Genomic DNA, 56,050 nt, shown 5'->3' with positions numbered 1-56,050 from the left:
TCTTCCAGTGCATCCATCCACAGCTGCCAGTCCTGGCCGCCCATCACTTTGACAGTGTCGGCAATTTCTTGCTCGTTGGCCGGCTCAACCACGGCTTCAACCAGCACGTCTTTATTGGTATCGAGTGCCACGGATTTGTACGGTTCGCCGATAGGTTTCAGCGCAGAGCGCACCACTTCACCGGTTTCCGGCATTTTACGTACCGGCGAAGCCAGTGAGTAAACCACCATGTCGATCTGGCCCAGGTCCTGTTTGATCAGGTCGATAACCGTTTGGCGGCATTCATTAGAGAATGCATCGCCGTTAACGCTTTTCGCGTACAGGCCTTCTTCTTTAGCTGCCTTGTCAAAACCAGCAGAGTTGTACCAGCCGGCAGAACCGGTTTTGGCTTCGCTGCCCGGCTTTTCAAAAAATACGCCGATGGTGGCCGCACCGCTGCCGAATGCAGCATTGACGCGTGATGCCAGGCCATAACCGGTGGAAGCACCGATCACCAGCACTTTTTTCGGGCCGTTTTTCAGTTCGCCACGTGATTTAACGTAGGCAATTTGCTCACGGACATTGGCTTCACAGCCTGCCGGGTGAGCGGTAGTGCAGATAAAACCACGAATTTTAGGTTTGATAATCATAGTAATTTTTTCTTGGTAGCTAAAAACCGAAGGACAATATACCTGATTTTCTCAATATACTTAAGCTGGGTGCATTGCAGAATCGCAACAAGTGCAGTGAACAGACCAGTTACACCGGTGAAATCTTGCTGCCGCGGCAGGGGTATGGGGAGAAACGCGAGGATCTTTGAGTGGGTTTCAAGGCCAGGCTACTGTGCGCCCGGCCCGACAAAAACCAATCAGACTTTTTTCTTTTCCAACTGTTCAACCAGCGTATAGCGCAGTGAAGAGGCGTCGGCCGGTACGTTTTCCAACTCGGTTACCTTGACCTTCAGGCGGTAACGGTAGCCCGGTTCGAAGTTAAAGCCTTCAATTTGGCTGTAAAACAATTCCCACTGCCCCTGCACGGAGTGACGTACCTGCATGCATTTCATTGGGGCGACGCCCATACAATCCACCAGCGCACTGTTCACCAGCAACACTTCCGTATGGTCGCCGTCTTTACTCACGGGTTGGCTCACGATCGCTCCCTCCTGGCTGCAGCCGGCCAAACCGGCTAAGGCAACAAATAACAACGCTTTGATTTTCAATGTAATGCACCATTGAGTCTTTGGGTGCGCTGATAGTAACAAAGCTACGGCCATCGGGGCCAGCGGCGTGTTCCGAATTTGGGGAAAATGGACCGGCCTGCGGAAGATATCGTGACAGTAAAGCACAAAATCAGACCCGCTTTTCTTTGTTCCGGTGGCTCATTAAGACAAAAATAACGGCAGGCATTACCTTACACTCAACGCCGACTAATGCTGGTGGGTCATGGTGAACACTCCATGTAGCGGAATTTTACTCTCACCGTGACCCGCCAGCATTATCACCTGGAGGCCGGGAGACCAGCATATTAACTGAAACCTCAAGCAATAATTTGATTGCTAATTTTTCCCTTAAGCCAAAGCAAACTCGGTGTTAATTCACCATTTGCTAACCACAACTTCTGGGTCTAAGTTTATGAAACCAATAATCCTAAAGGGGTTTTCTATGCGTTTACTTCCTTGCCTTTTTATCGCGAGTTCGATGGCTTTATTGTCGGGCTGCGCCAGCCAGCCGCAGGTGACCAGCGATTATGACCACAGCGCCAACTTCACCCAATACCATACCTACGGTTTTGCCACAGAAACTGCCGGGCAATATCAGACGCTGACGGGCAAGTACATTCAATCGGCGATTAAACAACAGATGGAACAACGCGGGTATAAAGTCAGCGCAACCCCTGACCTGCTGGTGTACAGCAGCGCGATGAAACAAAACAAGGTGCAGGTGAACGACGCTCCGGTGCCGGTCGGCCGCAGAGGTTATGCTGGCTGGGGGGGCTATAATCAAACCGTTTGGAGCTATACCGAAGGCACCCTGACGGTAGACTTGGTGGACAGCAAGAAGAAACAGCTGGTCTGGCGCGGAACCGCCAGCAACACGCTGAGTTCGGATGGTAAAGCGGCCAGCCAGGCCCAGATCCAACAGGCAGTAACCGCGCTGTTTGCCACTTACTCTTTCCAGGCCGGCCCGGCAAGCCGCTGAAACAGCGTCCCGCATTAAATCCTGAAAACTACAACCCTACTAACAGTAGTAGGGTTGTAAATATAATCAAGACACTAACTCCATATTAAATCTTCTTTAAATTAGGATAAAAAACACTTACCTGTCTAATAAAAAAGTGATGAGTATAATACCGAGACAAAACTCAGGCATATTCCACATTAACACCATTTAATTCCACAACCGGAGAATACTTCAAACCACCAATCAATTCTTGATGATTTTGGTTATCCAACATAATATAGCCATCATTAGTATCGAATTTATGATCGTTATTTTTATCATTAATGACAAATGACTTGATTACTCCATCCTGATCCATTAATGATAATACGCCAATTTCAGCTAATGGCCCAGCCAATGAAAATATATCACTGACAATACTGTCATTTGAAAAGTCATTATTCATGAAAACTTCAATCCACGAGGACCCGATTTCATCAAAAGTATGAACGCCATAATCAGAAATGCTTAAACCACCACCCATTGATAATTTAAAATCATCACCAAACTGCACTGCGTCTTTAGTTAAATCAAAATCAGTAATTCGAATATAGCCATGGCTAGCAGCGTTAATCTTTATTAAATCACTACCACCACCGCCAGTAATCATACTCCCGCTCGCAACATCAAATATATCATCACTATTGGTTCCGATGACCATCAATGGTTGTGGTGTGTAATGACCATCAATTATATAATCATTCACACTTCTTCCATTGGAATCTTTAATATTATCAGCCAGCCAACGTAATTGTAACGCTTCATAAAGTGTAACCTGATAGTCAGACGTCAAGGAAAGTCCACCTGAATTTCCAGAAGCATCTATTGTTTTAGCGAATCCATTGCTTGCAAGAGTAAGATTAGAGATAGTTAAATCCAATCTATTGCTTCCTGTTATAACTATTTCCGCATCCATACCGGCGTTGCCTACAGAAATCCCGGAGTCCTCTATTTTTAATATATTAGTAAAGCCGACCTCCCCATATGACTTTATTGTTACCGAGCTTAATAATTTATATTCAATTGGATTGGGTGTTGTAGATATTTTTATCGTTCCGCCATCTATATTGTTATGATCTTTACTATTAAAGATAATATCGAAGTTGGCTTTTCTTCCATAATTGTCTTTTGCAACACCATCTATAATAAACTCAATTTTACTTTGAGATGTGGCATCATGTGAAATTTCAAGGTTAAGGGCCGTTTCTTTATTTATTTTATCAACTATTACATCGTCCGCTTTTTTAGATAAAGAAAAACCTTTTTCAATTGATGTCCAGTAGAATTCAAACAAACCAGAATAGCCACCAAGGTCTAATTTTTCGAAATTTTTAAAATTATCAAAATTTGGACTTTTAGGCGTTGGGTTACCAGAGCTTGGCGGTTTTATAAAGAAATTTGCTGATACTATATCTACGCCATCACCACCATCAGCAAAGATGAATGATGAAGGGTGATGAAGGTTATCTACCGGCCCATACCATAAAAGACTATCATTACCTCCATTTAAATAAAATCTCCCTTGGGTTATCTCTGTCACATCAGTAAGCACTTTAATATCATTACCATTAGTCCCTACAAAACAGTCATCACTATCAATTACCAGAGGAGATATTGCAGGATCAAAAATTAAATTCAAACCTTGATTACCTACTATCTTGACTGTAGCCAACTTACCTGCTTGGGTCAGGTCTACTCTCATGGCATAATCAGAATTAATAGTCAAATTAACTAATCCAGTAATTTCAACTGCCGATAATATATGTGGCTTACCCGTATTTGCGGATGTCAACAAAGAGCCGTCGCTCAGTAATTCAGCAGCTACACTTTTATCAAAAACAAGACTCTCACCAACGTTTTTTATTATTATCCCTTTTTCACCCTCTGTAATACCATTCGAAGTCATCATGTAATCTACCGTTTTTATTAAGGTAGACGTTCGGCTGTTCATACCCAGCAGAGCCAATTCTTTTTGAGTGGCATCTCTGTCAATTAATCTATTTAAGATATAGTTTATAAAATCATTTCCATATAGATTACCTACTGTATCACCGGCCTCCTTAGAAATAATAATATCATTTACAATATAATCAATACTATGTTTCCCACTCTCCAAACTACTAATATAGGTGTTAAACCCTTGAGCATCGATCCCTCGACCTAAGATAGCAAGATATGCCGTTGCAACCAACTCCTGATTACTCAATGAAAAATTAACAGCCTCAGATGTTTTATATGTCGCATCAACTAACTTTATAAATTCACTTTGTTTATCCAACTGTTGTGAGTTAAACTCTTTATAATTAAATAAGTCATCAAATAATAAATTCAATTTATATTCAATTACATTTACTGGCCCTGTATTATTTTTAACATTAGTATAACACTCAAGACTCTCATCCTCAGGTAATACACCATATATATTTTTATACACACTAGTTAAAATTTCTTCGGTAGTTTTATCTTCATAAAGTGACTTTCCTGCATCTGAATTTAAAACTCTTTTTATAAAACCTTCACTAGATAAGGTCTGGGTTTTAAACTCATGCGCAACCCACCCCAAATCAAAAAACCTTGCATCCTCGCCTAAAATAGAAAACTGTAATGCAGCAGCCAACTGGTGTAGTTGTAAAGCCTTCATAACTTTCATCTCCAATTATTATCATGAAGCAATCATTAACTATTTAATTAATCAAATGCAAATAATATCGAAGCAATGAAAACCACTTGATATGTAACATATACATATAGCTCCCCCCCAATAGAACGCAACCCATTGGACATTAAAGTTTGAAAACACATGAATTTAACGCGCACTTCAACGAGTAGTGAAGATAGGTATTATGTGTGAAATTCCGAAACTAAATAGTCGATAATTTTATTATTCAATAAAAATACCGAAAAAAACATATAGATATATCTTTATATTGACCATTAACTTAATTACTTTTTGTCTACAGCTTGAGGAAAACTCACCGTTTCCTCAAGCGAACAAAAACTTAGTTTGGCCATTGTTCGTAAATGGTAAAAGGACCGATTTAGCAATAAAGCTGCTGGAAAAGCGCACGTAACTCTTTAAAATACCGAATATAAAAAACCGAGAGAACTTATTCTTAACCTATAAAATCAACAAATTATAAAATCACAAACACGATCCATTTAAATGCCATATTTACATAAAATAAAAACAATACGTAAATGTGAGTTTAGCGTTGAAAAATCCATCTAGTACCTTCGCTATACGTATTTTTTCAGATAATTATAAAATTTCTCGGTTCGATTAGAGAAAGTCCCAGCCACATAATAGATATATATTCCTCACATTAAATTGACCAATCACCCCAAAACATCGTGCCGCACCTTACCTATATCTCAGCCAGAATTACTCCATGATTGACGTACTTAAAATAAAGCCCACCAAACGATTGTTTGGCGATAATTGATCTACAAAACCAATTTGAATCGTTTATGCTACCGCCTCAACATACAGGACTAAAGTCGCAATAATTACGCTCACGTCGGTCACGTCGGTCACGTCGGTCACGTCAGCGGGAATAGTCACGTCTTAGCATATTGTCATCACCAAATCGATAACAGCCTTGTTGCACCGACACACGCGGCAAAAGTGGTGGTGAGGCGTGAGCGGCTGAAATGGGGACAATGGCTGCAATCGTGAAACTGCAGTCGCAATGCTGGATTGGTTCGGATTGGCAATGGATCTGACATTAGTCACCGGGCTGAGGATTGGACTCAGTTCCGATTTAATCAAGCTGTGAATGATTGCCTGCAAGTCGAATAAGGAAAGATGAGAGTAAAAAGTGCGTGATGCTGTAAAAGACCGAATATCAAATTTCGAGTAAAATTCGAGTAAAATTCGATTTTTCCTAAAAATAACCATATAAAACAATAGGTTAAAAAAAGACCGAATACGATTCCTATATTCGGTCTAGGGAAATGGCTCTTGGGAGAGAGCCGTGCGCTAAAAGTTGGCATTTTGTGCAAGGCTTGTTCAGCCGTGCACTTTAAGAGTAGCTTACCGCGCTATTTTTGCCAGCCAGCCACACGGCCAGTGATAGTTTCATGAAGAAATTAATTTCGCATGTTTTTTCATCACTGGTTAACCCCAAACTAAGCCATTGTCGGATAAGCGATTAGTTGGCGCACAGCTTCTCGGCACGCTCACGGTACGGCTCAACACTCATTTTATGACCTGGATTGGCGGCGTCATCCAGCAGGATCACGTCCAGCGGCTGAGCGCGTTGCTGCCCTGCTTTCACCTGCGCGTCTGCGGCAGCATTGAGTGGGTATTGCATCAGTGTGCTGTTGTTGAGTACGAACAGCGCGCCGCCACTGCGGCACTGCAACGTCACCTCTTCTTTGGTGAACGCCCATTGTTTGCCGTATTCCAGCTTGGTGATGTTCACCAGTTGATCTGCCGCCAGCGCACCGGTCGCGATTGCCAGCAGCGTCATGCCAAGTAATACCGATTTCATGTTATGGCCTTAAGGTTGCTATTTGATCCAATTTTCCCGCAGTTTAGGGGCATCCGGCAAGCCGCAATGTTACACCGGCGCATAGGTTGCAAATAAACTGACCAACAGCAGCACGCCCGCGCCCAGCCCCACTTCAATCCAGCAGGCCAGCACCAATCCTCGCTGTGCCAGTTGCGGCATACTGCTCATCGCCGGGACGATGGCGTAACGATTAGCCAATGCGACCATCACCATCAGCGCCACCAGCGCGGTTTTGAACAACAGCAGGCGCTGGTAAGGAGAATCTACATCCAGCGGCCAACTGCCCAGAATAATCAAACTGTTAATCACGCCGGTCAACACCACCAGCGCTACCGCCAGGTGGCCCCAACGCGAGAAGCGTATCAATGTAGTCACTGCATCGCTGCGGCTTTGCGGTTGAGCCAGGTAGCGCAGGCAAACCAGCAACGGCAGCAGACTGCCAAACCAGTAACCAGCGGCCAGCAGGTGCAGCGCGTGGTTAACACGGTGCAGCACGCCCAGCGTCCCTTCATGCATCGCCGCATGACCAATAAACGCCATGCTGACCAGCAACAGTGTGGAAAGCAGCGCCAAAAGCTGCGTGCGGCGAGGATCTGCCAGCCACAGGCTCAGCAGTGCCAGTAATGAAATGCCCAGGTGCCAACGCCAGACTTCACCAAAGGTGGTGCCCAGCACTGCCCACCATACGTCCAACCGCCAGGTGTCAGCCCAGCCATCACCCATCTGTCCGGCCTGAATAGCCAGCAACGCCACGGCAGAAAGCCCGGCAAGCCAGGTGCAGGAGACCAGCAAAGGACGCACGTCACGGGTGAGATACGGGGAAAGGCGCTGCGGCGACAATAAGGCGGTGAACAGGCTGGAGCCAAACATCAGCATCACCGCCGCAAAGTGCACAAAGCGACACAGGACAAACAGGGTCGCCAGACTCATGGGTTAGTTTACGGTGAAGCTGTACTGGCCTTTGGTTTTATGACCGTCGACCGAAACTACATGCCAGTTGACGTTATATTTGCCGGCCGCCAGATCGCCTTCGATAGGCAGATTGACCTGGGTGTTGTTGTTCGCATCAAGCTGCAACTTGCCGGTTTTCACTTCGGCGTTGTCCGGGCCAGTGATTTTAATGCCGCTAAAGTTAGGCTCGATACCTTCGGAGAAGTTGAGCGTCAGCACTTTCGGTGCCGGACTCACGCTGGCATCTGCCGCCGGCGTTTCAACTTTCAAATGAGCATGCGCTAGTGCCTGCTGTGAAGACAAGCCGACAAACAGCACGAAAATAGTGGAAAGCAGGCGATAAGAAGAACGAATTTTACCGATCACAGTGATATCCCTTAAAGCAATAATCGAGGGTGATAAGGGGTAAGGCTAACCGCCTTGGCGATGTATCAGCAGCCCACCCCACCGCAGATGATTGCGCCACGGGTAAACAGAAGAAGTGATTAGCGAGTAACCCACTGTTTTAACTCTCTACCATCCCTGTAGCGTATCGGGTCAAATGATAACGAGTGTCATTATGCAAGTCGAGCAGAACGCTGGCATTTTGCGATCCAGTAGCACATATCGCTGCATAACCGCGATAAACTCAGGGCATAAAAAAACCGCGCACCGGGCAAAGCCGACACGCGGTTTTAACAAAAGCGATTAAACCTGACCGTTAGCGCTTTCGCCGACCGCACCCATTTTCTTCAGATCTTTATCAATGAAGAACAGTGCATTGCCGCTGGTCCCCACCAGTGCCAGTTTATCCAGCACGGATTTGAACAGCTTCTCTTCTTCGTGCTGCTCGGCAACATACCACTGCAGGAAGTTGAAGGTAGAGTAATCGTGGGCAGTCATTGCCGCGTGTGCCAATTCGTTGATCTGACGGGTAATCAGTTGTTCATGTTCGTAAGTCTGCTGGAACACGTCTGCCAGGGAGGCAAACTCAACCGGTGGTGCAGCGATGCTGCCCAACAGTGGCAGAGAACCGGTATCGCTCAGGTATTCGAACAGGCGTTGCATATGTTGCATCTCTTCCTGAGAATGCTCTTTAAGAAATGAAGCTGCACCTTCAAAGCCTTTATCGCTGCACCACGCGCTCATTTGCAGATACAGGTTGGCGGAGTAAAACTCCAGGTTCAGTTGCTCATTCAGCTTTTTGGTCATTTCTGGCGTCAGCATAATTATTCCTTTTATTTTGCAGGTATCAATTTAATTTTCCGCATTATGCCTTGGTGAAAACAAAATAAACACACTTGATTCACATCATTATCGATTTAATTTTAAATAAATTAAAAATCAATGAGTTATAAAAACATTAATTATTCATTTAAATTATTATGATAACCATTTACATCTGTATATTTAATCAAAAGGCGAATCATTCTTATTTAAAATAATAAATAAATTGCATTGCTATTGGAGTAATAAATAACCTCACCCACAGTGGGTTATTACTGATGCACCGCCCCCTTTGCGCTTCAGGCTTGCCAAGTGCCGCCGGGTGCATTACCTTCTGCGCTGATCCAATGCGGTAACAGTAAGGAGAATACGGTGGGTTACAATCTGGCAGAGCTTTCCAAAGAAGAGATGGACAAAGTGAACGTTGATCTCGCGGCTTCCGGCGTGGCGTTTAAAGAACGCTACAACATGCCGGTGATCCCAGAAATGGTTGAGCGCGAACAACCGGCGCACCTGCGTGATTATTTCCGCGAACGCGTGGCGCATTACCGTGCCGAATCGCACAAGTATTCGCGTCTGCCGTACGAGCCGAAGTCCAAATAATAAATATCCTCCGGCATAGCCGGAGGTTTTTCATATGCGCCTATAAGGCTCTGTTACCAGCCGCGCCCTAACAGGCGCATAGCAATCTGACATTTGCATCTATGGATTACTTACGGCCCGTAAACGGGCTACCTGGATACGGGATCGAGAGTTGCTCACCCATTTTATCCTCTTCCAGTTGGTGCTTTATGTATTCTTGTATCCTGGCCGTGTTTTTCCCTACCGTATCAACGTAATACCCTCGGCACCAAAACTCCCTGTTACGGTATTTGAACTTCAAATCCCCAAACTGCTCATAAAGCATCAGGCTGCTCTTTCCCTTCAGGTACCCCATAAACCCCGATACACTCATCTTCGGCGGGATTTCCAGAAGCATATGAATGTGATCCGCACAGCATTCCGCTTCCAGAATATTCACGTTTTTCCATTCGCACAGCTTTCTTAAAATACTGCCAATCGCTTTGCGTTTTTCCCCGTAGAACACCTTTCTTCGGTACTTCGGCGCAAAAACTATGTGATATTTACAGTTCCATCGGGTGTGCGCTAAGCTCTTTTCGTCCCTCATTGGGACCCCCTTTTGATTTCTTGTTGAACATTTGCAGTTGCCAGACCGCAAACTGTTTTAACAAATCAAAAGGGGTTTTTATAACTGGCTCAAAGCTGAAAGCTTTACTGAACCCCCAGCCTAGCTGGGGGTTTTCTGTGCACAAAAAAACCCGCCGTCATGGCGGGCTCAGTGTCATTTGGCAGCAAACCTGTCGGTGGCCAGCATCAACTGATGCAGGATCCCCGGTTCGTCAAAGGAGTGCCCTGCTCCCTCGACAATATGCAGCTCTGCCTCCGGCCAGGCCTTCGCCAGATCCCAGGCGTTTTGCACCTGGCAAGCCATATCGTAACGGCCATGGATAATCACCGCAGGAATATGGCGGATCAATGGGACATTGCGCAGTAACTGGTCATCGCTGTCCAGGAAGCCCAGATGGGTGAAGTAGTGGTTTTCAATGCGGGCGAAAGCTAGCGCAAAGTCATCCTCACCAAAAGAAGCCGACTCGCTGCTTGGCAGCAAGGTCACCGTCTCCCCTTCCCACACGCTCCACAGCTTTGCCGCTTCAAGCTGCACCTGCAGATCCGTTGAGGTCAGGCGCTGGCGATAAGACGCAATCACGTCCTTTCGCTCTTCTTCTGACAGAATCGACAATACGCGCTCCCATTTCTCCGGGAAGAAGCGTGAAGCGCCGTCCTGATAGTACCAATGCAACTCCTGCTTACGCAGTGTGAAGATGCCACGCAGCACCATTTCGCTGACGTGCTGCGGATGGGTTTGCGCATAGGCCAACGCTAACGTCGAGCCCCAGGAACCACCAAACACCAGCCATTGGTCGACACCGGCCATTTCGCGTAGCCGTTCAATATCCTGTACCAGATGCCAGGTGGTATTGTTGTCCAGGCTGGCGTGCGGTTTGGAGCGACCACAGCCGCGCTGATCAAACAGCAACACCTTATAGCGCTGCGGATCGAACAGTTGGCGGTGATAAGGGGAAATACCGCCGCCTGGCCCGCCGTGAATGAAGACCGCCGGCTTACCGTTCGGGTTGCCGCTCAGCTCCCAGTAGATCCGGTGGCCATCTCCAGTGTCCAGCCAACCGCTGTCATATGCTGCTAACGGCGGGTACAAACCTCGTAATTGTTCCATGGCGCTTCCGTCTCTCTGTGGGTCATACCCTCATCAAAGCCGAAGCGGCCCATTTGGTCAACGGTAAATCCTGAAAACTCCTACACTCCCCAACAAGTTAGGGTGCGTTTGCTTAAAATGAATACGACCAGCCAGCAAAATGCCGGCTGGTTATGGGTGGCCAGCCGTGATCTTAGCCCCGTTTACGCAGATGCGGTTCGCGCATTTCCTGGGCAGTTTTCGCTTCAATGCTTAGCTCCGCCGTCGGCCGCAGCAACAGACGCGCCAGGCCGATAGGTTCCCCGCTTTCCCGGCAATAGCCGTATTCGCCGTTATATAATCGGGTCAAGGCCGCGCTGATTTTCGGCAGCAACCGGCTTTCACGATCCAACTGACGGAACAGCAATCGCAGGTCCTCTTCGCGGGCCGCTTTGTCCGCTTCATCACCGGACACTTCGCCGCCGTCGATATCCCGTTTCAGCGCCTCAATGTGCTGCAACAGTTTCTGTTGCTCATCAAGCAAGCGCTGGCGGAAAAACGCCTGCTGAGCCGGGTTCATGTATTCAGACTCCGGCATGGCCAGGAGCTGCTGTTGGTTTAATAAGGTCACAACCTTCATTGTGCTCTCCGGTTATCATTCAATTGTTATATTATAACATATCATAATATTTAAGCAGCCATTCATACGAAAACAAAATTCTGCCTATAAACAATCAATTAACAAAACCACCGGCTTTCATGCTTGCATCCAACAGGCGTAAGGGGGTTAATGGCTGAGCAACCCACCCAACCATAGGTAACTGAGAGGCCATCATGAGTAAGGGAATGGATAGCAAAAAAAATGCGAAGAAGAAGCCGTTGAAAACCCCTGCAGAAAAACGTGCAGGCAAACGCGCGAAGAAAGGCCAGTCGACCGGCGAGTAAGCGAACTTCTAACCGTAATTAAACCCGCCAAGGCGGGTTTTTTGTTGCCTGCAATACCTTGGTCCCTTTCAACGGTTGGCAGGAGCACGGCTGCCGGTTAAGCTAAACCTGTGCAGCCACTCTGAGGAAACCATGAATTTACGCGTAATAGACACTGAAACCTGCGGACTGGAAGGCGGCGTGGTAGAAGTGGCTTCTGTTGATCTGATCGACGGACAAATCACCAACCCGATGAGCGACCTGGTCAGCCCCGACCGCCCCATTGGCATTGAGGCCATGGCCATTCACCACATCACCGAGCAGATGGTTGAAGGGAAACCGCGCATCGCGGTGGCGATCGGCCGCTATCAGGGCAGTCCCTATTATGTTGCGCACAATGCGGCTTTCGATCGCGGTGTGCTGCCGGAAATGCGCGGTGCCTGGATATGCACCATGAAACTGGCGCGTAACCTGTACCCGGACATCAAATACGGCAACCAATACCTGCGCTATGCGCTGAATCTCGATGTGCAACTGCCACAGGACACCACGCTGTATCCGCACCGGGCGTTATATGACTGCTACGTGACCGCTGCGCTGTTACAACGCATCATCAAGGATTCAGGCTGGACGCCGGAACAGATGGCGCAAATCACCGACCAGCCGGTGCTGCTGAAGAAGTTTAAGTTCGGCAAGTATCGTGGGCAGGAAATTGATCGCGTCGCGCAGGAAGACCCTGGCTATTTACGCTGGATGCTGAAATCCATCGAGGACCTCAGCCCGGACATGAAGCACACGCTGAAATACTATTTGATCGGTTGAATAAATATCCTCCGGCATAGCCGGAGGTTTTTCATATGCGCCTATAAGGCTCTGTTACCAGCCGCGCCCTAACAGGCGCATAGCAATCTGACATTTGCATCTATGGATTACTTACGGCCCGTAAACGGGCTACCTGGATACGGGATCGAGAGTTGCTCACCCATTTTATCCTCTTCCAGTTGGTGCTTTATGTATTCTTGTATCCTGGCCGTGTTTTTCCCTACCGTATCAACGTAATACCCTCGGCACCAAAACTCCCTGTTACGGTATTTGAACTTCAAATCCCCAAACTGCTCATAAAGCATCAGGCTGCTCTTTCCCTTCAGGTACCCCATAAACCCCGATACACTCATCTTCGGCGGGATTTCCAGAAGCATATGAATGTGATCCGCACAGCATTCCGCTTCCAGAATATTCACGTTTTTCCATTCGCACAGCTTTCTTAAAATACTGCCAATCGCTTTGCGTTTTTCCCCGTAGAACACCTTTCTTCGGTACTTCGGCGCAAAAACTATGTGATATTTACAGTTCCATCGGGTGTGCGCTAAGCTCTTTTCGTCCCTCATTGGGACCCCCTTTTGATTTCTTGTTGAACATTTGCAGTTGCCAGACCGCAAACTGTTTTAACAAATCAAAAGGGGTTTTTATAACTGGCTCAAAGCTGAAAGCTTTACTGAACCCCCAGCCTAGCTGGGGGTTTTCTGTGCACAAAAAAGCGGGCAGCGCCAGCCGCCCGCCTGAAGGTTACTCCGCCAGCGCCAGAATAAAGGCGTACTCCAGCGCGATGTCCTCATAGGCTTTGAAACGCCCGGACTTGCCGCCGTGGCCGGAATCCATATCGGTATACAGCAGCAGTTGGCGATCGTCGGTCTTCAGCTCACGCAGCTTGGCCACCCACTTGGCGGGTTCCCAATACTGCACCTGAGAGTCATGCAGGCCGGTGGTGACCAGCATATGCGGATAATCCTGCGCCTTGACCTGATCGTACGGGCTGTATTGCAAAATGTAGTCGTAATAGGCCTGCTGGTTCGGGTTGCCCCATTCGTCGTATTCCCCGGTGGTCAGCGGAATAGACTCGTCGAGCATGGTGGTGACCACGTCGACAAACGGCACCTGCGCCACAATGCCGTTGAACAACTCAGGCGCCTGATTAATCACAGCCCCCATCAGCAAGCCGCCGGCGCTGCCACCCATGGCGAACACCCGTTTGGCATCACCGTAGCCCTGGGCGATTAACGCTTCGGTCACATCGATGAAATCGTTGAAGGTATTTTGCTTTTTAAACAGTTTGCCGTCTTCGTACCACAGTTGCCCCAGCTCACCGCCGCCGCGAATGTGTGCCAGCACAAACACAAAACCGCGATCCAACAGGCTTAAGCGGCTGGCGCTGAAGGCCGGATCCATGCTGCTGCCGTAAGAGCCGTAGCCGTACACCATCAGCGGGTTAGTGCCGCGCGCGAAGCTATCGTGGCGGTAGACCAACGAAACCGGGACCTCAACACCATCACGCGCCTTCACCCATACCCGCTCGCTGCGGTAATTTTCCGGGGTGAAGTTTTTCACTTCCTGCTGCTTGAGCATCACGCGTTCGTCGCTGTCGAGATTTAGCTCATACAGCGTGGTCGGCGTAGTCATCGATGAGTAGCCATAGCGCAGCAGCCCGGTTTCCGGCTCCGGATTGTACGCCAGCCAGGTGGTGTAGGTCGGATCGTCGAAGGCAATGCGCTTCACTTCGCCACTCTGCCAGTGGATCTGTCGCAGTTGGGTCAGGCCTTCGCTACGCTCTTCCACCACCAGCCAATCGCGGAACAGGCTAAAGCCCTCCAGCATCACTTCGATGCGCGGGGCAATCAGCGTCTGCCACTGCGCTTCATCCGCCTGCTCGCTTTGATACAGGCCGAAATTCTTGCCGTCCTTGTTGGAGCGGATATAGAAATGCTGGTGATAGTGATCGATACCGTACTCATGATCCTTACGGCGCGGCACAAACATCTGCGGCGTGCTGTCGGCGCGATCGGCGTCCAGCAGCAGGATTTCCGAGGTAGTGGTGCTGCTCAGGTGGATCAGAATAAAACGATCGGAGGTGGTCTTTTCCAGCCCGACGTAGAAGGTGTCGTCCTGCTCTTCGTAGATCAGCTCATCGAGTTGTGGATCGGTACCCACCACGTGGCGGTAAACCTGATAAGGCAACAGCGTTTTGGCGTGTTTGCGTACGTAATACACGGTGGCCGAATCGTTGGCCCATTCAAAGCTGCCGGAGGTGTTTTCCAGCACTTCGTCGGTCCAGCTATCGTCGCTTAGGTTTTTGAAACGAATGTCGTATTGACGACGGGAAAGGAAATCTTCCGCAACCGCCAGCTTTTGGTTATCGGGGCTGACTTCCAACCCGCCCAGAGTATAAAACTCACGCTGCTCGGCACGTTGGTTACCGTCAATCAGGGTGTCCCAATGCTCGCTCTCGGCCTGGGGCTGACGGACGTAAATCGCGTATTCATTACCCGGTTCGAAGCGCGTCTGATAGCGGTAGCCGTTCCGGACATAAGGCACCGAATGCTCCTGCTGAGGAATGCGCGCCACCATCTCTTCGTACAGGGTTTCACGTAACGCCTGCTGCGGTTTCAATGCCGCATCGGTAAAGGCGTTTTCCGCCTGCAGATAGTCCAGCACCTGGGGGTCTGCGCGCTCGTCGTCGCGCAGCCAATAATAGTCATCTACACGCGTGTCGCCATGGGTCGTGATGGGATAAGGACGTTTTTCTGCCTTAGGGGGTGTCATCATTGCTAAATCATCCGCTTACCTTGATTAAGGCAAGAGTGACACGATTCCCCCCGGCTTGCCAAGCGGCGCTAGGCCAGCTCGCGTTTTTTCTCGTTCACGTCGTTTTCTATGCCCTGCTTAACGTCCGCCGGGATCTTCAACGACTGCGCCAATGCGTCGAGATAGCCGCGCTCCATAAAGTGATCGACGTCGATCACCATGCAGCTCAGGTAATAAACTTCGAGCGCTTCGTCTTCATTCTTCACGCTCTGGGCCAGCAGATCCGGGTTCAGCGGCTGCTCGATGGCTTCCTGTACCCATTTTTGTGCTTCCTCTCCCACCTGCAGTTGCTCCAGGCTGTGGTCGATAGCGAGTTTTTCTTCTGCATCAATGTGGCCATCGCTCTTGGCGGCGAACACCAGCGCCTGCACCAGCCGTTTGGCGCGCAAATCCACCGGCGTGGTTTGCAGACCGAACTGCGGTTCATTCTGATGGGTTTCTTTCACCCGTTGCTTGTACTTATTCCACAACACCGCGCCCACCGCCGCGCTGCCGCCGATAATCAACGCATTCTTGCCAAATTTGCCCACCAGCTTGCGCGAAGACTTATTCGCCAGCAAGACGCCTACCAGGCCACCCAGTGCGGTCGGGGCCAGCAGTTTGCCGATGCCTTCCGACCCGCCGATTGCACCGGCCTTTTGCCCAATCATTGATTGGATCTGCTGCATCCAGTTATTTTTCATACTTTACCCTTTGCCTAAGGAAACGAGGCGTGTAGGCACACTAAAAGCCAAACCGCCGGGGAACCGTCAGATTAGGGGATTATTTGTCAATTTACGTATGGGGGATGAAAACCTGTGTAGCGGGGAAATCGGTAAGGAATTGGCCGGCTCCGCGGTTAAGCGCAAGCCGGCCAGCAGGGCATTAAAGCTGTTCACCCTCTTCACCCGATTGGTCTTGTTCGTACTCCGCCAGTTCGTCACGCATCGCCTGGATAGACTCGCGAGCCAGCAGCGACAACGTACGGTAAAAGCCGGTGGTGGCGTGAGCTTCCACTTTGCCGAGGAAACGGCCGCACCAGGGCAGCAGATACTCGTCAAACAGGGTGATTTGCGCCTGCGCTTCGTCTTCCTGCGCCTGATCTTCCAGCCAGGAAGCGGCCAACAGCAAAGAACCGAAGTGATCGGCCGGCGCATCGCTGAGTGGCATGCCACGCTGCTGCAGGAAAGTACGCACTTCCGCTTCCGTCGCGCCTTCAACATAGGCAGAACGGAACGGTGACACGCTGCACTCACTGCCGACAAACATCGCGTTGAAATCGCTGGAAAGCTGGTTGACATCACAACCTTGCTGCAGCCGCACCAACAGTTCGTCCTGCTCCAGCGGCCAGTGTTGTTGCAGCTTGCCTTCTTTGATCAGCGTGAACAACGGCACCAGCAATGGATCTTGCGGCTGACGGTAAAACAGCGTACCCAGCACGCGGCAAACAATGGAAAACTCATTCATGATAATGCCTTATACAATACGGAAAAAATTTGCCGGGACGATGTCACAAATCGGCCAGTTCCGCAATCGCCGGCTTGCCGCGCCGTTCGAGAAAGTCCAGCAGGCGCCGTGGGCTAACGTTAAGGATGCGTTCCTGCGGGAATGCCACTTCGGCAATAATGCGCTCGCAGTGTTCAAAGCCGCCGAGTGAGAAGGCAATATGTGAATCCGAGCCCAGTGCCAGCCAGCCGCCGGCATCACGCACCGCAGCCGCAATCGCCCGGCAGTTGTCTTCACTGCCTTTGCGCGAATGGGTGAACGACGAATTGTTCAACTCCAGCGCCACTTCATACCTGGCCGCCGCAGCGGCAACCGCGGCAATATCAATCGGGTATCTTGGGTTACCGGGGTGGCTGATAATGTGCACATCCCCTTGTGCCATCGCAGCAATCATCGCTTCGGTATTGGCGGCCTTGTCCTGCGGCGCAAACACCGGCTCGTGGAAACCGGCGATAATCACGTCGATTTTATCCAGCATCGGACCGGTGCAGTCGATATCGCCCTGCCGATTTTTGATGTTGGCCTCGATGCCACGCAGAATGCCCACGCCGTCCACCAGACGCGGCCACACGTGCATGTTCATAAAGTGCCAATAATGCGGTGCATCGGCCATGTCCGGGCCGTGGTCGGTGATGGCGAACAGTTTGATGCCCTTTTGCCGGGCTTCGACGATGTAATCATGCAGCGTGCTGTAGGCGTGGGTGCTGGCGACGGTGTGCATATGTAAATCAACGGGGTACATTGCTTCTCCTTCTGGGCGGCCTGCCAAAGTATGGCGGCAGGCGCGGTTTCTTATTTATTTAGCTTAGCAGGTGCATCACCGGAAGATCAGTAACCGAGCTGCACATCCACCACCCCGGCCGGCGTTTGTCCGGCTTCAAGCGCGAGAATGTTTGCTGCTATCTGATCCATCGCCGCTTCCGGCAAGGTGATGGCAGCAATATGCGGGGTAATGGTGACACGCGGATGACGCCAGAATGGATGCGCCTGCGGCAGCGGTTCGGTGACGAACACGTCCAGCGTGGCGGCGGCAAGCTGCCCCTGCTCCAGCGCCTGCAGTAAATCGTCTTCAACCAGGTGTGCACCTCGGGCCAGATTGATCAGGTAAGCGCCCGGCGCCAGATGCGCGAATAGTTGTTGATTCAGGATCCCGGCGGTTTCCGGCGTGTTGGGCAACAGGTTGATCAGCAGTTGCACGCCATCGAGAAACGCGGCACGCTGCCCGTCTCCGGCAAAGCTCTGCACGCCGTCAATTTGTTTCGGGCTGCGGCTCCAGCAACGTACGTTAAAACCCAATGCCGTCAGCTTCAGCGCAACGCTTTTGCCCAACACCCCGGCCCCAAGGATGCCAATGGTGAAATTATCCTGCTGATGGGGATCGAGCGGCCGCCATTCCTGCTGCTGTTGCAGCAGTTGATACTCGTCAAAACGGCGGAAATAGCGCAGCACGTAACTCAGGGCGTATTCCTGCATCTGTTGCGCCATACCGGTGTCTTCAAGGCGCAGCAGCGGGACACCGGCCGGCAGGGTACCGGGGTACTGACGCTCTTGATCGAGAATAGCGTCGACGCCGGCCCCCAGGGCAAACACCCCTTTTAGCTGTCCGCGGTTAGCCAGCATCTCGTGTGGTGGTCGCCACACCAGTGCATAATCCGCCGGACGGTCATCGCCCGGTTGCCAGGCACGAACCTTCGCCTGCGGCAGGCGCTGCGATAAACCTGACAGCCATTCCCCGGCATTAAAGAAAGGGTGGTAAAAAATGATGTTCATCTGCGCGACTCCCGTCTGTTTTTATGCATTTCCATCCAGACTTCCGCGATTCGCCGACAGATGCAAGTATTAAAGCCCAAAATGAAAACAGCCCCGACCAGTGGGGCTGTTTTTATACTGCGGGATCTCAGGCGGCGACAGGCGTGTCGTGCCGGATTAGCCGGCGCAGCAGTGGGATCAGTATCAACATCACCACGCCGACGCCTGCGGCTCCCCAGCCCAGCGCACTGAACACTTCGCTGTAACCGGGGTTGGTTAGCACCGGGGTGCTGCCGCTGTTTTCCGGCATCAGGCCGGAGACATAGCCCGCCAATACCGAAGCGACGCCAGTGACCATCATCCAGCAGCCCATCATTATTCCCTGATAGCGCGGTGGTACCAGTTTGCCAATCATCGCGTAGCCGATCGGGGAAATCATCAGTTCACCGATGCTCTGCAATACGTAACTAATGACAATCCATTTAAATGCCACCAGCCCGTCACCGCCCGCCAGGCTGATGCCCAACGGCAACACCAGCATGCCCAGCCCAATGCAAAACAGCGAACCGGAGAACTGCATCGGAATGTCGATCTTGCAGCCGCGCGCTCGCAGGCGGTTAAACCACCAGGCCATCAGCGGTCCACCGACCACGATCACCAGCGTATTGATGTTCTGGATCCACTGCGGTGCCACCTGAATGCCATAAACGTTCAGATCGATATTGTGCTCGGAGAACAGCATCAGCCCCATTGGAGCCAACTGGTACAGCGCCCAAAACACCAGGGACCCCAATGCCAGGATCAGATAAGCGGTCATCCGGCGACGTTCATCACGCGGATGATGGCGTAATGTGACCACGCACAGCATCAGGAAAATCAGCACGCCGAGGCCAATCACGAAGTGTCCGCTGAACTCCGCATGGGTCAGCATCACGCGGATGATGGGCACCAGCGCGACCAGCACCGCCAACCCGACCAGCATGCGCCAGCGGTATTGTGAACGGTTGGCGTCGTGCAGCGGCGTGTTGAGATCGGCCAGGATGCGCCAACGGCTTACGGCGACGATGATCGCCGCCGCGTTACCCAGGGTAGCGAACAGGAATAGTGCGCGGTAGTTTTCGGTCAGTTGATAATAGCCGGCCACGGTAAAGCCGACAAAGAACCCCAGGTTCATCCCGGCATAGTTCCACAAAAAGGCCGACTCGCGCCGATCGTCATCCGGCTTGAAGCGCTGGGTGAGCATCATATTAATGCAGGTGACATTCAGTCCACTGCCGGTCAGGAACATCGCCAGGCCCCAGTAGAGCCCCCAGACGCCCGCGACGGCGATCAACGCGCAGCCGATCACCTGCAACACCATGCCCAACACGAACAGGTTGCGGTTACTGAGGAAACGCCCTCCCAGATAACCCCCGAACATATGCAGACCGTAATTGAACGCGCCGAAGACGCCCATCATGGCATTGGCATTACTCTCGCTGAACCCCAGACGCTTGGTGGCGTAAAGCACCAATGTGGAGTACAACACGGCAAAACCCAACGTGGCGAAGATTTGGATAAAGAACAGTGCCCCGGCCCCCGGGGGAATGGCATGCCGCTGCGGCCCTGCCGTAGGATCCGATAAAGTCAAAGTGAACCTCTGCTGCATTATTATTTGATAGATCAATCCCTGTCTGCTTTATCACCGGAGCAATGCCCGGCAACCTGCGCGGCGGTGTGATAATCCTTGCCAAAACCCCGCGCCAGCACCCTTCCATTTAGCGACATATATGACTAATAATCCAGTATTAATGCATATAAAAGCACTACCAATATCATCATTGCTGATATATTGAGCTAACACCTACTGGAGCGTTCAAATATTAGTCAGCTATATAATTTTACGCCATGTCTCCCCATCGATTCATCCGAGACGGCGGCCGATCGCTCGGGAAATCAGCAAATTGCTGGAAGTTTAGCTAAACAGTCATGGTTATGTCACAAGAGGGTTGACGCTGGGATCAGATTCTCCTACATTAGCGCCCGTCGACAGCGCAATGCGTTAGCGATGAAGTAAAACGGTGAGGTGTCTGAGTGGCTGAAGGAGCACGCCTGGAAAGTGTGTATACGCGTAAGTGTATCGAGGGTTCGAACCCCTCTCTCACCGCCATATTCGAAAAGAAAGCCTGAACGCAAGTTCAGGCTTTTTTGTTGTCTGCAGCATAGGAGATTACGGTATAAAGTCCCCATCCATGCTGTTCGCCGCAGTTTTCAGCAAAGCGAACACGGCTTAAGCGGACGCGCCGAAACGCAGAAATTCTGCTTGACCGGATCGCCCTCTCTCCCTATAGTAGCGCCCCGTTGCACCAGTGAGTACGCAACAACAAAATACGGTGAGGTGTCTGAGTGGCTGAAGGAGCACGCCTGGAAAGTGTGTATACGCGTAAGTGTATCGAGGGTTCGAACCCCTCCCTCACCGCCATATTTTAAAGAGAAAGTCTGGATTAACCTCCAGACTTTTTTTTGCATATCATACCGACTGGGAGGGTGAGAACCCTCGACAGGGTTTGACAAAACGCATGCGTTTTGGACCGCCAAAGGCGGCCCGCAGGGTGAGCGCAGCGAATCAACCCCTCCCTCACCGCCATATTTTAAAGAGAAAGTCTGGATTAACCTCCAGACTTTTTTTTGTCTGTAATCCGCCTCAGTGCGTGCGGTTAGCCGCCATAGAGGGTTGCATCACGGCGCGGCGCCAGTCACCCGGAGTCTGGCCATAGTGGCGTTTAAAACTGCGATTGAAGGATTGTTGCGAGTCAAAGCCGAGTGAGATTGCCACGCTGACGATCGGTTCACCGCTGTTGGCCAGCCGTTCCGCCGAAACTCTCAGCTTCTGCATGCGGATATATTCCCCCAGCGCATAGCCGGTCTGGCGTTTGAACATCCGTTGCAGGTGCCATTTAGAATATCCCGCTCGCCCCGCCACGGTGTTGATATCCAGCTTCTCTTCCAGATTATTGTCAATCCACTCAATCAAATCAGTAATAAAACCCGTGCTGTTCATGCTGACGCTCCCATGACATTGGCAGAGAGATCCGCTGCCCGATGTCATTACGTTGCAGCAGTTTCGCATTAAATGCAATTTTTATTATTGCATTTAATGGATGGGCACTTCTATAATCCAGCCAATTAATGTAACCGATATTGATACATTAATGTGACAACAATATGTTTCAAAACCTAACCGTTGTGCCAATGACAGGTGCAACCGCTCTGCCGCCGGTCACAGGCCGGAGAAGTTGCCCGGATAACAGGGCCGGGTATATCGCCTGATCGTGCTCACTACTGGAAATAAAAATAATGCCAAGCCAGCCTGATTCATTGTTCCATTCACACCGCCGCCCAAACGGTATCGGTTTCAGCCTGCGCCTCTCAGCCGCCGCGCTGCTGACGGTGCTGCTGGCCGGGTGTGACAACAGCGTCGCGCAAAATGCCGCGCCGCCTCCACCGGCCGTCAGCACCGCCGACGTAGTGATAAAACCCATCAGCCAATGGGATGCCTTTAACGGGCGGATCGAGGCGGTGCAAAGCGTCCAGCTAAGGCCACGGGTCTCCGGTTATATCGATAAAGTGAATTACACCGAGGGCGATGAGGTGAAGAAAGGCCAGGTGCTGTTCACCATCGACGATCGTACCTATCGCGCCGCTCGTGAACAGGCACAGGCCGAACTGGTACGGGCACGCAATCAGGCAGCACTGGCCCGCAGCGAATCCGGCCGCACCGAAAAGCTGATCGGCAGCCAGGCAATTTCAACCGAGGTATGGGAACAGCGTCGCTCTTCCGCCGCGCAGGCACAAAGCAACGTATTGGCGGCTCAGGCCCAGTTCGATCTGGCGCAGCTGAACCTCGACTTTACCCGGGTGATTGCACCGATTGACGGACGCGCCAGCCGGGCAATGATCACCGCCGGGAACCTGGTCACCACCGGCGACAGCGCCAGTGTGCTCACCACGCTGGTGTCGCTCGACAAGGTCTATGTCTATTTCGACGTCGATGAAGCCACTTTCTTGCGTTATCAGAATGATGGCCGCCGCACGGCAAAACTGCCGGTGAAGGTCGGGCTGGTCGGCGAAGACGGCTATCCGCATCAGGGCACCGTTGATTTCACCGACAACCAGTTGAATGCCGGTACCGGCACCATCCGCATGCGCGCCCTGCTGGAAAACGCTGAGCGTCGCTTTACCCCTGGACTGTTTGCACGGGTGCAAATGCCCGGCAGCGCCGTGTTTAACGCCATGCTGATCAACGATAAATCGGTCTTGACCGATCAGGACCGCAAATTTGTTTATATCGTCGATAAAGACGGTAAGGCGCAGCGACGCGATATCGAAGTGGGCCGGGTGGCCGACGGGTTACGTATTGTGCAAAAAGGCCTGGCTGCAGGCGACCGGGTGATCGTCGACGGTATGCAAAAAGTGTTTATGCCGGGCATGCCGGTCAATGCCAAAACCGTGGCGAACACCGCCTCCGCGCTTAACTAAGCCCCAGCAGAGGATCCTGATCCATGGACTTTTCCCGTTTTTTCATCGACCGACCGATATTTGCCGCGGTGCTGTCGATCCTGATTTTTGTCGGCGGTGTTATCGCCATCCCGCTGCTGCCGATCAGCGAATACCCGGACGTGGTGCCGCCCAGTGTGCAGGTGCGTGCCCAATATCCGGGCGCTAACCCGAAAGAGATCGCCGAAACCGTGGCAACGCCGCTGGAGGAAGCGATCAACGGCGTCGAAAACATGATGTACATGAAGTCGGTAGCCGGTTCTGACGGCGTACTGGTGACCACCGTGACCTTCCGCCCAGGGACCGATCCGGATCAGGCGCAGGTACAGGTGCAAAACCGCGTGGCGCAGGCCGAAGCGCGCCTGCCGGAAGATGTGCGGCGACAAGGGGTGACCACCCAGAAGCAGTCCCCGGCCCTGACGCTGGTGGTGCATCTGGTCTCCCCTTCCGGCAAATACGATTCACTCTACCTGCGTAACTACGCCACCCTGAAGGTCAAGGATGAGCTGGCCCGCCTGCCGGGCATCGGCCAGGTACAGATTTTCGGTGCCGGTGAGTACGCGATGCGCATCTGGCTGGATCCGAACAAGGTCGCCTCACGCGGGCTGACGGCCTCTGATGTGGTCTCCGCCATGCAGGAGCAAAACGTGCAGGTTTCCGCCGGGCAACTGGGTGCAGAACCGATGCCGACCCGCAGCGATTATTTGCTGTCGATCAATGCGCAAGGCCGTCTGCAGACCGAGGAAGAGTTCGGTAATATCATTCTCAAAAGCGGTGACAACGGCGAGGTCGTGCGTCTGCGCGACGTGGCACGCATTGAAATGGGCTCCGGCAGCTACGCGCTGCGTGCCCAGCTCAATAATAAGGATGCGGTAGGGATCGGTATCTTCCAGGCGCCGGGCGCCAATGCCATTGAGCTGTCCAATGCGGTGCGGGCCAAAATGGCCGAGTTGTCGACCCGTTTCCCGGACGGCATGAGCTGGCAATCGCCGTACGACCCGACGGTGTTTGTGCGCGACTCGATCAGTTCGGTAGTCGATACCCTGCTCGAAGCGGTACTGCTGGTCGTTCTGGTGGTGATTCTGTTTCTGCAAACCTGGCGTGCGTCGATCATTCCACTGCTGGCGGTGCCAATCTCGATCGTCGGTACCTTTGCGGCGCTCTATTTGTTGGGCTTTTCGCTCAATACGCTGAGCCTGTTTGGGCTGGTGCTGGCCATTGGTATCGTGGTCGATGATGCCATCGTGGTGGTGGAGAACGTCGAGCGTAATATCGAAGAGGGTCTGTCACCGCTGGCGGCAGCACATCAGGCCATGCGCGAAGTATCCGGCCCGATTATCGCCATCGCCGTCGTGCTGTGTGCGGTGTTCGTGCCCATGGCCTTCCTGTCCGGCGTGACCGGCCAGTTCTATAAACAGTTTGCCGTGACTATCGCCATTTCAACCGTGATCTCCGCTATCAACTCGTTGACCCTGTCACCGGCGTTGGCGGCGTTGCTGTTGAAGCCACATGGCGCGCCGAAAGATATGCCATCGCGTCTGATCGACCGACTGTTCGGCTGGCTGTTCCGTCCGTTTAACCGCTTCTTTGCCAGCAGCTCACAGCGTTATCAGCGTGGGGTTTCTCGGGCGCTGGGCAAACGCGGTGCGGTATTCGTGGTGTATGTGCTGCTGCTGTGCGCCGCCGGGGTGATGTTTAAAACCGTGCCCGGCGGATTTATCCCGACTCAGGATAAACTTTACCTGATTGGCGGGGTGAAAATGCCGGAAGGCGCGTCACTGGAACGCACCGATGCGGTGATCCGCAAGATGAGCGCCATCGGCCTGAGCGTCGACGGGGTGACGGATGCTGTCTCCTTCCCCGGGTTGAATGCGCTGCAGTTTACCAATACACCCAACACCGGCACCGTGTTCTTTGCGCTTGAATCATTAAGCACCCGTACCCGTAGCGCGGCGCAGATCAATGCCGAGATCAACGCCAAGATTTCGCAGATCCAGGAAGGGTTTGCGTTCTCGATTATGCCACCGCCGATCCTCGGTATTGGTCAGGGTTCGGGTTACTCGCTGTATATTCAGGACCGCGCCGGTCTGGGGTATGGTGCCTTGCAAACCGCGATCAATACGATGTCGGGCGCTATCATGCAAACGCCGGGCATGAGTTTCCCGATCTCGTCTTATCAGGCTAACGTGCCGCAGCTGGACGCGAAAATTGACCGCGACAAGGCCAAGGCACAAGGGGTACCGCTCAATGCCCTGTTCAGTACGTTACAAACCTATCTCGGTTCGTCTTATATCAATGACTTCAACCGCTATGGCCGCACCTGGAAGGTAATGGCGCAGGCCGACGGCCAGTTCCGTGACAGCGTGGAGGATATCGCCAACCTGCGCACCCGTAACGATAAGGGGGAAATGGTGCCGATTGGCAGCATGGTCAGCATCAGCACCACTTATGGCCCGGACCCGGTGATCCGCTACAACGGTTTCCCGGCGGCGGATCTGATTGGTGATGCCGATCCGCGAGTGCTGTCATCGTCACAGGCGATGAGCGAACTGACGGTGATGGCCAACAAGCTGTTGCCGAACGGCATGAACATTCAGTGGACCGATCTGAGCTACCAACAGTCTACCCAGGGCAATGCGGCGATTATTGTGTTCCCGGTAGCGGTGCTGTTGGCCTTCCTGGCGCTGGCCGCGCTGTACGAAAGCTGGACGCTGCCATTGGCGGTGATCCTGATCGTGCCGATGACCATGCTGTCGGCCCTGTTCGGTGTCTGGCTGACCGGCGGTGACAACAATGTGTTCGTGCAGGTGGGGCTGGTGGTATTGATGGGGCTGGCCTGTAAAAATGCCATTTTGATCGTCGAGTTCGCCCGTGAACTGGAGCTACAGGGCAAAAGCATTATGGAAGCAGCACTGGAAGCCTGTCGCCTGCGACTGCGGCCAATCGTGATGACCTCCATCGCCTTTATCGCCGGGACTATCCCACTGATCCTGGGGCACGGCGCCGGTGCCGAAGTCCGTGGTGTCACTGGCATCACGGTGTTTTCCGGCATGCTCGGGGTTACGCTGTTCGGGCTGTTCCTCACCCCGGTGTTCTACGTCACCCTGCGCCGTATGGTGACACGTAAAACGCGACAACCCGCAGCAGAGTAATTCGCCTGTCAACCGCCATAAAAAAGCCCGGTTTAAAAAACCGGGCTTTTTTTCGTCTTGGCGTTTAGCGCCGCTTATTTTTCTGCCGTCTCTGCGTCTTTGGCCGCAAGGGCGGTATATTCTGTGCAGGCACGTTTATCGCCCCGCTCCAGCTCGGCCAGGGCATCGGCTACCGTGTGGCGTGCCAGCACGTCCAGCGATGCTTCTTCCGCCTCATTTACCACCGACTTGAAATACCAGCAGGCGTTGGCGCTGACCAGGCAACGCGCCGGCCCTTCAGGTCGGGCAGCCCAGATACGTTTATCGTCAATCACCGACAAATAGATATCCCGCAGGGTGATCTGTTCCGCCGGGCGACCCAGATGAATCGAGCCGTTACGGCCCAGGGTCGAGACAATGATGCCATTTTTGGTCAAGGGCACCATCAGCTTGCGAATAAAACTGGGGTTGGCTTCCAGACCGGCGGCAAGTACCGCGCTGGTCGAACGCACACCCAGCTTCTCAGCCACGGCCACGCTAAGTACCATTTGCATCGCAGTCGGAAAGCGAAAATCTAACATATTATTATCTCTGTCTCCGGGAGACCAAATACTCGGGTTTGGTCGGTGCGGCATTACGCCATCACACCCACTCAACTGCACAATAATATAACAAACACTGTTGCACTATTGAAGGTATGCCCGGATAAATCGCACGGATACATTAGTTCGAAAATCGCGTCAGTACTGGCCTGCGGGGAAAATCACAGGCTTATAGAATGCAGAAACCCGCGTCAATATTAATGCCGCTCGCTTAACTGCGTTAAACGATCAGAACTAACACTGCCCGCGGGTTTAATTCTTATCTGTTGATTAAGCTTTGTTCAGCACCAGTTGGCCGCTTTTATCCAGCGGGATCTGAGTGCCTGGATCGTGATCCATACGGATCTTGCCCTGCTGAGTGCCAATCTTGTAGGTCACATCGTAACCCAGCATTTTCTGTGACTTGTCGTAGACCGTTTTGCAACGCTGCTGCGTGCTGGTGGTGCTGTCGTTATTCTGCATCGCACCCTGCACCTGGTTACCGGCATAACCACCGCCAAGGGCACCGACCACCGTCGCTACATCACGGCCACGACCACCACCGAACTGATGGCCAATAACGCCACCGGCGACTGCCCCCAGAACCGAACCGGCAATGCGATTCTCATCCTGAACTGGCGCACGGTGAGTGACGGTCACATTTCGGCATTCCTGACGCGGGGTTTTGATGGTTTCTTTAATCGGCGTTGCAGCAAGAACCTGCGCGTATTGCGGACCGGAAGAAAAAACATCAAGACTGGCCACCGCAGCAATACCCAGAGCTGCTGCAATACCAATACCCACACCGGCTAACATTGACTTGTTCACAGGAAATCCTCCTGAAAGTGTTACCACGCATTTGTACCGGGGACTTTACCGACATTGCACCGCGCTTATTATTTTGCGCATTGGCGGCACGTGGTATTCCGGTTTACGGCGTGCGCGACGCGCCGTCTGTAAACAAGATAAAGTCTGCACAATGTTCCAGATCCTCGCAATAAGACAATGTGACCAAAGATGCCGGAAATCACGCTTACCCCCAGTGTTTAGGAAGAATCTTAAGACTTTTACCCATAGCCACGGGACATTGTGCTGAACAATCAGCCCATCGCTACCCTATCGCGCGGGTGCGGGCATAAAAAAACCCACGCGGGCGAACCGGCGTGGGTGGGGCTAGATCGGAGGCTGTTAGTGCATTTTCAAACGCGGGCGGATCACCCGGTTGATGCCGCCGACCAGCATCATCAGGCCGGTTTTGATATAGCCGTGCAAAGCCACCTGGTGCATACGGTACAGCGAGATGTAGACAAAGCGCGCAATGCGCCCTTCTACCATCATCGAGCCACGCATCAGGTTGCCCATCAGGCTGCCAACGGTGCTGAAACGGGACAGAGACACCAGCGAGCCGTGGTCTTTATACACGTACGGCTTCAGCGTCTGGCCGTTCATCAGCGCCAGAATGTTGGTAAAGCAGCGTGACGCCATCTGGTGCGCCGACTGGGCGCGTGGAGGAACAAAACCACCGCCTTCTTTCGGGCAAGAGGCACAGTCACCAATGGCAAAAATGTTCGGATCGCGCGTGGTCTGCAACGTGGGCTCTACCACCAGCTGATTAATGCGGTTGGTTTCCAGCCCGGCGATGTCTTTCATAAAGTCCGGCGCCTTGATACCGGCGGCCCACACCATCAGATCGGCATCGATAAATTCGCCACCCTTGGTGTTCAGACCCTTGGCATCCGCGCTGGTCACCATGGTGTTGGTCAGCACGCGCACACCCAGTTTATTCAGTTCCTGATGTGCAGCGGCGGAAATACGCGGCGGCAACGCAGGCAGAATACGTTCACCCGCCTCGACCAGAGTCACGTTCAGCGCGCTGTTATCCAGGCCTTCAAAACCATAGCTGTGCAGTTGCTTCACCGCATTATGCAGCTCGGCGGACAGTTCCACACCAGTGGCGCCGCCCCCGACGATAGCAATGTTCACCCGCTCTTTTTGCCCCGGCTGTGCCGAGAACTTGAGGAACAGATTCAGCATTTCGTTGTGGAAACGACGCGCCTGGTGTGGGTTATCCAGGAAGATGCAGTGATCTTTTACGCCAGCGGTACCGAAATCGTTCGAAGTACTGCCCAGCGCCATTACCAGGATGTCGTAAGACAGCTCACGCTCCGGCACCAGTTCGCCGCCCTGCTCGTCGCAGATTTGCGCCAAATGCAGAGTTTGTGCTTCACGGTTAATGTTGGTCAGCGAACCCAGTTGGAAGCTGAAAGAGTGATTACGCGCGTGCGCCAGGTAGCTCAGCGCGTCGACACCGTCATCCAGGGAACCGGTTGCTACTTCATGCAGTAAAGGTTTCCACAGATGGCTGTGATTACGATCCACCAGCGTGATGTCTGCCTTGTGCTTGCGACCGAGTTTATGGCCCAGGCTGGTTGCCAGTTCCAGACCACCGGCGCCACCGCCCACAATGACGATTTTTTTCTTTGGCGTTGTCAAAATAACCCCCTAAATGTGAACCAATTGTTGCCTAAGGGTAAACAAATAATATCCTTAGAATACATAGGGTTCGCTTAAAATAAACCTGCTATCTAAAGCCAGAATAGCATGTGGGGTTATTTGGTCATACCAAAATTGATGTACATCAAACTTTTTTGGTTAAAGCCTGGACGAAGGGGAATTTTGAGGATTGTGATTCAAATAGTTAGCGCTGGGTCACAGTTTTGGATTTTGTCGCCCAACGGGAAAAAAACCGCTTTTTGGCAAAGAAATGCCGCAATTTTTGCCTGTTAAGAGCAATCATTGCGGCAGTGTCGGGCGTTATGAAACTGTTAAGCCAGGGTCTTGAAGGCTTTGATGCGTTGCAGGTGCGGTGAGAGGTTTTTGAACTTGTGGGTCTGCTGCTCATCCCAGACAATTTCATAGTACTTGTGCAGCAGGTCGGCACTGAGTTGACTGTCCAGCACCTCGTCGTGGCGGGAAAGCACCGCCAGGCAGCGATCGCGGTTTTTCTCACGGAAATCTTCCACGCACTTGGTGGCGATATCGCGGTACTCTTCCGGCCGATCGATTTTGCCTTGCATATGTTGTTCAGGGGACAGATTGGGGTTGAAGATCACCTGCCGGATGCCGCACAGAAAGCCGATACGTTCGGCCCAAAAGCCGCCCAAGCCCACTCCGCAAATCAGCGGGTGTGGATCTCCTCCCTGCTGAACCGCCTTGTCCACTTCTTTCAACAAATGCTGCATGTCATGGCGTGGATGCAAGGTGCTGTAACTGATAAAGCGCACGTCTGGATCGATAAACTGTAGCTGTAATACCTTTTCATGATTGCCGGGGCTGGTGGAATCAAAGCCATGTAAATAGATAATCATATGGATCCTCGCAACAAGCTGAGGGCCGCGCCGCAGCCCTCATCGTTTACGCCGCATTACGACGCCCTGGGTTCACCCCGCATTACGCTGTTTGTGCTCTTCCCAGCGCTCGCTGAGCGCATTCAGCTCTTTATGCGCCTGCTGCCAGCGCGCAGAATCACGCAGCTCCTGACGGGTGAACTGACCGCGATGATATAACTGCTTCACCCGGTCTGCTTTGACCGGGGACAGGTTATCCAGCACGCTGACCGCCCCTGCACGGTTATTACACACCAGGATCATGTCACAACCGGCATCCAATGCAGCCTGGCCGCGTTCGGCATAACTGCCCATAATCGCCGCCCCTTCCATCGACAGATCGTCCGAGAAGATAACGCCGTCAAAACCCAACTCCTGGCGCAGGATCTGTTTTAGCCAGTAAGGTGAGCCACTGGCGGGACGTGGGTCTGCTTCAGTATAGATGACATGCGCCGGCATCACGGCGTCCAGCAACTGACGATTAATCAACTCACGGAAGATCGTCATATCATGTTCGCGGATCTCCGCCAGCGGACGCGGATCGCGTGGGGTTTCTTTATGCGAATCCGCACTGACGGCACCGTGACCCGGGAAATGCTTGCCGGTAGTTTTCATCCCGGCGCTGTGCATGCCCAGAATGAAACGCTCGGCCATCGCCAACGCCTGCTGCGGATCGCTGTGGAAAGAGCGTTCGCCAATCGCCGCGCTGACGTGGCCAATATCCAACACTGGCGCGAAGCTGATGTCGATATCCTGCGCGATCATTTCCGCCGCCATCAACCAGCCGGCTTCCTGTGCCAGACGCCCGCCCTCATGCGCTTCGTTTAATGCGGCGAATGACTGCGCCGCCGGCAAACGGGTGAAACCTTCGCGGAAACGCTGCACGCGGCCGCCTTCCTGATCCACTGCCACCACCAACCGATGGTGCGAAGCTTCGCGGATCTGACGCACCAGTTCACGCAACTGCTGTGCATCGTGGAAATTACGGGTGAACAGGATCAGACCGCCCACCAGCGGGTGTTTCAGGATCTCACGTTCTTCTGCGTCCAGCTCATAGCTGGCGACATCTAACATTACTGGGCCCACGGCCACCTCACTTCATTATTCATTCAGAACATGGGGATATTAAACAAAAACGCCGGTGCAACACTGCGCCCCAGCGCAAAAATTCAGGATCGCCGGTTTGTTGCCAGCGTACTTCAAACCATAGCAACATCAGATAATCTACCCATGGCAGCCAGCGCTGTACCTGTGCGCGCAGCAAGGGTAAATCTGAGTAGCCAGTGCGGACATAATGCTGCAAATAACGCTGTTGGTCGGCGGGTGTCCAGGCGTTGCCGCGAAACAGCGCGGCGATGTCCAGCGCGATATCTCCGTCTGCCGCATACTCCCAATCAATCAAACGCAGGCGATCGCCATCGGCGATCAGATTGCCAGGGTGAATATCCATATGCAGCGGTGCCCGTTTCAGCGGCGTTGGCGGGCGGCGATGCAGGAAGTGTTGATGCAGCCGCAACCAGGCGGGCGTCAGGCGCTGTGGATCCAACTGCGGCCAATAGTGTGCAAATTGCCGCTGCAGGTCCAGGGAGTAGCCACTCAGCGGCTGCCGATGCAAGCCCGCCATTAACTCCGCTAAATCTCCGCACTCATTCAGTCGAGCGAAGCCAACCTCTGTGACAACGTCACCATTGAGCCACTGCAAGATAATCCACTGATTATTCTGCGCTAAAACCTGCGGACCAATCCCCTTGCCCGCACGGCACAGCATCCGCGCTTCACGTCGCCGACTGACGCCCAACGCGCTTTTCTCTGCACTTTGCTGGCGGGCCAAGAGTTGTACACCCTCGCCTTCAATGCGCCAGCTTTCACCGGTCAGGCCCTGCACCGGGCTGAAACGACAACCGGCGGTTTTCACCGCCGGCAGTTGGTTCTCAATCAGTCTTCGCAGGGCGGCTTCAGTGTGTAACGGCGCCATTGCCTGACCAGACGATTTCACCGCTTTGTACCAGCATCAGTTGCATATCCAGCGTAGGTGACTTCACGTCGCCGCTGACGTCGCTGTACAGCACGTACTGTGCGCTGACGATCCGCGCCAGGCCAATCGCCTTGCTGCGTGACCCCAGGCTGTCATCCACCGACAGGCCCAGCGTCTGTTTGGCGCTTGCCAACTGCGCTTCCGGTACGATGGAGAAGGTCTGATTCGATGCCAACGCTTTGTGCAGTGCGGATGTCGCTTTCGAAGTCTGCAGTGCGCCGTTGGTGTTGTTTTTCACGCTGTCCAGCAACAGTACGCTGCCCGGATTGACGCCATCGGCTTTCAGCATCTGGTTCACCAGCGGCTGTACACTGCTCAGCCAGTCGAGTTGCTGAATTTTTGGCGGCTGCGGTACCGGTTCGGTGACCGGCGGTTGTGGCTCTTCGACCGGTGGCCTCACCGGCTCAACGGTCACCGGCGGTTGCGGTTGTTCCGGCTCCGGCGGGCGCGACAGACAGCCGGTTAACACCAACGCGGCCAGCGCTACAAATAGATACTTTTTCATTAATCCCTCTCTCACTGAACCAAGAGTTTACAAGAATAGATACAGACGCACGCGTTTGGCATCGAGGTTGCCATTGAGCGAATAAATGGTAGCGTCTGAATTTGGCGCAATAGTGATACTACGTGGCGCTTCAAAAGGCCGAATATCCAGCCCCTGATCGTCATACCAGTAAAAACGATAGTGCACCGTTACCGGCGTGGGTTGACTGTTGCTGAGTTCCGAAGTCGCCATCACGCGCCCGGAGGCATTCGAAATCGACGGATTGTCGGCCAGAATGCCCGCGGTCAGCACCGGCGAGTCCATCACTACCGTCTGTCGATCGTTGACCGCAATGCCGCGCGGGCTACTGCAGCCCATCAGTATGACGCCGGGTAACGTCAGCGCCATCAGACAACGCAGGGTTTTGCTAGAGCGCATGATTTTCCTCGGTTAGCGGGACAGCAGCGGCCCCAACGAACGGCCACCGACCAAATGCATATGAATATGATAGACCTCCTGGCCAGCATGGCGATTGCAGTTAACAATCAGGCGGTAACCGTCTTCGGCGATGCCTTCCTGCTCGGCAATTTTCGCCGCAGCGGTGATCATGCGGCCGAGCGCAGCTTCATGCTCGACGGTGACATCATTGATGGTGGGGATCAACACATTGGGGACGATCAGAATATGGGTCGGAGCCTGAGGTGAAATATCACGGAAAGCGGTGACCAGTTCGTCCTGGTAGACCACATCAGCAGGGATTTCGCGGCGGATAATTTTACTGAAAATCGTTTCTTCGGCCATCTGGCGTTCCTTGTAGAGGAAAATAAGCTGTACGCAGTATGAGTGACAAATTCTACTGCTTTCAACCTGATTGCGCACTTTCCGTGTTGAGTGATGCAGAATCAGACAACCGGTCAGGGTCATCGCGCCGTTGTCAGAGTTGCCCGGCGGCAATCATCTGATTTTTTTCACTTTGGTTATTCACTATTGTTGCTTTACTTGCCTGTTGCCACCGCCAATAGTAACCCTATGATTAACAACGGATAGAGAACAACATGCGATTCAAAACCCTGGCGTTGTGCACGCTGCTGCTGTGCGGCCATGTCGCAGCTGAAGCCAAAAGTATTATTGACCTGCAGGCCAATCAGCAACATTTGCGTGCGGCGAAGAATCCAGCCGCGGTGGCACTGATCCCGGCTAATTATCCTTTTGCCGTACCGGGCAAGCTAACCGTAGCGGTGGCGTCTGAAAATTCCCCGCCACTGGCGCTGTTTGCCGAAGACAATAAAACGCTGATTGGCAGCGACCCGGATATTGCACAACTGGTGGCGGACAGCCTAGGGCTGGAGCTTAATCTGGTACCCACCTCCTGGGAAGACTGGCCACTCGGGATCAGCTCGGGCAAGTACGATGCCGCCATTTTCAATATTGCCGTGACCAAGCTGCGCAAAACCAAGTTTGATTTCGCCACCTACCGCGTGGATACGCTGGGCTTTTATGTGAAATCCACCAGCAAAATCACCTCAATCAACCAGCCCGCGGACGTTGCCGGGCTGCGGATTATTGTCGGCTCGGGGACCAATCAGGAAAACATCCTGCTTGGCTGGGATAAGCAGAACCGCGCCAATGGCCTGGCACCAGTGCAGCCGATTTATGTCACCGATGACGCCGCCGCCAACCTGAGCATTCAGTCCGGACGCACCGACGCATTCTTCGGCCCACACTCCACCGGTGCCTATAAGGCGGCGCTGACCGGCAAAACCAAAATGGTTGGGATTGGTCCAAACGTGGCCTACGTGGCGGTGACAACCAAAAAAGATAACGGTCTGGTTGCAGCCATCAACGCCGCCATCAATGGGGTGATCGTCAGCGGCGAATATGCCCAGGTGCTGGACCGTTGGGGTGAACACGATGAAAAAGTCCCACGTTCCACCATCAACCCGCCGGGTATTGGCGACTAATCCGCAATCAACTGCGGTGCGTGTGTACGCATCCAATTCGCCAACGAGTCGAGCGTCGGACGCAGCGTTTTGCCCAGCGGCGTAATCTGGTATTCAACACGCGGGGGAACCTCCGGGAACACCTGCCGCGTGACCAGACCGCGTTGCTCAAACTGCCGCAGTTGCCGCGTTAGCTCTTTCTGGGCGATCGGTGCCACTGCGCGTTGCAGCTCACTGAATCGCACCGGACTGTCGATCAATATCAGTCGGTAGAGGATCGGAATCGCCCATTTCCCTGCCACCAGATTCACGAAACCCACCATCGGGCAAGGTTCGCCCGCTGCCGGCAACACCGCTAAATTTTTTTCCGTTGTCGAAAGCCCGGAGTTGGTCATTTCATCCCACCTTGTCCTTTAGTATCCAAAGGGTGCCTACTATGCAAAAGGTACTATAGCGTAAATAATGGCTGCATCGACAACAAACGGGAGTGGGCTATGTCACGACTTAAAGGTAAATACGCGTTGATCACCGGCGGCACCAGTGGGATTGGTCTGGAAACGGCGCGCCAGTTTATTGCCGAAGGCGCCACCGTGGCGATTACCGGCCGCAGCCAAAGCGGCCTCGATGCGGCGGGTGAAGCGCTGGGCAACGTGTTGCTGTTGCGCAGCGATGCCGGGGATATTGCTCAGCAGCGTAGTTTGGCACAGCAGTTGGCCAGCCATTGGCCGCGTCTCGATGTACTGTACATCAACGCTGGTGACGTCACCCACCACCCGTTGCAGGAGTGGGATGAGCAGAACTATCAGCGGCTGATGGATATCAATCTCAAAGGGCCGTTCTTTCTGATCCAGTCACTGTTGCCACTGTTGGCCAATCCGGCGTCGATTATTTTATGTGGCTCAGTCAGCGCCCATATTGGCCTGCCGTTAAGCAACGTTTACGCCGCCAGTAAAGCCGGCTTGTTGTCTTTGGCCAGAACGCTGTCCGGTGAGTTGCATCCACGCGGTATCCGGGTTAACGGCCTCAGCCCCGGCCCGACAGAAACCCCGGCGCTGGGCAAACTCGGCCTGAAGGATGCCGATGAACAGGCACTACGCGACGAGATCCGCGCACTGGTGCCGATCGGTCGCATGGGCACGGCGCTGGAATTGGCGAAGGCCGCGGTGTTTTTGGCCTCTGACGAGTCCGCCTTTATGGTCGGCAGCGAATTGTTGATCGACGGCGGTGTGGGGAATTTGTAATAGCACAGGGTAAATATCCGGGGCTTACTCGCGAGACATTAAACTAATGGTGTTAATTATTTCATTTGCAACAAACTCACATACCCCGTAAGCAATTGCGGGCTCCGCTTACATTACTGCGGCCACTCTGGCTGGTGCCACTGCCTACACTGATCAAACAGGGTGCATTGTGGATCCCTTATCGCCAGCCAGAACCCGACTGACCCTAGCTATCCCTCCCCCTCGTTATATTTTCCTGATAACGCCATGCATTTCCTAACCGGGTGCCATGGACATAAGTGGAGATTAAGACGATGAGACTACAAAACCTGATTAATGTCGCACTGCTGTTGATGCCGCTGGCTTTGGGCGGCCTGGCCCAGGCCAACGATCAGACCATCCCCTGGGGGGAAAATACCGGCGGGGTGGAATCCAACCACATTGCTGCTGTTGGTCAGAATCTGAATGCCACACATCAGAAAGTGACCAAAACCCAGGAAGGTGTGTGGGCGGCAAATACCGGCAGCATTTCCGCCGACGAGAAGGCCCTGACCGGTGGTCAGAACACACAGCAGAAAACGACGCCTTAACGGGATTTATCACGAGGCGATAAGCCGTGACAGCAACCACTGCACGGCTTACCGATCAGCCCAGACCGGGGATAGCAACGCCGAAGGTCTGCAGCAGTAACACCATATTGAGCAAAAGAATGATCACCGTACCTATGATTGACAGCAGGCTGGTCAGGCGGCCATTCACAAACTCACCCATAATGTCGCGGCGACGGGTAAACATCACCAGCGCAATCATCGGGGCCGGCAGTGCCAGGCTCAGTACCACCTGGCTGTAAACCAGAGCATCAGTGGCATTAACCCCTAACGCGACCACGATAAAGGCCGGGATCATGGTCACCATACGACGTACCCACACCGGGATGCGGAAACCGACAAACCCCTGCATGATCATCTGACCCGCCATGGTGCCCACCACCGAGCTGGAAATACCGGAGGCAATCAGCGACATCAGGAAGATACCGGCGGCAGCCGCACCAAACAATGGGGTCAGCGTATGGTATGCCGTGCCAATTTCTGCCACATCACTATTCCCGGCATGGAAGGCGCTGGAGGCCATAATCACCATGGCAATATTCACCAGCCCGGCGATAGACAGCGCAATGACCACCTCAATATTGGAAAAACGCAGCAGTTTGCGACGTTCGCCCTTGTCACTGGCCGGCGCACGGTGCTGGGTCAGGCCAGAGTGCAGGAAAATAGCGTGCGGCATCACGGTAGCACCAATGATGCCGACGGCAATGGTCAGTGCCTGCGCATCCGGCAATTGCGGCGTGACCATGCCCATGCCCGCGGCCGCCCAATCGACCGGCACGATAAACATCTCGACCAGGTAACACAGGGCAATCACCGCGACCAACCCACCGATCATCAGTTCCACCGGACGAAAGCCTTTCTTCTCCACCATCAGCAAGGCATAGGTGATCACTGCCGTCACCCCCATCCCTGGCAACAGCGGCATATGGAACAGTAACGCCAGCGCTATTGCACCACCGAGGAACTCCGCCAGATCGGTAGCCATTGCCGCCACTTCGCTGAGTATCCACATGCCGATCACTACCGGGCGGGAAAATTGGTCACGGCACATTTCCGCCAAATTGCGGTTGGTGACAATGCCCAGCTTGGCCGACAGCGCCTGAAACAGCATGGCGATCAGGTTTGCCATCACCACCACCCATAACAGGCTATAGCCGTATTTCGAGCCGGCTTGAATATTGGTGGCGAAATTACCGGGGTCCATATAAGCAATAGAGGCAATCACCGCGGGGCCGGCGAACAGCAGCGGCGTAAATGCACCCCGCTTGCGCCCGGCAAGTGCGTTACCAATTGCCGTATTGGTTCGTTCGGTTAACGATGTGGTGGTTGCCGCATCACGCATGATTTACCCTCAATCTTTTTCTGGTTATTTTTCACCCAACACTCACAGCAATGTAGCATCGGCTACACTTTATGCAAAATGGAAGATTCACTGCCTTTGTGTACAAATATTTCTTATTGTCATCGAATGCACCAGCCGAATTGATAATGCGTCGCCTTTGGACTAACGTATGGCGGAACTGCATTAACCTGCAACTTACTGGTTTAACGTTTAAAGGACGTCTCAGAATATGGCAACAAGCGCACCAGACGACGCCGAACGCCCCGTGGTGGCTGAAATGCCGGACGAGGCTGAACATGCCCTGCGCTTCACCCGCGCTCGTGAGGCGCAGTCTAATGCGCTGATCGAGGATTATGTCGAGCTGATTGCCGACCTGTTGATGACCACCCGTGAAGCCAGAACCACCGATATCGCCAAACGCTTTGGCGTTTCGCATCCTACCGCGATCAAAAATATCGCCCGGCTGAAAAGTGCCGGCCTGGTGGAATCACGTCCTTATCGTGGGGTTTTTCTGACGGAAGAAGGTGAACAACTGGCGCAGAAAGTACGCCGCCGTCACCGGATTGTGGTCGATCTGCTGGTGTGTCTCGGAGTGCCGAATGATACGGCGGAGCTGGACAGTGAAGGGATTGAACATCACATTTCTAACGACACCCTGGCGGTGTTTGAACAGTACCTGCAAAAGCACTCAGTAAAATAAATCCTCACCAATAAAAAAGGGAGGCTTTCGCCGCCCTCTTGATGTCAACAAAAACAATCAGTTACAGGATAATCAGTGATTTAGATGCCTGTAACTGCGTGCTTAAAATGGGTATTGCGTGGGCGTTTGGGTCAATTTGTGGATCACTTCAACCAGATTGCCATCATGGCTGTTCCCATGGTGGCAGCGATTGCGAGTATCGGAATTACTATTCCAGACCACACCCACCGCCGCTTATCCGCGAGCTTGTCTAATTTGGCATCCATACTGGCCGATGATTGGTTAAACTTCTCATCGATCTGGGTAAGTATCGATTCTTTAAGGGTAAGCAAATCGTTTTTAGTCGCAAAAAATTCAGAACGAACAGCAATCTCTTTAAGATCAACCCTGATTTGGGCAATGTCTCGCTCCAAATTATCAACACGTTTTTCTAGCCGATCTAACATATCACCACCTCCGCCGTTTCCATCTTTGCGCACAATTCGCTCTGGAGGGAATGGTAACGGAACATCCGTGCGTTTGGTATCACTCATCTTTGCCAGCCTCTTCTTGCCCCTTTACCCATTGAACAACGGGATATGCACGATAAAAGCTAATAAATCCACAATTCAAACAGTTAACACGGTATTTAACGTTCCCCAGACGCGGCATAGGTTCATCTTCAATAAATGAATAACTCACATACTGTACCGATGCAGCATCCATAGCCTTCCCCTGTTCGGCAGAGGACAATCGTGAAAAATCTTCGGGTAATTTATGTTCCTGTATCATAGTTATTTCAGGTACGGACAATTTGTTAGAGCCACATGAAATGCATGTTCGGCTGGCTCCTCTTTCATCCAAAAAACGAGCAAAGAGCTCAGGAGTTACCGTCTTCAGATGGGCCTCTAGTTTTCGAAATAGATCGTCTTTTATACGTTCTTTTCGTTTATCCTCATCGGCAAACTGCTGCTCAAAATATTCCTTTGCAATATCTTCCGGTGTTTTGTCCATCATCCTACCCTTGATTCATTAATGGGTTAAACCTGACAGCATCTTCCAGGTAATCCGGCGCAAAGTGCGCATAAACCATTGTTTGTAAAATACTTGAGTGCCCTAAAATCCGTTGCAGCGCCAAAATGTTGCCGCCGTTCATCATGAAGTGACTGGCGAAGGTATGGCGTAGAACGTGAACGGCCTGCCCTGCTGGCAAGCCAGGGGCAACCTCCTTGATGCACGTTCTCACATACGGATAATTCAACTCCGCAAACAAGGGGCCCGCCTTAATGCCGCTGGTAATTTCGCCGCATAATTCCAGCGAGATCGGCACCGTCCGGTTTTTACTATTTTTGGTGTTGAGGTAAGTCACCTTATTGCCGATCACTTCCTCCCGCCGAAGTTTGACCACCTCCCCCCAGCGCGCCCCTGTTGCCAGGCAAAGCTTGACGGCTTTCAGGTGTTCGCCTTCCAACTGACCTAACAGTTGCTGAATTTCGTCATGGGTCAGAAAACCCATTTCCTGATCCGGCAGCTTAATTTTTTTCATCTCTTTGAGCGGGTGCTCACCGTGATAAAGCCCCAAATCGATGAGAACGGAATACACCCCGCCCAGCTTTTCCTGATCGAGATTGACGGTCTTTGCTTTTCTGCCTTCAGCAAGACGGAGTACACGATAATCAGAAAAGAACGAGCGGGAGATCTGGCACGCTTTGGGATTCCCCATCTTGGCCGCCATCACTTGCAATTTATGCTCAATCTTCACGCCATCTTTTAGATTCTGGCCATGATGCTTAAACCAAAGGTCTATCAATGCCGTTAATGGCCGTTGGTCGGCTGGTTTGTCTACCCAGTCTTTATTATTCTGCGTCGCAATAACCCAGCGCTCAAACTGCTGCGCCTCGGACTTAGTCTTAAATTTCTTGCGAACACGTTTACCCGTCCGACCCTGGGGGCGCACGTCAACCATATAGCCTTCAGCGCCGAGCGATTTAATACTCATCCCAAAGATTCCTTTCGAAACAAATGCCGCCTTTACCCCAAAAATTCTTTATACGATAGGCAATTAACCAACCTTCTGGCCTTTTCGGTGGTTGGATGTGCTTTCGAGCCCATCAGGGGAGAGATCAGGTGAAATCTGTCCGATTTCCGGTGCGACATCCCCTGTCATTAACCACATTGTGTATTTCTTAAACCGCGGGTTGCTCGTTATCTTCATCAGAGTCACGCCACCAGGCTCAATAAGCCCAGTCTCATACTTCTTCACTGTGCTTATTGAAATGCCTGTTATGTCGCAAAACTCGCTCTGACTAACCCCTTCACTCTTCCGTATCGCCTTCACTTTGTCGCTTAGAACACTTGACATGGTTCATTCCTATGAACTATCGTTACCTTGGTTCATAGAGATGAACCTTTAATAACTTAAATCTGCGTGATCTTAAAGGGTATCACTATGAACAAAAACCGACAAAAAAAGGTGATTGGGGTGAGGGAAAATCAGCTGCCGGCTGATTACCCATTCGGTGATCTGTTGGAGGAATCGATCTCCGAATATGCACACCGCATAGGTAAAAATCCGCAGACCATCCGCACACAGGCAGATACTGGCGCCCTACCAATCCTGCAAGCTCGCCCAGGTGCCAAGCGTCGCGTAAACCTTTACGCCATCTACCTGAACGCCAAGCGTCATGCAGAAAAATACGTTGAGCGGATGGGCTGAGAAATGACAACACAAGCCCCATTCTTTGCCGCCGCTAATCGCGTGATCCGCATGTATGAGATCCGCCAACAACATGCAAGCCGCCGCTGCCCGGCCCATTCACCAAGCGAAATTGAATGGGCGGCAGACCGCCTGCTGGATCTCGCCCTTGCCGCGGGATATGCCAGCAGCCCCGAAACCATAACGCTGCGTGATGCCGCCGAATACTGGAAGCGCTACGGCAAACAACCCGACTTTTTCCCCGAAACAATCGAGGCTTAACTCATGACGATCACAGCAAACTGCCCTTCACTGGCCGGGATGATGGTTAATCACCAGCAGATCACCCACCGCCGCCACCAACACGGTTGGTTAGAACTGCCAGACGGCCGCCGCTTCCAACCGAAAGCCACCGATGTGCAATTTATTCCTGGCATGCGTAAACCGTTTATGTCCCGACCGCGTCCGCGCTGGTTTGCTCGTCTGATGGGGATATTCGCATGACTAGTGAAATCGCTGGCCTCATTGCCTACCTGGCTACGGTACTGGTCTGGTGGTTCTCTTTTTTATTCGACAGATCACAGGGTTGGACTGCTGGCTGGGAAAAATTCAAGTCTGATTTTCTTAAGTTTTGTTGGCCGGTTATCAAAGGCATAGCTCTGCTTATCGGCATCTGGATTCTGGTATTTGGTGTGTTAATGGCGTGGGCTTAGCTGAAAGCCCTCTCTAAACCCAGCGTTTACAGAGGGTTTTTAACGGGTGACTGTGTGTGGCAGAGGCAGGCAGTTGCTAATCATGGCAACAACTGAGGATACAAATATGGGATTTTTGGGATTAGGTAAGAAGGTTCGCAAAGCGGCAGGCGATATCAAAAAGTTTGAAAAACGCGATCTGGCTCAGGCCGTTGTTAATGCCGCTTATCTGGTTGCGTACGCTGACGAGGAATGCGAAGCATCAGAGAAAGCCAAGATTGAACAGGTTCTGCGTAACCAGCCAGCGCTTGCTGCCTTCACTTCTGAAATTAACACCATCAGCGCGACGATCATCGGTCAGCTTGAAACCAATTTCAAAATTGGTCGCCGTGCTGCATTGCGTGAAATCGAAGACGTCAAACACGATCCACGTGAAGCAGAAGACGTGCTGGACGTAGCTGTCGCCATCGCTGAAGCGGACGGAGAAATCGAGCCAGAAGAACGTAAAGTTCTGGAAGAAATTGCCAACGTTCTGGGCCTGCGTTTGGAAAACCATCTGTAATGCGCGCGCTGCTCAGTAACCTGCGCCTGATTGGTGTCCTGATCCTGGCCTTCATGGTTGTGGCCGTGGACTTCACCAGTTACGTGCTGTCAGTGGTCGGCGACCTGTTCTTTGTTGGCGCATTGGTTGTGCTGGCATGGCCGGCACTGAACAACAAGGCAGCATCAGAATAAACCGCCTTTGCGCCGGGATAGGCTCCGGCACCCAACACAAAGCGCACGTTCCGGGGCGTCACCCTGTGCGCTTTTTGATGGGTAAGAATATGCGAGGTGACTATGGGCGGCATGACAACAGAGCAAGTTCAATCAGTTGGCAAGTTCCTGATAACCGCTAAGCAGCTTCTTGCCACAGCCAAACGCATCAACCCGACCGCCGTATTTTATGACGGGCTGATGGATAGCCAGAAAAAAGCCGTATGCACCCTGGGAAACATCGATAGCCGGGTGAAGCTTTCCGCCAAACATATATCAATGAGGTTTGAGGAAATGAATAAAGAGGAACGGCGCGCAGTGTACCGCGGCATTAAAGAATTGCAGAGGCTAGGCCAAAGAGTGCCGACGCTTTCAAATATCGGTGACTGTGATTAACCACATCTGATTAGTAATTAATCCAACTGAACAAAATGCGGGCGCATTTATTTGCGCCGGGGTTTCTTCATCCTGAAAAAAGGTAATGTCATGACCAATAACACCGTAAATCAACCCCTCTTTCTCGGCATAGATCTTGCCGCTGACATCATCAGCAAAGAAAGACGCTCAGCACGTCTCGAACTGCTGGAGCAACTAGAACGCCGCCTCAGTGAGCTGGAACTACACGGCGACGAGCGCGAGCAAATCCTGATCCGTCTGCGTCACTGGGTTTCATCCCGCAAGGCGATGACCGACACCACCGCACAGGACACAACACCATGCTGATCCCGATCGCTATTGGCGCCACCGCCTTCATTGGCCTGGTGTGGGGTTGCCTGCTGGCCTGGCTGGCGTACCGCTGGTGCAAATTCTGCCGGGCCTTTAATCGCGCGGCGGTAATTCAACCTGAACAACGTAATTACGATTAATCAAATCGGAGTAATAACCATGACGCCACAACAACAAGCACAGCAATGTTTGAATAGAAATTTCCTGATTCTGGACACTGAAACCACTGGTCTCGGTGATGATGACGAGATCGTGGAAATCACTATCATCGACACAACCGGCAAGCCGCTGCTGAACACGCTGGTGAAACCATCAAAGCCCATCCCAGCCGAAGCGACCGCAATACATAGCATCACTAATGAAATGGTAAAAGATGCTCCAACATGGCCGGAAATTAGCCCCCAGCTGTGCAGCTTGATCAGTGGGAGAAATATAGCCATTTACAATGCTGACTATGACATCCGCCTGCTTGAGCAAACAGATCGCATCTGGAAGGTAACTCCCAACTTAAGCGCCCCTACACAGACTGTATGCGTCATGCAGGAGTACGCCGAGTTTTACGGGCAGCGCAGTGAACGCGGCGGGTACAAGTGGCAAAAGCTGACAGCTGCCGCCGAACAGCAAGGCGTCAAGATTGAAGGTACGCCACACCGCGCGCTTTCTGACTGCCTAACTACCTTGGGAGTTTTAAAGGCAATGGCGGGCGAACAATTCCCGCATCATGTAAATGCCGTTTTGAACGAATTAAAATATGCATCTGAGGCGGCCGCCTGGGAACCGCGTGTATATGACGCAGTTATTAACGCTGCAAAAGTTATCGAGAATCAGACTATAACCATTGAATGTCTAAAGACCGGCCGTAATAAGATTGGTGATTATCTCAACGAATTAAAAGAACGTTGCCATTTTCTTCAGTTAAATAGCACTGCGAATTTTAACCTCAGACAAAAAACCGAGTCGCAACGTGATGCCATGCTGATGGCTATCGGTGGTACAGAAGACGGAAAAATCATTGATATCACTAAGCCAAAGGAGGCGACAGAACAGGCTGTAATCATCATCCGCCAGGCATTTCGCGAACTGCAGCAGTTACGCGACCTCGAAGAAATCCCCTTTGGTGCTGTCGAGCAAGATCATGAAGTGGCAGAGCTGCAGCGCCAGGTCGATGAACAGACCATTCAGATTGAAATCGCTCATGAGAATAATCGCCGGAATGAAGATTGTTTAAGGCAAGCAATGGCTTTCATTAAAGGATTGAACGGCGACCATTGCTATATCGGTAGCCTAGAAAAAGAAATTCCAGGGTTTGAAGTTAAGAGGCTGGGAAAATGATCCGCTCCTGCCTGAAGTGGGCCGGCGGTAAAGCCGGCATCATCGACACTCTGCGCCAGCACCTGCCAGCAGGTAAGCGCCTGGTTGAGCCGTTCACAGGTTCCGGTACCGTATTTATGAATACGGACTATAGCGCCTACCTGTTGGGTGATATCAACCCAGACCTGATCAACATGTTCAACACGATAAAGCGCAATCCGTCCCGCTTTATCAGTTATGCCGCCTCGTTGTTCAGGGATGAAAACGATCCAGTCTCCTACTACCAATTGCGCGAAGACTTCAATAAATCCGGCAACCAGTTCTATCGCGCTGCCCTGTTCTTGTACCTGAACCGCCACGGTTACAACGGCATGTGCCGCTACAACCGCAGCGGCGGGTTCAATGTGCCATACGGCAAATACAAAGCGCCATACTTCCCCGCCGCCGAGATCCGCGCCTTTGCTGAGAGAGCAGATAAGGCGCTTTTCCTGTGCCTGGACTTTGAAGAGTGCATCGAAATGGCAAACGACGGCGACGTCATTTACTGCGATCCGCCCTACGTCCCTACGTCGAAAACGGCTGACTTCACCAATTACCACACCGGCGGCTTTAACTCTGCCGATCAGTATCGGCTGATGTATGCCCTACGCAAAGCAACCCGCCGCGGCTGCCATGTCGTCGCCTCCAACAGTGACACCGCCGAATCCCTAAAGATTTACGGCGACTTCAAGATCTCCCATATCGAAGCGCCTCGCGCGGTCAGCTGCAAAGCCGAAGGCCGCCAACCGGCACGAGAGATCATCGCAACTATGAGGGCATCCGTATGAAGCGCTGGAGTGAAAATGAAGACCAAACACTGAAAGACAGTGCCAAAACCCTTGCCGTAAAACAGATTGCTCACTTACTCGGCAGGACTCCAAAAGCGGTTAGCAACCGTGCCAACCTCATCGGCGTTGGCCTGAAAAAAAGTGGTGACGCGTATCACGGTCGGAAGTATCCAGAAGCGGATATTGAGCTGGCGCGCAGACTGCATGAATCGGGCATGAAATTGAGGTTGATAGCCGAAAAATTAGAGATCCCATTCACCTCACTAAAAAATTATTTTTACTAAGCCGCGCAGCATATGAGCAAATCCCACGGCCGGTATCAACCTTCTCCGCCGCTACCCTATCCGGGCAGCGGCGCGGTTGCTTTTGAATACGCGTACTCATGGAACGCCAAACGCGATGCCATTCTCACAGAGCGCGGCGATGAACCGGCATCGTTCCAGCTGTTCGGCGTCACCGATCATGCAGGTAAACCGAAGCGCGTCGCACCGTTCGATATCGTGGGGCAATTTTCTGTTGCCGATCCAGCACCACGCCGCCTGCGCCGGAGACTGGATGCTCTTCCCCAATATATTCGCCGGTACTACTCTCAACGACTCAGCAGCATCGAGCAGGGCAAGGGGCAGAAAGCCGCAAACGGCTGGCTAGTAAATACCTTTGAGCGCCACGTCCTGCCGCGAATCGATGCCGTAAACGAGCAGTATCAGATCGGCCAGGTACCCCCAGCGCTAATCCCTTTTCGCGATGATTTCTTCCGTATCCCGTACAGCGGGAAAAAAGACCTCAAGCGCCTGGCTAATCGCTTGGCTGATTGCATGACGGGTGAGTTTGTCCGCCTTTGCGATTTCCGGGCTGCAGCTACTGGCGATCTAGCCTTTGCTGTGATTTATGCCTATGGCCGCATTGGGTACTTAACCCAACACCTGAACATGTTCGCTCCGGGCTGGCAGCAATACTGCAGCAGACAACTTAGCGCTGAAGAAGCAACGCGCGCCGTCGCACGTCTCGAATCACCGGCATGGTGGTTGCGCCGTCTGCGCCGCCTCCATGACCAGTGGCGCGAACACCTGATGATCGCCGCTGGCTATGTCAGCGACAGGGCAACCCCCTACTGCAGCGATCCATGCCTGAAAGAATGGCATGCCCAGAAGAAGGCCAACCGCGAGTTTTTGAAGTCACGGGAACTGGAAAACACAGACACCGGCGAGCGAGTTTCACTAATCGACAAGGTAGACGGTAGCGTCGCCAATCCGGCGGTTAAGCGCGCCGAGTTAATGAACCGCATGCGCGGCTTTGAAGATTTGGCAAAGGCCCGTGATCTGGCCGGTGAGTTTTACACCCTGACCGCCCCGTCGAAGTACCACGCTATGCAGAGCAAGACCGGGCGCCGCAATAACAAATATCGCGGCGCCAGTCCGCGCGACACTCAGCGCTACCTCTGCAAGGTCTGGTCGAAGGTGCGGGCATCGTGGAAACGTGCCGGCATTCGCGTGTTTGGCTTTCGCGTGACCGAACCACACCACGACGAAACCCCGCACTGGCATCTGCTGCTATTCCTCAAGCCCGAACATGTCGAGCAGGCCCGCGACATCTTCCGCCGCTACGCCCTGCAGGTTGATGGCGATGAGCCAGGCGCCGCCGAATACCGCTTCAGCGTCAAGCCAATGGATGAGCAATTCGGCTCCGCAACTGGCTATATCGCGAAGTACATTTCAAAGAATATCGACGGGTACGCGCTGGACGACGAGCTGGATCACGACACCGGCGAACCGCTGAAAGATATCGCCAAACGCGTGAACGCCTGGGCGTCGCGCTGGCGCATCCGTCAGTTTCAGCAGATTGGCGGTGCACCGGTAACCGTATACAGAGAGCTGCGTCGCCTGCGCGATCGCGATCTCTCGTTTCTCCATCCTGAAATTTCGCCGGCACATACTGCCGCCGATGAGGGGAACTGGGCCGAATACACCGACGCCCAGGGCGGCCCGTTGGTCGAGCGTCGTCACATTCGCGTGCGCATCGGTTATGACATCACCGAGAACGGCAACGACTACGGCGACGACGTCAGCAAGATCACCGGCGTGTACTCCCCATTCACCGGGACGCAGTCAATGATTTATACCCGTTTAAACACCTTCAAGATTGTGCCGGCTGGCGCCGACCCGGTCTTGGCGGTTGACCTTCAGGCGGCAGCGCCGCCCCTCGGAGTTCTGTCAATAACTGTACGCGGAGCGCAGCAGGAAGAAGACAGACAGGGCAGTAATCCCGGAGTTTTAGCCCCTGACATAGATGCAAAAGGCTGTGCCAGCTGGCCGCCAGGGGGTGATTTTGAGGGGATGACACGCCGAGAACGGCGGGCCTTCAATGAATTCTTGATAACGGAAGCAAAGAAAACGCGGGACAGGCAATCCGCAGAGCATCGGCGCGCCAAAAAATCGGCGCACCTGGTCGAGAAAATCACCGACTTTGCGGCATCCATCGGGTTGTCGTTTACCGCTCTGGAGGCTGAAAAGCTGGCCGGCGGTGATGAGCTCTCGCTGAACGGTCAGCGTTGGCGGGCACTTGCCGACGGTTCGATTCATCCAGCACCCGCCAGCTACGAACAAAAGCGCAGCGCCATCATGAGCCGGGTGTTTGCGCTGAAGAATCATCGAGCACAGTCATAAATGTCTGTTCTGGCCATACCGGAAAATATAGACAGCGATGTCTTTGTCACCTGGTGCCGGTACCGCACAGACAGAAATAGCTGTTCTGCAGCACGGTCATTTTTAACTATGGGGTACCGCAACATGGGATATTTGGGGAGCAAGGCCGCAAGCGGCGCTTACCAGGCGATCATCAGCCAGATGCCGCCGCATGACACATACATCGAGACACACCTCGGCAGCGGTGCGGTAATGTTTCACAAACCGCTGGCTGCAAGAACGATTGGAATTGACGTTGACGATAATGCATTTCTGCTGACGCGCCGGCGCTGGATTGATAAGGGAATGACGCCGCCGAGGCTCAATCTTTATCACGGTGACGCAGTGGGATTTTTACAGCGGACTGATTTTAACCTGCATGGGCGAACGATCATCTACGCTGACCCACCCTATCTACCGGAAACTCGCACCAGTCGCGCGCGATACCGACACGAATACACGGTTGATGATCATCGCCGTCTGATCGACGTGCTGCGCTCAATACCAGCCAACGTGATGATTTCTGGTTACCCCTCGACGCTCTATGACGAACTGCTTGCAGGCTGGCGTTCTATTCAGTTCCAGGTGATGACCCGTGGCGGGCCGCGTACTGAACAATTGTGGATGAACTTTCCAGAGGGGAACGCGTACAGCCATGCCTTTGCCGGCGCCAACTACATCGACCGCCAACGCATCAAGCGCAAGGCCGAGCGCTGGGCCAAAAACTACAGCGCCATGCCGGCGGCTGAGCAAACCGCAATTTTGGCCGAAATACTGAAAACCCATGAGCAATAAAAAACCCACCAATCGGTGGGTTTCTTTTATCCGGGCAGGCCCTGCAACAAATCGAGGGCTATCTGCTTATCTTCCGGTCGCAACAAACTGAGTAGCGATTTTACCAAACTGCGACCGCCGCGGGAACTGGGGCTAAGAGTGTGTGAAAAGGTCATATTCATTACAAAGGTATGGCCACACTCAACATCATTACACTGACAATAAAGATCAGAAAAGTGAGGGGTCTTTCTATTAGTTTTACTTACTGTGGCAGGAGACCCACATTCGTTGCAAAAAACTTTTATAACCCTAGACATAAGCACCCCTCCCCTCAATTAATCAGCCATAATTTTAGCCGATATCATAAAAGGGAGGTAGTAATCAATGAGGTTTAGTTTGTTCTGGCAAAAATCACATCCATTCCCGTCTTGATCGCAATTTTACGCTGCTCTGGCGTCCAGTAGCCGTCATAGACAGCCACAAAGCCCAGTGAACCATCACACGTACCGTTGGTAGCGGACTTACCCAGCAGTAGCGGGCTGGCCCATTGCCCGACGTTAATCGGAGTGGAAAAGTCTTTGGTGATTATTTCGCCCAGGTGGTTCTCGCCACGGATAACCGTTGGCGACAGCGTGAAACACAAAACATTCCATTCCCCAACGACGAATGTCGGGAACTGCACGGCCTCACCCACGCCGGATGGGTAGGTCAGGTTTAATCGCAGCTTTTGTGTGCCGCTGGAAAAGTCCACCGCAAAACCGCTCGACGTGCTGCTATTAAGGGTGCGGGAATCGAGAAAGGTCGAAAACGCGTCTGCACTGTTCACTTTCACCGCACACAGCACGGAAAGGCTCTCTTTGTTGGCGATAAAGTCAGTGGTTGAGCCACCGTTATCGCGGGCGAAGTCCAGTCCATAGGGCTTGATGATACCGCCCGCTTTTGTGACCTTGTGCCCGTTGCCGCTGTTGTCCAGCGGATTCAGCAGGTCGAACGATACCAGCGCCGGGAGCGGGTTTTCACTCACCAGGCGGGAGTTGACCACCACAAACTCATGGTCCCAGTTGTCCACCGGGATGTAGGAATTACAAAAAATGCGCACGCCGCTCATAATATGGGCCTCAGATAAACACAGATGAAGGGATGTTCGGGGCTTTTTCTGCATCACCCCGGTTTTCGTTTACGGCTCCGCGCAGAGTGCCGGAATAGACTGCCGCACCGGCGGGGTTCAGCCAGGTATTGCCGATGGCGACGCTGTTGACGCTATCAAAGAACAGGCTGTCGCTGGCATCGGGGATAAGCTGGATGTCTGCCCCGTTGATGCGCACACGGCTTTGAGCATTACCGTTTTGCAGGCGCGCCACACAACCGCCGCGAATATCTACCACGGTCAGGGTGCCGGTAATATCAATCATGGCGGGGGCGCAGTTATCCATTACCAGCCGCGGCACCCACGAATAGTCTGAATTCAGGTACTCCGCTGTCCACCAGGATGCCGTCCCCGCCATCGCAACCGTGTTGTTGCTGCTGCCGTCGCTGACCGGGGTGTTGACCACACTGCGGATATCACGCAGCACCACATCGGCATTGGTGCCGTCTGCGCGTTTTTTCACCCGCGAACCCACAGTGTTCTTGTGCATGTCGTTGCTGGTCATTAGCCCACACATCCACGCATTCTTATCGGTCGGTACGTTGATGGCGGTCATACCCTCCACCCGGATGAACTCAGGCAGCAGCGTCTTATAGCCGGTTACGGTGTGGTCGGTCTTTTCGCTGCGCACGGTGCGCACGGCCGTAAACGCAAAGCGGCTGGGGTCAGCGGCGAAGGCCATAGAGCCTTGCAGGTCTACCGTCACGTTGCGCAGGTCAATGCGGTTCGGGGTGCGTGTGTCATGGCGGGCATTGGTGCCATCCACGCCGACCAGACGCACCACTTCGTAAGTTCTGACCGACGCGCCGAAGTTGGCCGGGTTGGTCACGTCGAATTTGACGGTCAATCCATCAATGGACAGCGAACCGTAGCAGTCACTGGCATAGTCACCGCGCAGCTCAATGAACCAGTTTTGCATCGCGTCACCCCGGTTCACCGTGTCACCCACCGGTACAATCACCGAGATGTTACGGAAATCCCAGGTGCCGCCGCCCTGCATATTGATACCCAGCCCACGGAATTCCAGGTCACGGCCGCTGATGTCATAACCAAAGGTGTGCCAGTCAATGCGGTTGAAGACGCAGCGTTCAAAGTGCATTTTCTTGGTGCCGTGATGGCCGTTGACACCCCAACCGTACAGCCCGGTAAAGTCGTGCATGTACATATTGATGCAGTCCCGATAGGACACCACATACGCCCCGGAGTAACCAAACGACGCATCACACTGACCGCCTTTAAACTCCACATCAAAGGTCTCATGGGCGGAAATCTTCACCCAGGCCGCCGCCTCGCCGTAAGCGTCGGTGCGCAACACCATTTTGCCGATGATGGTCTGGGGCCGGTACACCTCGATATTGTAAAAGCGGCGGCTGTTTCCGGACTCATGGAAGAACGGCGGCTCAAAGGTGAGGTATGAATCTTCTTTCTGTACGATTTTCGCGTAGGTCACGGTACCTGCGGGAATGTCTTTCACCAGCATGTCCGTCAGCGCGCCGTTTTTACCGATGCGGGAGAAGTCGCGATAAAGCACCTTCATGCGTGGGTTGGTCATGCTGCCACTGCGGTAATACTCGACGGCGCTGGACAGGATGAACAGTTGCCCGCCGCGATAGCGGTACAAATCAGGCATTGGTAATTGGCCGCTACCGGCCTTCAGGTACGGTGCATAAGTGGTGTTGAGCAGGTTAATCTGTGCCGCCGATAGCTCAATCACCGGCTTGCGGCCCCTGATGGTGAACATCCGCACCGGCTCCGGCGCATCATCATCCACACCGGGGAGCGGCCCCCAACGGTCTTGGTTCACGCCGGAAATGTCGGTAGTGACAATGGTGGCACCGGACAGGAAAGCATTCACCTTGACCTCAATTTCCGTGTCTTTCCACAGAAAGCGGCCATCATCCTGACGCACGGGAATATTCAGCGCATTGGCAAAGGCAAAGCAGGCTTTAATGGCCGCATCAGCGGGCACCTGGTCAGCTATCACCGCCGCCGCACCCGGATGGTCCCCCTGTTCTGCCAGGCTGGCGAAAGACCGGTACACCGATTCAGGGATGCGCGGTGCACCAAACATGTCGAACGAGACATAATCCGCGTTACGCTTCCAGCGACGGCCGAGCGTATCGACCAGGCAACCACCATCATCGTCGGGGGAAGTGGTATCCCCGGCATCGACAACAAAGCGCCCGGCGATGCGGTTTCCCACCACGTCTTTGACCGTGGCCTCGCCGTCATAGAGGCGGATGGCGTCGTAACTGACTGCCGTGTCGCCGGGAATAATCTCACCCGACTGACCGCCGCCGCCCGTACCGTCACCCCAGCCGACCTTGGTGCCATCCTCTTTAACACCGGCAATCACCAGACCGTTTGCGGAATAAATCACAAACAGCCAACCTGACGGCGCAAAATAATCCACCGAACTGCCAGCGAAATTTAACCCCGCATTACCCGTGACCAATTTGGCAACCATTTCAAATTCAATGGTTCCATCGTTATCACGGATGCGGAAGGGGCGAATACCATTGGTTGAGACAATATCAAACAAAGAGTCAGGGGAAGGTTGTAATGATTCGGTTTTTTTATATAAAAAATCAATAATATTCGGGGTCTTATAAGTAGCCCCGGTGGAAGTGGCAATCCCAGAGCTATTTAGGAATTCAGAAACGAATGTCTTTCTGTTATCAGTAAAAACATGAAAAATCTGACCATCATTTGTATTTGCGAGGCCCTGCTCTTTATCATCAAAAGCGAGATCAAAACTCAGCATGCGCCTTAGCTCTGCTAAAGTGCCGCTCTTTGTTTCAAAGGCGTTGCCGCCAATGGGTTTTGATACTGGTAAAACATCAGCATCGTTAAGCGTACCAGCCGGCGGTAATTCAACGATGCGCTTAGTTGGCAGCAATTCATCAGCCATTATTGTTCCCCTGCAGGTGTTTCAAAGTTGAAGTTGAGGTGTAGACGCGGAGCCACTTCGAGATCGGCGGTGATGGCCTCCGCAAGCATGCGCTGGACGGGGATCACCTCATCCTGCCGATAGGTTTCACGGGACTTGATCGGGTCACCCAACCCCGCGGTATTTTGGGGAATGATGCCGGCTAATCCTGCCGGGAAGCGGTGAGCGGTGAGAACGTCCTGGGCACTGATATTTTTAACGCTCGCAAACTCGTCTTTCGCGCTGATATCTCCCACCGGGATAAACTTCACCCCTTCTTTATCGCCGCCAGGGATGTTGATAAACATGTTGCGGAAGTTGCCCAGCCCCTTGGTGCCTTCGATTTTTTTCTTGATCTCAGCTTCTACCTCGTCAGACAGATTGGGGTCTGTGGTGTAAAGGATGCCGCCCATGTGTGCGCCGTTGTTGTAATACCGACGGCGGAAAATGGTTGCTTCACTGTTGAGCAATGCGCTATTGATACCGCCGATATAATCGGGCAGGCCGTAGATTTGTTGCTGTGGGTCATACCGACTTAAGAAAATGATGTCATCCGGGGAATAAACCAGCGGCTCCCCTTTCTGCAAAATGACGAACTCACCGCTGCGACGAATGCGCATATACATCGACGGCAGCGGATGCAGTCGGACAACCACGCCCCAACCGTTACGCACCTTCAATAACGGCACATCGCCGAATGTCAGCAAGTCGAACGTCATAGCCTCAAGTTGCTTGCGTGTCAGCCCGCCACCGACATAACTCGATGTGATCATGTTTTTACGGGCGTACAACACCCCGCCATGCTGCGCGTTAGCATTTGCCAGACGTGCTAAAGCCAGTCGGCTGATCGGTGGCGTCCAGTGGTCATAGTCGTTGTCATACCAAACATCCTGATAATCGGTGCCACTGGTGAGCACCATCTCCGGCGGCCCGATAAAAATCGAGCTGCGATCGCCTGGCATGGGTAACCCTGCCGAAAAGGTTTTCGGCTGTGGCGCCGGTTTCTGGGCTGGTTTCTTGTTCTTTCTGCTCATGCGGCCGCCTGTGAAAATGCCCAGGTAGATTTACGCCGGGTGTCAAAGTTGAGGGGTTCGTTAATCGCTGCGTGGGAAATAGCGAAGAAAACATCGGCGTGACCGTTCTCGGCGCTGCGCTCGGCCACGAACGTGATCGCATTGCCGCTGCCGGTGACGGTTTTGCGGATAGCCAGGAAACTGCCGGCGATGCCGCGCTTTTCTGCGTCCCATTCGATCCGGTCGCCTTCCACCAGGTCGACCATCTTCAGCACCAAGCGGGTTTTGGTTTCGAGGCTGTAATGGATATCGCGCACTTCCCGCGGGGCAAAGGACTGCACCCGCTCATAAACGCCCCGGCCGATGCCGGTCACGTCGATCCCGATGTAGGTCATGCGGTATCGCTGCATGATTTTTTTGATCTGCTCTGCCTGATATTTGAAGCTGTACCCCTGCCAGTGGTGAGTTTCCAGCACGCGAAAGCGCTCACCGTCGAACAGCGGCGGCGCGATAACCACAAAGGTGGAGGTATCACCGCTGCGCGCCGGGTCAAAGCCGCCCCAGACTTCACGCTCACCAAAGGGCCGTTTGGCTTTGGGGTCAAAGTCCTGCCAGATCTCCGGGTCAATTTCACACCGAGACAACTGGTCAAACTTGAAAACACTGTCCCCGCTGTCCACAAAAATGCACATGTACAGCAGGTTGAACGCATCAATGCTGTGCTCACCGCGCACACGGTCAACGGTGACATATTTATCCAGGCCACCGGCGCAGGCATCGACCAGCGTCACCACGTAGCGCCATTGCCCATCAGGGCATTTCCGGCCCCCATCGCGCAGATCATCGAAGTCAGGGAACTTCATCGCCTGGCGCTTCTTATCGCTGCCTTTCCACTCGTCGCCCGTCCAGAAGGGATAGCCGTCATGCGTCTTGGCGCTTGGCGTTGAGAAGAATGTCCTCCGCCATTTGTCATGCGTGGCGATCGCGCTGGTGACGTCTTTAAATACCTGGAATTTCGGCACCCAGAAGTATTCATCGCAGTAGAAATGCCCTGTCTCACCCTGGGCTGTGTTGGCGTTAGTAGACAGGAATATCAGGTTAGCGCCGTTGCTGAGCGTGATCGGGTTGCCGGTCAGCGTGACGCCGAACATTTCGCGGGCAAACTTGACGATATAGCGCCGGAAGATTTCAGCCTGGCGCCGAGAAGCAGAAACAAAAATTTGGTTGTCGCCGGTCAGTGCGGCATCTTCCAGCGCTTCCCAGGAAAAATACCAGGTGGCACCAATTTGCCTCGACTTCAGCAGATTGCGGATGGACTGATCCTTATTGGCCCGCAATGTTTTCTGATATGCCAGCAGCTGGTTATCGGCGAATTCATCGAAACGCTCTTTCGTCATCTGGCTAACGTCATTCTTTTGGCGTCGGCCTTTGCGTTGTGCTTGCGCATCTTCACCGGCAGACATAAAGCCGATATTCCCGCCCTCACCTGGCGCCGCAGTGGCAAGTGCTGCCGCCATTTTTTCAGCGTGCTTATTCTTCTGGGCAATCAGTTTGACGTGGTGCTCAATCAGCCGGTCTATTTCCAGCATTTCCAGTTCGGTTTTTTTATCCCGATGTGTCAGCGTCCTGACACGGCGCTG

61 protein-coding genes, 2 tRNA genes and 1 other RNA gene (2 of these 64 only partly in view) are annotated in these 56,050 nt (G+C 52.9%); 26 read left to right on the top strand and 38 right to left on the bottom strand.

Annotation, left to right across the window (positions count from 1 at the left end; all coding sequences use genetic code 11):
- Window positions 1-629: the 5' portion of an enoyl-ACP reductase FabV gene (gene fabV / locus NHG65_RS10130; RefSeq protein ID WP_085116277.1), read on the bottom strand. 571 nt of this gene lie to the left of the window's left edge; only the first 629 of its 1,200 coding nucleotides appear in the window; its start codon is at window positions 627-629; its stop codon lies beyond the left edge, outside the window.
- Window positions 630-847: 218 nt separating this feature from the next.
- On the bottom strand, window positions 848-1,198 hold the full coding sequence (locus NHG65_RS10125) for a DUF4377 domain-containing protein (RefSeq protein WP_099062394.1): 351 nt from the start codon (window positions 1,196-1,198) through the stop codon (window positions 848-850).
- Window positions 1,199-1,640: 442 nt separating this feature from the next.
- Here NHG65_RS10125 and NHG65_RS10120 point away from each other — a divergent pair, with 442 nt between their 5' ends.
- Complete coding sequence (locus tag NHG65_RS10120; protein ID WP_499183257.1) at window positions 1,641-2,177, top strand: DUF4136 domain-containing protein; 537 nt, start codon at window positions 1,641-1,643, stop codon at window positions 2,175-2,177.
- A 163-nt stretch (window positions 2,178-2,340) separates the two neighbouring features.
- Here NHG65_RS10120 and NHG65_RS10115 read toward each other — a convergent pair whose 3' ends face one another.
- The 5 genes from NHG65_RS10115 to ftnA form a co-directional block, all read right to left on the bottom strand.
- Complete coding sequence (locus NHG65_RS10115; RefSeq protein ID WP_499183256.1) at window positions 2,341-4,839, bottom strand: DUF4214 domain-containing protein; 2,499 nt, start codon at window positions 4,837-4,839, stop codon at window positions 2,341-2,343.
- Between the two features lie 1,510 nt (window positions 4,840-6,349).
- Complete coding sequence (locus tag NHG65_RS10110; protein WP_219015927.1) at window positions 6,350-6,691, bottom strand: YebY family protein; 342 nt, start codon at window positions 6,689-6,691, stop codon at window positions 6,350-6,352.
- Window positions 6,692-6,760: 69 nt separating this feature from the next.
- Window positions 6,761-7,642, bottom strand: a complete 882-nt coding sequence (copD, locus tag NHG65_RS10105) for a copper homeostasis membrane protein CopD (protein ID WP_219015926.1) — start codon at window positions 7,640-7,642, stop codon at window positions 6,761-6,763.
- A gap of 3 nt (window positions 7,643-7,645) precedes the next feature.
- Window positions 7,646-8,029, bottom strand: a complete 384-nt coding sequence (yobA, locus tag NHG65_RS10100; RefSeq protein ID WP_037420313.1) for a CopC domain-containing protein YobA — start codon at window positions 8,027-8,029, stop codon at window positions 7,646-7,648.
- Window positions 8,030-8,350: 321 nt separating this feature from the next.
- Entirely contained in the window at window positions 8,351-8,869 is a 519-nt protein-coding gene (gene ftnA / locus NHG65_RS10095) for a non-heme ferritin (protein WP_129934944.1), read from the bottom strand.
- A 372-nt stretch (window positions 8,870-9,241) separates the two neighbouring features.
- Here ftnA and NHG65_RS10090 point away from each other — a divergent pair, with 372 nt between their 5' ends.
- Window positions 9,242-9,472, top strand: a complete 231-nt coding sequence (locus tag NHG65_RS10090) for a DNA polymerase III subunit theta (protein ID WP_085116270.1) — start codon at window positions 9,242-9,244, stop codon at window positions 9,470-9,472.
- Between the two features lie 106 nt (window positions 9,473-9,578).
- Here the strand turns inward: NHG65_RS10090 and tnpA (NHG65_RS10085) are convergent, their stop codons facing one another.
- The 3 genes from tnpA (NHG65_RS10085) to NHG65_RS10075 all read right to left on the bottom strand — a co-directional run bounded on the left by tnpA (NHG65_RS10085) (window position 9,579) and on the right by NHG65_RS10075 (window position 11,763).
- Window positions 9,579-10,037: an IS200/IS605-like element IS1541C family transposase gene (tnpA, locus tag NHG65_RS10085; RefSeq protein WP_129935314.1), complete on the bottom strand. Its 459-nt coding sequence runs from the start codon at window positions 10,035-10,037 to the stop codon at window positions 9,579-9,581.
- 174 nt (window positions 10,038-10,211) lie between these two features.
- Entirely contained in the window at window positions 10,212-11,165 is a 954-nt protein-coding gene (gene pip / locus NHG65_RS10080) for a prolyl aminopeptidase (RefSeq protein WP_261284255.1), read from the bottom strand.
- Between the two features lie 172 nt (window positions 11,166-11,337).
- Window positions 11,338-11,763: a TraR/DksA C4-type zinc finger protein gene (locus tag NHG65_RS10075; protein WP_099062466.1), complete on the bottom strand. Its 426-nt coding sequence runs from the start codon at window positions 11,761-11,763 to the stop codon at window positions 11,338-11,340.
- Window positions 11,764-12,200: 437 nt separating this feature from the next.
- On the opposite strand from NHG65_RS10075, the gene exoX reads away from it, so the two are divergent.
- Window positions 12,201-12,869 (top strand): exodeoxyribonuclease X, encoded by a 669-nt coding sequence (gene exoX / locus NHG65_RS10070; RefSeq protein ID WP_261424394.1) that lies wholly within the window; start codon window positions 12,201-12,203, stop codon window positions 12,867-12,869.
- 107 nt (window positions 12,870-12,976) lie between these two features.
- On the opposite strand, the gene tnpA (NHG65_RS10065) is transcribed toward exoX, so the two are convergent.
- From tnpA (NHG65_RS10065) to NHG65_RS10035, 7 genes are all read right to left on the bottom strand, one after another.
- The gene (gene tnpA, locus NHG65_RS10065) at window positions 12,977-13,435 is read right to left on the bottom strand and encodes an IS200/IS605-like element IS1541C family transposase (RefSeq protein ID WP_129935314.1); all 459 of its coding nucleotides are present in this window, start codon (window positions 13,433-13,435) and stop codon (window positions 12,977-12,979) included.
- Between the two features lie 178 nt (window positions 13,436-13,613).
- A complete protein-coding gene (locus NHG65_RS10060) occupies window positions 13,614-15,647 on the bottom strand; it encodes a S9 family peptidase (protein WP_499183255.1) in 2,034 nt (677 codons plus the stop codon).
- A gap of 68 nt (window positions 15,648-15,715) precedes the next feature.
- Window positions 15,716-16,369 carry a tellurite resistance TerB family protein gene (locus NHG65_RS10055; RefSeq protein ID WP_099062469.1) on the bottom strand — a complete coding sequence of 218 codons (654 nt, stop codon included), beginning with the start codon at window positions 16,367-16,369 and terminating at the stop codon, window positions 15,716-15,718.
- Between the two features lie 181 nt (window positions 16,370-16,550).
- On the bottom strand, window positions 16,551-17,132 hold the full coding sequence (locus NHG65_RS10050; protein ID WP_499183254.1) for a TorD/DmsD family molecular chaperone: 582 nt from the start codon (window positions 17,130-17,132) through the stop codon (window positions 16,551-16,553).
- A 43-nt stretch (window positions 17,133-17,175) separates the two neighbouring features.
- Entirely contained in the window at window positions 17,176-17,913 is a 738-nt protein-coding gene (locus NHG65_RS10045) for a phosphatase (RefSeq protein ID WP_085116263.1), read from the bottom strand.
- Window positions 17,914-17,999: 86 nt separating this feature from the next.
- Window positions 18,000-18,941, bottom strand: a complete 942-nt coding sequence (gene ghrA, locus NHG65_RS10040) for a glyoxylate/hydroxypyruvate reductase GhrA (protein WP_207977750.1) — start codon at window positions 18,939-18,941, stop codon at window positions 18,000-18,002.
- Window positions 18,942-19,068: 127 nt separating this feature from the next.
- On the bottom strand, window positions 19,069-20,568 hold the full coding sequence (locus tag NHG65_RS10035; RefSeq protein WP_099062472.1) for a peptide MFS transporter: 1,500 nt from the start codon (window positions 20,566-20,568) through the stop codon (window positions 19,069-19,071).
- 411 nt (window positions 20,569-20,979) lie between these two features.
- On the opposite strand from NHG65_RS10035, the gene NHG65_RS10030 reads away from it, so the two are divergent.
- The 3 genes from NHG65_RS10030 to NHG65_RS10020 all read left to right on the top strand — a co-directional run bounded on the left by NHG65_RS10030 (window position 20,980) and on the right by NHG65_RS10020 (window position 21,546).
- A tRNA-Ser gene (locus NHG65_RS10030) sits at window positions 20,980-21,069 on the top strand.
- A gap of 222 nt (window positions 21,070-21,291) precedes the next feature.
- Window positions 21,292-21,381 (top strand) — tRNA-Ser (locus NHG65_RS10025).
- 45 nt (window positions 21,382-21,426) lie between these two features.
- A non-coding RNA gene (locus NHG65_RS10020) (RtT sRNA) lies at window positions 21,427-21,546 on the top strand.
- A 57-nt stretch (window positions 21,547-21,603) separates the two neighbouring features.
- On the opposite strand, the gene NHG65_RS10015 is transcribed toward NHG65_RS10020, so the two are convergent.
- Entirely contained in the window at window positions 21,604-21,960 is a 357-nt protein-coding gene (locus tag NHG65_RS10015; protein WP_112348122.1) for a helix-turn-helix domain-containing protein, read from the bottom strand.
- Between the two features lie 296 nt (window positions 21,961-22,256).
- On the opposite strand from NHG65_RS10015, the gene NHG65_RS10010 reads away from it, so the two are divergent.
- Together NHG65_RS10010 and sdeB are read left to right on the top strand one after the other, a co-directional pair.
- Complete coding sequence (locus NHG65_RS10010) at window positions 22,257-23,438, top strand: efflux RND transporter periplasmic adaptor subunit (protein ID WP_249265782.1); 1,182 nt, start codon at window positions 22,257-22,259, stop codon at window positions 23,436-23,438.
- A 23-nt stretch (window positions 23,439-23,461) separates the two neighbouring features.
- Window positions 23,462-26,608 (top strand): multidrug efflux RND transporter permease subunit SdeB, encoded by a 3,147-nt coding sequence (gene sdeB, locus NHG65_RS10005; RefSeq protein ID WP_499183253.1) that lies wholly within the window; start codon window positions 23,462-23,464, stop codon window positions 26,606-26,608.
- Between the two features lie 74 nt (window positions 26,609-26,682).
- Here the strand turns inward: sdeB and NHG65_RS10000 are convergent, their stop codons facing one another.
- The 9 genes from NHG65_RS10000 to hinT all read right to left on the bottom strand — a co-directional run bounded on the left by NHG65_RS10000 (window position 26,683) and on the right by hinT (window position 33,874).
- Window positions 26,683-27,168, bottom strand: a complete 486-nt coding sequence (locus NHG65_RS10000) for an RrF2 family transcriptional regulator (RefSeq protein ID WP_207977744.1) — start codon at window positions 27,166-27,168, stop codon at window positions 26,683-26,685.
- A 291-nt stretch (window positions 27,169-27,459) separates the two neighbouring features.
- A complete protein-coding gene (locus tag NHG65_RS09995) occupies window positions 27,460-27,996 on the bottom strand; it encodes a glycine zipper 2TM domain-containing protein (protein WP_170287969.1) in 537 nt (178 codons plus the stop codon).
- 360 nt (window positions 27,997-28,356) lie between these two features.
- Entirely contained in the window at window positions 28,357-29,661 is a 1,305-nt protein-coding gene (locus NHG65_RS09990) for an NAD(P)/FAD-dependent oxidoreductase (RefSeq protein ID WP_099062476.1), read from the bottom strand.
- Between the two features lie 332 nt (window positions 29,662-29,993).
- On the bottom strand, window positions 29,994-30,536 hold the full coding sequence (gene ycfP, locus NHG65_RS09985; RefSeq protein ID WP_099062477.1) for an alpha/beta hydrolase YcfP: 543 nt from the start codon (window positions 30,534-30,536) through the stop codon (window positions 29,994-29,996).
- A 72-nt stretch (window positions 30,537-30,608) separates the two neighbouring features.
- On the bottom strand, window positions 30,609-31,628 hold the full coding sequence (gene nagZ / locus NHG65_RS09980) for a beta-N-acetylhexosaminidase (protein ID WP_112348127.1): 1,020 nt from the start codon (window positions 31,626-31,628) through the stop codon (window positions 30,609-30,611).
- Window positions 31,629-31,659: 31 nt separating this feature from the next.
- Window positions 31,660-32,529, bottom strand: coding sequence for a phosphotransferase (locus NHG65_RS09975; RefSeq protein ID WP_207977743.1), 870 nt, complete (start codon window positions 32,527-32,529; stop codon window positions 31,660-31,662).
- A complete protein-coding gene (lpoB, locus tag NHG65_RS09970; protein WP_207977742.1) occupies window positions 32,510-33,094 on the bottom strand; it encodes a penicillin-binding protein activator LpoB in 585 nt (194 codons plus the stop codon). Before lpoB ends, NHG65_RS09975 begins: the two co-directional genes overlap by 20 nt.
- Before the next feature lie 27 nt (window positions 33,095-33,121).
- Window positions 33,122-33,511, bottom strand: a complete 390-nt coding sequence (locus NHG65_RS09965) for a YcfL family putative periplasmic lipoprotein (RefSeq protein WP_499183252.1) — start codon at window positions 33,509-33,511, stop codon at window positions 33,122-33,124.
- A gap of 12 nt (window positions 33,512-33,523) precedes the next feature.
- Entirely contained in the window at window positions 33,524-33,874 is a 351-nt protein-coding gene (gene hinT, locus NHG65_RS09960) for a purine nucleoside phosphoramidase (protein ID WP_020826355.1), read from the bottom strand.
- 254 nt (window positions 33,875-34,128) lie between these two features.
- Here hinT and NHG65_RS09955 point away from each other — a divergent pair, with 254 nt between their 5' ends.
- The gene (locus tag NHG65_RS09955; protein WP_207977741.1) at window positions 34,129-35,034 is read left to right on the top strand and encodes a transporter substrate-binding domain-containing protein; all 906 of its coding nucleotides are present in this window, start codon (window positions 34,129-34,131) and stop codon (window positions 35,032-35,034) included.
- Here the strand turns inward: NHG65_RS09955 and NHG65_RS09950 are convergent.
- Window positions 35,031-35,408 carry a winged helix-turn-helix transcriptional regulator gene (locus NHG65_RS09950; RefSeq protein WP_085116249.1) on the bottom strand — a complete coding sequence of 126 codons (378 nt, stop codon included), beginning with the start codon at window positions 35,406-35,408 and terminating at the stop codon, window positions 35,031-35,033. The two genes, NHG65_RS09955 and NHG65_RS09950, sit on opposite strands and share 4 nt — an antisense overlap.
- 99 nt (window positions 35,409-35,507) lie before the next feature.
- Between NHG65_RS09950 and NHG65_RS09945 the strand changes: the two genes are divergently transcribed.
- Window positions 35,508-36,254: an SDR family oxidoreductase gene (locus NHG65_RS09945; RefSeq protein ID WP_499183251.1), complete on the top strand. Its 747-nt coding sequence runs from the start codon at window positions 35,508-35,510 to the stop codon at window positions 36,252-36,254.
- A 293-nt stretch (window positions 36,255-36,547) separates the two neighbouring features.
- Entirely contained in the window at window positions 36,548-36,823 is a 276-nt protein-coding gene (locus NHG65_RS09940; protein ID WP_219015917.1) for a hypothetical protein, read from the top strand.
- 55 nt (window positions 36,824-36,878) lie between these two features.
- On the opposite strand, the gene NHG65_RS09935 is transcribed toward NHG65_RS09940, so the two are convergent.
- Window positions 36,879-38,183, bottom strand: coding sequence for an Nramp family divalent metal transporter (locus tag NHG65_RS09935; RefSeq protein ID WP_099062486.1), 1,305 nt, complete (start codon window positions 38,181-38,183; stop codon window positions 36,879-36,881).
- 229 nt (window positions 38,184-38,412) lie between these two features.
- Here NHG65_RS09935 and mntR point away from each other — a divergent pair, with 229 nt between their 5' ends.
- Complete coding sequence (mntR, locus tag NHG65_RS09930) at window positions 38,413-38,883, top strand: manganese-binding transcriptional regulator MntR (protein ID WP_099062487.1); 471 nt, start codon at window positions 38,413-38,415, stop codon at window positions 38,881-38,883.
- 143 nt (window positions 38,884-39,026) lie between these two features.
- Here mntR and NHG65_RS09925 read toward each other — a convergent pair whose 3' ends face one another.
- From NHG65_RS09925 to NHG65_RS09910, 4 genes are all read right to left on the bottom strand, one after another.
- Entirely contained in the window at window positions 39,027-39,416 is a 390-nt protein-coding gene (locus NHG65_RS09925; RefSeq protein WP_499183250.1) for a hypothetical protein, read from the bottom strand.
- A complete protein-coding gene (locus NHG65_RS09920; protein ID WP_499183249.1) occupies window positions 39,409-39,879 on the bottom strand; it encodes a hypothetical protein in 471 nt (156 codons plus the stop codon). Before NHG65_RS09920 ends, NHG65_RS09925 begins: the two co-directional genes overlap by 8 nt.
- 1 nt (window position 39,880) lies before the next feature.
- Window positions 39,881-40,861 (bottom strand): phage integrase, encoded by a 981-nt coding sequence (locus NHG65_RS09915; protein WP_499183248.1) that lies wholly within the window; start codon window positions 40,859-40,861, stop codon window positions 39,881-39,883.
- Between the two features lie 63 nt (window positions 40,862-40,924).
- Window positions 40,925-41,224, bottom strand: a complete 300-nt coding sequence (locus NHG65_RS09910) for a helix-turn-helix domain-containing protein (protein WP_499183247.1) — start codon at window positions 41,222-41,224, stop codon at window positions 40,925-40,927.
- 87 nt (window positions 41,225-41,311) lie between these two features.
- Here NHG65_RS09910 and NHG65_RS09905 point away from each other — a divergent pair, with 87 nt between their 5' ends.
- The 14 genes from NHG65_RS09905 to NHG65_RS09840 all read left to right on the top strand — a co-directional run bounded on the left by NHG65_RS09905 (window position 41,312) and on the right by NHG65_RS09840 (window position 49,342).
- On the top strand, window positions 41,312-41,578 hold the full coding sequence (locus tag NHG65_RS09905) for a DNA-binding protein (RefSeq protein WP_499183246.1): 267 nt from the start codon (window positions 41,312-41,314) through the stop codon (window positions 41,576-41,578).
- Between the two features lie 3 nt (window positions 41,579-41,581).
- Window positions 41,582-41,839, top strand: coding sequence for a hypothetical protein (locus tag NHG65_RS09900; RefSeq protein WP_499183245.1), 258 nt, complete (start codon window positions 41,582-41,584; stop codon window positions 41,837-41,839).
- Window positions 41,840-41,842: 3 nt separating this feature from the next.
- Entirely contained in the window at window positions 41,843-42,061 is a 219-nt protein-coding gene (locus NHG65_RS09895) for a phage filamentation protein Fil family protein (protein WP_499183244.1), read from the top strand.
- Window positions 42,058-42,270, top strand: a complete 213-nt coding sequence (locus tag NHG65_RS09890; RefSeq protein ID WP_499183243.1) for a hypothetical protein — start codon at window positions 42,058-42,060, stop codon at window positions 42,268-42,270. Before NHG65_RS09895 ends, NHG65_RS09890 begins: the two co-directional genes overlap by 4 nt.
- Before the next feature lie 106 nt (window positions 42,271-42,376).
- On the top strand, window positions 42,377-42,811 hold the full coding sequence (locus NHG65_RS09885; RefSeq protein ID WP_499183472.1) for a tellurite resistance TerB family protein: 435 nt from the start codon (window positions 42,377-42,379) through the stop codon (window positions 42,809-42,811).
- The gene (locus NHG65_RS09880; RefSeq protein ID WP_071827023.1) at window positions 42,811-42,984 is read left to right on the top strand and encodes a DUF3927 family protein; all 174 of its coding nucleotides are present in this window, start codon (window positions 42,811-42,813) and stop codon (window positions 42,982-42,984) included. Before NHG65_RS09885 ends, NHG65_RS09880 begins: the two co-directional genes overlap by 1 nt.
- A gap of 111 nt (window positions 42,985-43,095) precedes the next feature.
- Window positions 43,096-43,398, top strand: coding sequence for a hypothetical protein (locus NHG65_RS09875; protein ID WP_166728769.1), 303 nt, complete (start codon window positions 43,096-43,098; stop codon window positions 43,396-43,398).
- A gap of 90 nt (window positions 43,399-43,488) precedes the next feature.
- Window positions 43,489-43,725, top strand: coding sequence for a hypothetical protein (locus tag NHG65_RS09870; protein WP_499183242.1), 237 nt, complete (start codon window positions 43,489-43,491; stop codon window positions 43,723-43,725).
- Window positions 43,719-43,868, top strand: coding sequence for a hypothetical protein (locus NHG65_RS09865; protein ID WP_499183241.1), 150 nt, complete (start codon window positions 43,719-43,721; stop codon window positions 43,866-43,868). Before NHG65_RS09870 ends, NHG65_RS09865 begins: the two co-directional genes overlap by 7 nt.
- 19 nt (window positions 43,869-43,887) lie before the next feature.
- Window positions 43,888-45,060 (top strand): 3'-5' exonuclease, encoded by a 1,173-nt coding sequence (locus NHG65_RS09860; RefSeq protein WP_499183240.1) that lies wholly within the window; start codon window positions 43,888-43,890, stop codon window positions 45,058-45,060.
- Window positions 45,057-45,866: a Dam family site-specific DNA-(adenine-N6)-methyltransferase gene (locus NHG65_RS09855; RefSeq protein WP_499183239.1), complete on the top strand. Its 810-nt coding sequence runs from the start codon at window positions 45,057-45,059 to the stop codon at window positions 45,864-45,866. Before NHG65_RS09860 ends, NHG65_RS09855 begins: the two co-directional genes overlap by 4 nt.
- Complete coding sequence (locus NHG65_RS09850; RefSeq protein WP_079449387.1) at window positions 45,863-46,150, top strand: hypothetical protein; 288 nt, start codon at window positions 45,863-45,865, stop codon at window positions 46,148-46,150. Before NHG65_RS09855 ends, NHG65_RS09850 begins: the two co-directional genes overlap by 4 nt.
- A 12-nt stretch (window positions 46,151-46,162) precedes the next feature.
- Window positions 46,163-48,529: a replication endonuclease gene (locus NHG65_RS09845; RefSeq protein WP_499183238.1), complete on the top strand. Its 2,367-nt coding sequence runs from the start codon at window positions 46,163-46,165 to the stop codon at window positions 48,527-48,529.
- Window positions 48,530-48,652: 123 nt separating this feature from the next.
- Window positions 48,653-49,342 (top strand): DNA adenine methylase, encoded by a 690-nt coding sequence (locus NHG65_RS09840; protein ID WP_499183471.1) that lies wholly within the window; start codon window positions 48,653-48,655, stop codon window positions 49,340-49,342.
- 26 nt (window positions 49,343-49,368) lie between these two features.
- Here NHG65_RS09840 and NHG65_RS09835 read toward each other — a convergent pair whose 3' ends face one another.
- The 5 genes from NHG65_RS09835 to NHG65_RS09815 all read right to left on the bottom strand — a co-directional run.
- On the bottom strand, window positions 49,369-49,638 hold the full coding sequence (locus NHG65_RS09835) for an Ogr/Delta-like zinc finger protein (RefSeq protein WP_499183237.1): 270 nt from the start codon (window positions 49,636-49,638) through the stop codon (window positions 49,369-49,371).
- Window positions 49,639-49,712: 74 nt separating this feature from the next.
- Entirely contained in the window at window positions 49,713-50,429 is a 717-nt protein-coding gene (locus tag NHG65_RS09830; RefSeq protein WP_499183236.1) for a hypothetical protein, read from the bottom strand.
- 10 nt (window positions 50,430-50,439) lie between these two features.
- Window positions 50,440-52,935, bottom strand: a complete 2,496-nt coding sequence (locus NHG65_RS09825) for a putative phage tail protein (RefSeq protein WP_499183235.1) — start codon at window positions 52,933-52,935, stop codon at window positions 50,440-50,442.
- A gap of 443 nt (window positions 52,936-53,378) precedes the next feature.
- Window positions 53,379-54,431: a phage portal protein gene (locus NHG65_RS09820; protein WP_499183234.1), complete on the bottom strand. Its 1,053-nt coding sequence runs from the start codon at window positions 54,429-54,431 to the stop codon at window positions 53,379-53,381.
- Window positions 54,428-56,050, bottom strand: partial view of a terminase large subunit domain-containing protein gene (locus NHG65_RS09815; RefSeq protein WP_499183233.1) — the 3' portion only. 177 nt of this gene lie beyond the right edge of the window; the window shows 1,623 of its 1,800 coding nt (coding positions 178-1,800); its start codon lies off the right edge, out of view — the gene reads right to left on this strand; it ends in the stop codon at window positions 54,428-54,430. Before NHG65_RS09815 ends, NHG65_RS09820 begins: the two co-directional genes overlap by 4 nt.

Origin of the sequence: Serratia myotis, assembly GCF_027474885.1 — a bacterium.
In the GTDB taxonomy this organism is placed as follows: domain Bacteria; phylum Pseudomonadota; class Gammaproteobacteria; order Enterobacterales; family Enterobacteriaceae; genus Serratia; species Serratia proteamaculans.
The sequence above is the reverse complement of the archived record's forward strand: the minus strand, read 5'-3'. Positions and strand labels throughout refer to the sequence as shown.

Bases quoted from the DNA above. Each gene is read 5' to 3' on its own strand.
- NHG65_RS10120 (WP_499183257.1), top strand. From the start codon at position 1,641: ATGCGTTTACTTCCTTGCCTTTTTATCGCGAGTTCGATGGCTTTATTG.
- NHG65_RS10115 (WP_499183256.1), bottom strand. From the start codon at position 4,839: ATGAAGGCTTTACAACTACACCAGTTGGCTGCTGCATTACAGTTTTCT.
- NHG65_RS10110 (WP_219015927.1), bottom strand. From the start codon at position 6,691: ATGAAATCGGTATTACTTGGCATGACGCTGCTGGCAATCGCGACCGGT.
- copD (WP_219015926.1), bottom strand. From the start codon at position 7,642: ATGAGTCTGGCGACCCTGTTTGTCCTGTGTCGCTTTGTGCACTTTGCG.
- ftnA (WP_129934944.1), bottom strand. From the start codon at position 8,869: ATGCTGACGCCAGAAATGACCAAAAAGCTGAATGAGCAACTGAACCTG.
- tnpA (WP_129935314.1), bottom strand. From the start codon at position 10,037: ATGAGGGACGAAAAGAGCTTAGCGCACACCCGATGGAACTGTAAATAT.
- pip (WP_261284255.1), bottom strand. From the start codon at position 11,165: ATGGAACAATTACGAGGTTTGTACCCGCCGTTAGCAGCATATGACAGC.
- NHG65_RS10075 (WP_099062466.1), bottom strand. From the start codon at position 11,763: ATGAAGGTTGTGACCTTATTAAACCAACAGCAGCTCCTGGCCATGCCG.
- exoX (WP_261424394.1), top strand. From the start codon at position 12,201: ATGAATTTACGCGTAATAGACACTGAAACCTGCGGACTGGAAGGCGGC.
- tnpA (WP_129935314.1), bottom strand. From the start codon at position 13,435: ATGAGGGACGAAAAGAGCTTAGCGCACACCCGATGGAACTGTAAATAT.
- NHG65_RS10060 (WP_499183255.1), bottom strand. From the start codon at position 15,647: ATGATGACACCCCCTAAGGCAGAAAAACGTCCTTATCCCATCACGACC.
- NHG65_RS10055 (WP_099062469.1), bottom strand. From the start codon at position 16,369: ATGAAAAATAACTGGATGCAGCAGATCCAATCAATGATTGGGCAAAAG.
- NHG65_RS10050 (WP_499183254.1), bottom strand. From the start codon at position 17,132: ATGAATGAGTTTTCCATTGTTTGCCGCGTGCTGGGTACGCTGTTTTAC.
- NHG65_RS10045 (WP_085116263.1), bottom strand. From the start codon at position 17,913: ATGTACCCCGTTGATTTACATATGCACACCGTCGCCAGCACCCACGCC.
- ghrA (WP_207977750.1), bottom strand. From the start codon at position 18,941: ATGAACATCATTTTTTACCACCCTTTCTTTAATGCCGGGGAATGGCTG.
- NHG65_RS10035 (WP_099062472.1), bottom strand. From the start codon at position 20,568: ATGCAGCAGAGGTTCACTTTGACTTTATCGGATCCTACGGCAGGGCCG.
- NHG65_RS10015 (WP_112348122.1), bottom strand. From the start codon at position 21,960: ATGAACAGCACGGGTTTTATTACTGATTTGATTGAGTGGATTGACAAT.
- NHG65_RS10010 (WP_249265782.1), top strand. From the start codon at position 22,257: ATGCCAAGCCAGCCTGATTCATTGTTCCATTCACACCGCCGCCCAAAC.
- sdeB (WP_499183253.1), top strand. From the start codon at position 23,462: ATGGACTTTTCCCGTTTTTTCATCGACCGACCGATATTTGCCGCGGTG.
- NHG65_RS10000 (WP_207977744.1), bottom strand. From the start codon at position 27,168: ATGTTAGATTTTCGCTTTCCGACTGCGATGCAAATGGTACTTAGCGTG.
- ycfP (WP_099062477.1), bottom strand. From the start codon at position 30,536: ATGATTATCTATTTACATGGCTTTGATTCCACCAGCCCCGGCAATCAT.
- nagZ (WP_112348127.1), bottom strand. From the start codon at position 31,628: ATGTTAGATGTCGCCAGCTATGAGCTGGACGCAGAAGAACGTGAGATC.
- NHG65_RS09975 (WP_207977743.1), bottom strand. From the start codon at position 32,529: ATGGCGCCGTTACACACTGAAGCCGCCCTGCGAAGACTGATTGAGAAC.
- lpoB (WP_207977742.1), bottom strand. From the start codon at position 33,094: ATGAAAAAGTATCTATTTGTAGCGCTGGCCGCGTTGGTGTTAACCGGC.
- NHG65_RS09965 (WP_499183252.1), bottom strand. From the start codon at position 33,511: ATGCGCTCTAGCAAAACCCTGCGTTGTCTGATGGCGCTGACGTTACCC.
- hinT (WP_020826355.1), bottom strand. From the start codon at position 33,874: ATGGCCGAAGAAACGATTTTCAGTAAAATTATCCGCCGCGAAATCCCT.
- NHG65_RS09955 (WP_207977741.1), top strand. From the start codon at position 34,129: ATGCGATTCAAAACCCTGGCGTTGTGCACGCTGCTGCTGTGCGGCCAT.
- NHG65_RS09950 (WP_085116249.1), bottom strand. From the start codon at position 35,408: ATGACCAACTCCGGGCTTTCGACAACGGAAAAAAATTTAGCGGTGTTG.
- NHG65_RS09945 (WP_499183251.1), top strand. From the start codon at position 35,508: ATGTCACGACTTAAAGGTAAATACGCGTTGATCACCGGCGGCACCAGT.
- NHG65_RS09940 (WP_219015917.1), top strand. From the start codon at position 36,548: ATGAGACTACAAAACCTGATTAATGTCGCACTGCTGTTGATGCCGCTG.
- NHG65_RS09935 (WP_099062486.1), bottom strand. From the start codon at position 38,183: ATGCGTGATGCGGCAACCACCACATCGTTAACCGAACGAACCAATACG.
- mntR (WP_099062487.1), top strand. From the start codon at position 38,413: ATGGCAACAAGCGCACCAGACGACGCCGAACGCCCCGTGGTGGCTGAA.
- NHG65_RS09925 (WP_499183250.1), bottom strand. From the start codon at position 39,416: ATGAGTGATACCAAACGCACGGATGTTCCGTTACCATTCCCTCCAGAG.
- NHG65_RS09920 (WP_499183249.1), bottom strand. From the start codon at position 39,879: ATGATGGACAAAACACCGGAAGATATTGCAAAGGAATATTTTGAGCAG.
- NHG65_RS09915 (WP_499183248.1), bottom strand. From the start codon at position 40,861: ATGAGTATTAAATCGCTCGGCGCTGAAGGCTATATGGTTGACGTGCGC.
- NHG65_RS09910 (WP_499183247.1), bottom strand. From the start codon at position 41,224: ATGTCAAGTGTTCTAAGCGACAAAGTGAAGGCGATACGGAAGAGTGAA.
- NHG65_RS09905 (WP_499183246.1), top strand. From the start codon at position 41,312: ATGAACAAAAACCGACAAAAAAAGGTGATTGGGGTGAGGGAAAATCAG.
- NHG65_RS09900 (WP_499183245.1), top strand. From the start codon at position 41,582: ATGACAACACAAGCCCCATTCTTTGCCGCCGCTAATCGCGTGATCCGC.
- NHG65_RS09895 (WP_499183244.1), top strand. From the start codon at position 41,843: ATGACGATCACAGCAAACTGCCCTTCACTGGCCGGGATGATGGTTAAT.
- NHG65_RS09890 (WP_499183243.1), top strand. From the start codon at position 42,058: ATGACTAGTGAAATCGCTGGCCTCATTGCCTACCTGGCTACGGTACTG.
- NHG65_RS09885 (WP_499183472.1), top strand. From the start codon at position 42,377: ATGGGATTTTTGGGATTAGGTAAGAAGGTTCGCAAAGCGGCAGGCGAT.
- NHG65_RS09880 (WP_071827023.1), top strand. From the start codon at position 42,811: ATGCGCGCGCTGCTCAGTAACCTGCGCCTGATTGGTGTCCTGATCCTG.
- NHG65_RS09875 (WP_166728769.1), top strand. From the start codon at position 43,096: ATGACAACAGAGCAAGTTCAATCAGTTGGCAAGTTCCTGATAACCGCT.
- NHG65_RS09870 (WP_499183242.1), top strand. From the start codon at position 43,489: ATGACCAATAACACCGTAAATCAACCCCTCTTTCTCGGCATAGATCTT.
- NHG65_RS09865 (WP_499183241.1), top strand. From the start codon at position 43,719: ATGCTGATCCCGATCGCTATTGGCGCCACCGCCTTCATTGGCCTGGTG.
- NHG65_RS09860 (WP_499183240.1), top strand. From the start codon at position 43,888: ATGACGCCACAACAACAAGCACAGCAATGTTTGAATAGAAATTTCCTG.
- NHG65_RS09855 (WP_499183239.1), top strand. From the start codon at position 45,057: ATGATCCGCTCCTGCCTGAAGTGGGCCGGCGGTAAAGCCGGCATCATC.
- NHG65_RS09850 (WP_079449387.1), top strand. From the start codon at position 45,863: ATGAAGCGCTGGAGTGAAAATGAAGACCAAACACTGAAAGACAGTGCC.
- NHG65_RS09845 (WP_499183238.1), top strand. From the start codon at position 46,163: ATGAGCAAATCCCACGGCCGGTATCAACCTTCTCCGCCGCTACCCTAT.
- NHG65_RS09840 (WP_499183471.1), top strand. From the start codon at position 48,653: ATGGGATATTTGGGGAGCAAGGCCGCAAGCGGCGCTTACCAGGCGATC.
- NHG65_RS09835 (WP_499183237.1), bottom strand. From the start codon at position 49,638: ATGTCTAGGGTTATAAAAGTTTTTTGCAACGAATGTGGGTCTCCTGCC.
- NHG65_RS09830 (WP_499183236.1), bottom strand. From the start codon at position 50,429: ATGAGCGGCGTGCGCATTTTTTGTAATTCCTACATCCCGGTGGACAAC.
- NHG65_RS09825 (WP_499183235.1), bottom strand. From the start codon at position 52,935: ATGGTTGCCAAATTGGTCACGGGTAATGCGGGGTTAAATTTCGCTGGC.
- NHG65_RS09820 (WP_499183234.1), bottom strand. From the start codon at position 54,431: ATGAGCAGAAAGAACAAGAAACCAGCCCAGAAACCGGCGCCACAGCCG.